The 56,275-nt window shown below is 63.4% G+C and carries 54 protein-coding genes and 1 tRNA gene (1 of these 55 cut by a window edge); 16 read left to right on the top strand and 39 right to left on the bottom strand.

What is annotated here, in order from left to right:
• The 6 genes from LDN95_RS12080 to LDN95_RS12055 all read right to left on the bottom strand — a co-directional run.
• Positions 1-919 carry the 5' portion of an aromatic ring-hydroxylating dioxygenase subunit alpha gene (locus LDN95_RS12080; protein WP_226017932.1) on the bottom strand. The gene continues 113 nt to the left of window position 1, outside the view, so 919 of the gene's 1,032 nt are visible here — the first part of the coding sequence; the start codon lies at positions 917-919; its stop codon lies off the left edge, out of view.
• Positions 920-1,144: 225 nt separating this feature from the next.
• Complete coding sequence (locus LDN95_RS12075) at positions 1,145-2,833, bottom strand: GMC oxidoreductase (protein ID WP_226017931.1); 1,689 nt, start codon at positions 2,831-2,833, stop codon at positions 1,145-1,147.
• Entirely contained in the window at positions 2,833-3,462 is a 630-nt protein-coding gene (locus LDN95_RS12070; protein WP_226017930.1) for a gluconate 2-dehydrogenase subunit 3 family protein, read from the bottom strand. The genes LDN95_RS12075 and LDN95_RS12070 overlap by 1 nt, the downstream gene beginning before the upstream one ends.
• Positions 3,463-3,548: 86 nt before the next feature.
• Positions 3,549-5,765, bottom strand: a complete 2,217-nt coding sequence (locus tag LDN95_RS12065; RefSeq protein WP_226017929.1) for a TonB-dependent receptor — start codon at positions 5,763-5,765, stop codon at positions 3,549-3,551.
• A gap of 83 nt (positions 5,766-5,848) precedes the next feature.
• A complete protein-coding gene (locus LDN95_RS12060; RefSeq protein ID WP_226017928.1) occupies positions 5,849-6,928 on the bottom strand; it encodes a sugar phosphate isomerase/epimerase in 1,080 nt (359 codons plus the stop codon).
• A gap of 31 nt (positions 6,929-6,959) precedes the next feature.
• Positions 6,960-8,060, bottom strand: a complete 1,101-nt coding sequence (locus tag LDN95_RS12055) for a Gfo/Idh/MocA family protein (RefSeq protein ID WP_255630877.1) — start codon at positions 8,058-8,060, stop codon at positions 6,960-6,962.
• 122 nt (positions 8,061-8,182) lie between these two features.
• On the opposite strand from LDN95_RS12055, the gene LDN95_RS12050 reads away from it, so the two are divergent.
• A complete protein-coding gene (locus LDN95_RS12050; RefSeq protein ID WP_226017926.1) occupies positions 8,183-9,385 on the top strand; it encodes an MFS transporter in 1,203 nt (400 codons plus the stop codon).
• Between the two features lie 110 nt (positions 9,386-9,495).
• Here the strand turns inward: LDN95_RS12050 and LDN95_RS12045 are convergent, their stop codons facing one another.
• Both LDN95_RS12045 and LDN95_RS12040 read right to left on the bottom strand, forming a co-directional pair.
• Positions 9,496-11,880 carry a glycoside hydrolase family 3 protein gene (locus LDN95_RS12045; protein WP_226017925.1) on the bottom strand — a complete coding sequence of 795 codons (2,385 nt, stop codon included), beginning with the start codon at positions 11,878-11,880 and terminating at the stop codon, positions 9,496-9,498.
• Entirely contained in the window at positions 11,877-12,974 is a 1,098-nt protein-coding gene (locus tag LDN95_RS12040; protein WP_226017924.1) for an LLM class flavin-dependent oxidoreductase, read from the bottom strand. The genes LDN95_RS12045 and LDN95_RS12040 overlap by 4 nt, the downstream gene beginning before the upstream one ends.
• A 93-nt stretch (positions 12,975-13,067) precedes the next feature.
• On the opposite strand from LDN95_RS12040, the gene LDN95_RS12035 reads away from it, so the two are divergent.
• Positions 13,068-13,748 carry a TetR/AcrR family transcriptional regulator gene (locus LDN95_RS12035; RefSeq protein WP_226017923.1) on the top strand — a complete coding sequence of 227 codons (681 nt, stop codon included), beginning with the start codon at positions 13,068-13,070 and terminating at the stop codon, positions 13,746-13,748.
• Between the two features lie 36 nt (positions 13,749-13,784).
• Here the strand turns inward: LDN95_RS12035 and LDN95_RS12030 are convergent, their stop codons facing one another.
• From LDN95_RS12030 to LDN95_RS12020, 3 genes are all read right to left on the bottom strand, one after another.
• Positions 13,785-15,743, bottom strand: a complete 1,959-nt coding sequence (locus LDN95_RS12030) for a CocE/NonD family hydrolase (RefSeq protein WP_226017922.1) — start codon at positions 15,741-15,743, stop codon at positions 13,785-13,787.
• 41 nt (positions 15,744-15,784) lie between these two features.
• The gene (locus LDN95_RS12025) at positions 15,785-16,393 is read right to left on the bottom strand and encodes a DUF3237 domain-containing protein (RefSeq protein ID WP_226017921.1); all 609 of its coding nucleotides are present in this window, start codon (positions 16,391-16,393) and stop codon (positions 15,785-15,787) included.
• Positions 16,394-16,599: 206 nt separating this feature from the next.
• Positions 16,600-18,078 carry an aldehyde dehydrogenase gene (locus LDN95_RS12020; protein ID WP_226017920.1) on the bottom strand — a complete coding sequence of 493 codons (1,479 nt, stop codon included), beginning with the start codon at positions 18,076-18,078 and terminating at the stop codon, positions 16,600-16,602.
• Between the two features lie 320 nt (positions 18,079-18,398).
• Here LDN95_RS12020 and LDN95_RS12015 point away from each other — a divergent pair, with 320 nt between their 5' ends.
• Positions 18,399-19,100: a GntR family transcriptional regulator gene (locus tag LDN95_RS12015; protein ID WP_226017919.1), complete on the top strand. Its 702-nt coding sequence runs from the start codon at positions 18,399-18,401 to the stop codon at positions 19,098-19,100.
• A 15-nt stretch (positions 19,101-19,115) separates the two neighbouring features.
• Here the strand turns inward: LDN95_RS12015 and LDN95_RS12010 are convergent, their stop codons facing one another.
• Both LDN95_RS12010 and LDN95_RS12005 read right to left on the bottom strand, forming a co-directional pair.
• Positions 19,116-21,044, bottom strand: coding sequence for an FAD-dependent oxidoreductase (locus LDN95_RS12010; protein WP_226017918.1), 1,929 nt, complete (start codon positions 21,042-21,044; stop codon positions 19,116-19,118).
• A gap of 133 nt (positions 21,045-21,177) precedes the next feature.
• Positions 21,178-21,621 (bottom strand): cupin domain-containing protein, encoded by a 444-nt coding sequence (locus LDN95_RS12005; protein WP_226017917.1) that lies wholly within the window; start codon positions 21,619-21,621, stop codon positions 21,178-21,180.
• 141 nt (positions 21,622-21,762) lie between these two features.
• On the opposite strand from LDN95_RS12005, the gene LDN95_RS12000 reads away from it, so the two are divergent.
• Positions 21,763-22,761 carry a LysR substrate-binding domain-containing protein gene (locus tag LDN95_RS12000; RefSeq protein WP_226017916.1) on the top strand — a complete coding sequence of 333 codons (999 nt, stop codon included), beginning with the start codon at positions 21,763-21,765 and terminating at the stop codon, positions 22,759-22,761.
• A gap of 15 nt (positions 22,762-22,776) precedes the next feature.
• Here the strand turns inward: LDN95_RS12000 and LDN95_RS11995 are convergent, their stop codons facing one another.
• From LDN95_RS11995 to LDN95_RS11980, 4 genes are all read right to left on the bottom strand, one after another.
• Complete coding sequence (locus LDN95_RS11995) at positions 22,777-23,892, bottom strand: ABC transporter ATP-binding protein (RefSeq protein ID WP_226017915.1); 1,116 nt, start codon at positions 23,890-23,892, stop codon at positions 22,777-22,779.
• 6 nt (positions 23,893-23,898) lie between these two features.
• Positions 23,899-24,738, bottom strand: a complete 840-nt coding sequence (locus tag LDN95_RS11990) for an ABC transporter permease (protein ID WP_226017914.1) — start codon at positions 24,736-24,738, stop codon at positions 23,899-23,901.
• On the bottom strand, positions 24,735-25,616 hold the full coding sequence (locus LDN95_RS11985) for an ABC transporter permease (RefSeq protein WP_226017913.1): 882 nt from the start codon (positions 25,614-25,616) through the stop codon (positions 24,735-24,737). The genes LDN95_RS11990 and LDN95_RS11985 overlap by 4 nt, the downstream gene beginning before the upstream one ends.
• Positions 25,617-25,766: 150 nt before the next feature.
• On the bottom strand, positions 25,767-25,937 hold the full coding sequence (locus LDN95_RS11980; RefSeq protein ID WP_226017912.1) for a hypothetical protein: 171 nt from the start codon (positions 25,935-25,937) through the stop codon (positions 25,767-25,769).
• A gap of 243 nt (positions 25,938-26,180) precedes the next feature.
• Between LDN95_RS11980 and LDN95_RS11975 the strand changes: the two genes are divergently transcribed.
• Positions 26,181-28,025, top strand: coding sequence for a DUF885 family protein (locus LDN95_RS11975; protein ID WP_226017911.1), 1,845 nt, complete (start codon positions 26,181-26,183; stop codon positions 28,023-28,025).
• Here LDN95_RS11975 and LDN95_RS11970 read toward each other — a convergent pair.
• Positions 28,001-28,375: a hypothetical protein gene (locus tag LDN95_RS11970; protein WP_226018009.1), complete on the bottom strand. Its 375-nt coding sequence runs from the start codon at positions 28,373-28,375 to the stop codon at positions 28,001-28,003. The two genes, LDN95_RS11975 and LDN95_RS11970, sit on opposite strands and share 25 nt — an antisense overlap.
• Between LDN95_RS11970 and LDN95_RS11965 the strand changes: the two genes are divergently transcribed.
• Positions 28,335-29,948 carry an aspartyl protease family protein gene (locus tag LDN95_RS11965; protein WP_255630873.1) on the top strand — a complete coding sequence of 538 codons (1,614 nt, stop codon included), beginning with the start codon at positions 28,335-28,337 and terminating at the stop codon, positions 29,946-29,948. The two genes, LDN95_RS11970 and LDN95_RS11965, sit on opposite strands and share 41 nt — an antisense overlap.
• A gap of 44 nt (positions 29,949-29,992) precedes the next feature.
• Here LDN95_RS11965 and LDN95_RS11960 read toward each other — a convergent pair whose 3' ends face one another.
• Positions 29,993-31,105: an S-(hydroxymethyl)glutathione dehydrogenase/class III alcohol dehydrogenase gene (locus tag LDN95_RS11960; protein ID WP_226017910.1), complete on the bottom strand. Its 1,113-nt coding sequence runs from the start codon at positions 31,103-31,105 to the stop codon at positions 29,993-29,995.
• Positions 31,106-31,347: 242 nt separating this feature from the next.
• Between LDN95_RS11960 and purU the strand changes: the two genes are divergently transcribed.
• Together purU and LDN95_RS11950 are read left to right on the top strand one after the other, a co-directional pair.
• Positions 31,348-32,202: a formyltetrahydrofolate deformylase gene (gene purU / locus LDN95_RS11955; protein WP_226017909.1), complete on the top strand. Its 855-nt coding sequence runs from the start codon at positions 31,348-31,350 to the stop codon at positions 32,200-32,202.
• Between the two features lie 36 nt (positions 32,203-32,238).
• Entirely contained in the window at positions 32,239-32,688 is a 450-nt protein-coding gene (locus tag LDN95_RS11950; RefSeq protein ID WP_226017908.1) for a VOC family protein, read from the top strand.
• Between the two features lie 92 nt (positions 32,689-32,780).
• Here LDN95_RS11950 and LDN95_RS11945 read toward each other — a convergent pair whose 3' ends face one another.
• Positions 32,781-33,188: a helix-turn-helix domain-containing protein gene (locus LDN95_RS11945; RefSeq protein ID WP_226017907.1), complete on the bottom strand. Its 408-nt coding sequence runs from the start codon at positions 33,186-33,188 to the stop codon at positions 32,781-32,783.
• A gap of 117 nt (positions 33,189-33,305) precedes the next feature.
• On the opposite strand from LDN95_RS11945, the gene LDN95_RS11940 reads away from it, so the two are divergent.
• Positions 33,306-34,196 carry an SDR family oxidoreductase gene (locus LDN95_RS11940; protein ID WP_226017906.1) on the top strand — a complete coding sequence of 297 codons (891 nt, stop codon included), beginning with the start codon at positions 33,306-33,308 and terminating at the stop codon, positions 34,194-34,196.
• Between the two features lie 113 nt (positions 34,197-34,309).
• On the opposite strand, the gene LDN95_RS11935 is transcribed toward LDN95_RS11940, so the two are convergent.
• The 3 genes from LDN95_RS11935 to LDN95_RS11925 all read right to left on the bottom strand — a co-directional run bounded on the left by LDN95_RS11935 (position 34,310) and on the right by LDN95_RS11925 (position 36,896).
• Positions 34,310-34,777: a beta-lactamase hydrolase domain-containing protein gene (locus tag LDN95_RS11935; protein WP_226017905.1), complete on the bottom strand. Its 468-nt coding sequence runs from the start codon at positions 34,775-34,777 to the stop codon at positions 34,310-34,312.
• Between the two features lie 17 nt (positions 34,778-34,794).
• Positions 34,795-35,967: an amino acid aminotransferase gene (locus LDN95_RS11930; protein ID WP_226017904.1), complete on the bottom strand. Its 1,173-nt coding sequence runs from the start codon at positions 35,965-35,967 to the stop codon at positions 34,795-34,797.
• A 128-nt stretch (positions 35,968-36,095) separates the two neighbouring features.
• Positions 36,096-36,896, bottom strand: a complete 801-nt coding sequence (locus LDN95_RS11925) for a DUF1134 domain-containing protein (protein ID WP_226017903.1) — start codon at positions 36,894-36,896, stop codon at positions 36,096-36,098.
• 288 nt (positions 36,897-37,184) lie between these two features.
• Here LDN95_RS11925 and LDN95_RS11920 point away from each other — a divergent pair.
• Both LDN95_RS11920 and LDN95_RS11915 read left to right on the top strand, forming a co-directional pair.
• Positions 37,185-37,277 (top strand) — tRNA-Ser (locus LDN95_RS11920).
• Between the two features lie 134 nt (positions 37,278-37,411).
• Positions 37,412-37,864, top strand: coding sequence for a hypothetical protein (locus LDN95_RS11915; protein WP_226017902.1), 453 nt, complete (start codon positions 37,412-37,414; stop codon positions 37,862-37,864).
• A gap of 23 nt (positions 37,865-37,887) precedes the next feature.
• Here LDN95_RS11915 and LDN95_RS11910 read toward each other — a convergent pair whose 3' ends face one another.
• From LDN95_RS11910 to LDN95_RS11860, 12 genes are all read right to left on the bottom strand, one after another.
• Complete coding sequence (locus LDN95_RS11910; RefSeq protein WP_226017901.1) at positions 37,888-38,274, bottom strand: DUF5615 family PIN-like protein; 387 nt, start codon at positions 38,272-38,274, stop codon at positions 37,888-37,890.
• Entirely contained in the window at positions 38,274-38,915 is a 642-nt protein-coding gene (locus LDN95_RS23320) for a DUF433 domain-containing protein (RefSeq protein WP_226017900.1), read from the bottom strand. Before LDN95_RS23320 ends, LDN95_RS11910 begins: the two co-directional genes overlap by 1 nt.
• 90 nt (positions 38,916-39,005) lie before the next feature.
• A complete protein-coding gene (locus tag LDN95_RS23315; RefSeq protein WP_370631685.1) occupies positions 39,006-39,143 on the bottom strand; it encodes a hypothetical protein in 138 nt (45 codons plus the stop codon).
• Positions 39,100-39,792: a hypothetical protein gene (locus LDN95_RS11900; RefSeq protein ID WP_226017899.1), complete on the bottom strand. Its 693-nt coding sequence runs from the start codon at positions 39,790-39,792 to the stop codon at positions 39,100-39,102. The genes LDN95_RS23315 and LDN95_RS11900 overlap by 44 nt, the downstream gene beginning before the upstream one ends.
• 100 nt (positions 39,793-39,892) lie before the next feature.
• Entirely contained in the window at positions 39,893-41,443 is a 1,551-nt protein-coding gene (locus tag LDN95_RS11895; RefSeq protein ID WP_226017898.1) for a YfjI family protein, read from the bottom strand.
• The gene (locus tag LDN95_RS11890; protein WP_226017897.1) at positions 41,433-42,350 is read right to left on the bottom strand and encodes a CHC2 zinc finger domain-containing protein; all 918 of its coding nucleotides are present in this window, start codon (positions 42,348-42,350) and stop codon (positions 41,433-41,435) included. The genes LDN95_RS11895 and LDN95_RS11890 overlap by 11 nt, the downstream gene beginning before the upstream one ends.
• Complete coding sequence (locus LDN95_RS11885) at positions 42,347-42,646, bottom strand: hypothetical protein (protein ID WP_226017896.1); 300 nt, start codon at positions 42,644-42,646, stop codon at positions 42,347-42,349. The genes LDN95_RS11890 and LDN95_RS11885 overlap by 4 nt, the downstream gene beginning before the upstream one ends.
• A 179-nt stretch (positions 42,647-42,825) precedes the next feature.
• Positions 42,826-42,996, bottom strand: coding sequence for a helix-turn-helix domain-containing protein (locus LDN95_RS11880; protein ID WP_226017895.1), 171 nt, complete (start codon positions 42,994-42,996; stop codon positions 42,826-42,828).
• 111 nt (positions 42,997-43,107) lie between these two features.
• The gene (locus tag LDN95_RS11875; RefSeq protein WP_226017894.1) at positions 43,108-44,853 is read right to left on the bottom strand and encodes a hypothetical protein; all 1,746 of its coding nucleotides are present in this window, start codon (positions 44,851-44,853) and stop codon (positions 43,108-43,110) included.
• 119 nt (positions 44,854-44,972) lie between these two features.
• Positions 44,973-45,296 (bottom strand): hypothetical protein, encoded by a 324-nt coding sequence (locus tag LDN95_RS11870; RefSeq protein WP_226017893.1) that lies wholly within the window; start codon positions 45,294-45,296, stop codon positions 44,973-44,975.
• 8 nt (positions 45,297-45,304) lie between these two features.
• On the bottom strand, positions 45,305-45,811 hold the full coding sequence (locus LDN95_RS11865; protein WP_226017892.1) for a hypothetical protein: 507 nt from the start codon (positions 45,809-45,811) through the stop codon (positions 45,305-45,307).
• A 96-nt stretch (positions 45,812-45,907) separates the two neighbouring features.
• Complete coding sequence (locus LDN95_RS11860) at positions 45,908-47,158, bottom strand: site-specific integrase (RefSeq protein WP_226017891.1); 1,251 nt, start codon at positions 47,156-47,158, stop codon at positions 45,908-45,910.
• A 355-nt stretch (positions 47,159-47,513) separates the two neighbouring features.
• Between LDN95_RS11860 and LDN95_RS11855 the strand changes: the two genes are divergently transcribed.
• A complete protein-coding gene (locus LDN95_RS11855; RefSeq protein WP_226017890.1) occupies positions 47,514-47,738 on the top strand; it encodes a hypothetical protein in 225 nt (74 codons plus the stop codon).
• Positions 47,739-47,771: 33 nt separating this feature from the next.
• Here the strand turns inward: LDN95_RS11855 and LDN95_RS11850 are convergent, their stop codons facing one another.
• Positions 47,772-48,431, bottom strand: coding sequence for a Dps family protein (locus tag LDN95_RS11850; RefSeq protein ID WP_370631684.1), 660 nt, complete (start codon positions 48,429-48,431; stop codon positions 47,772-47,774).
• Positions 48,432-48,521: 90 nt separating this feature from the next.
• Here LDN95_RS11850 and LDN95_RS11845 point away from each other — a divergent pair, with 90 nt between their 5' ends.
• Genes LDN95_RS11845 through LDN95_RS11830 form a run of 4 tightly spaced genes read left to right on the top strand, consistent with a single transcriptional unit; the run spans position 48,522 to position 53,683 of the window.
• On the top strand, positions 48,522-49,745 hold the full coding sequence (locus LDN95_RS11845; RefSeq protein WP_226017889.1) for a cytochrome c: 1,224 nt from the start codon (positions 48,522-48,524) through the stop codon (positions 49,743-49,745).
• Entirely contained in the window at positions 49,742-50,200 is a 459-nt protein-coding gene (locus tag LDN95_RS11840) for a (2Fe-2S)-binding protein (protein WP_226017888.1), read from the top strand. The genes LDN95_RS11845 and LDN95_RS11840 overlap by 4 nt, the downstream gene beginning before the upstream one ends.
• On the top strand, positions 50,197-52,446 hold the full coding sequence (locus LDN95_RS11835) for a molybdopterin cofactor-binding domain-containing protein (RefSeq protein ID WP_226017887.1): 2,250 nt from the start codon (positions 50,197-50,199) through the stop codon (positions 52,444-52,446). Before LDN95_RS11840 ends, LDN95_RS11835 begins: the two co-directional genes overlap by 4 nt.
• 49 nt (positions 52,447-52,495) lie before the next feature.
• Positions 52,496-53,683, top strand: a complete 1,188-nt coding sequence (locus LDN95_RS11830) for an MFS transporter (protein WP_226017886.1) — start codon at positions 52,496-52,498, stop codon at positions 53,681-53,683.
• Positions 53,684-53,917: 234 nt separating this feature from the next.
• On the opposite strand, the gene LDN95_RS11825 is transcribed toward LDN95_RS11830, so the two are convergent.
• From LDN95_RS11825 to LDN95_RS11815, 3 genes are all read right to left on the bottom strand, one after another.
• The gene (locus tag LDN95_RS11825) at positions 53,918-54,268 is read right to left on the bottom strand and encodes a response regulator transcription factor (RefSeq protein WP_226017885.1); all 351 of its coding nucleotides are present in this window, start codon (positions 54,266-54,268) and stop codon (positions 53,918-53,920) included.
• A gap of 93 nt (positions 54,269-54,361) precedes the next feature.
• Positions 54,362-55,012, bottom strand: coding sequence for a response regulator transcription factor (locus LDN95_RS11820; RefSeq protein ID WP_226017884.1), 651 nt, complete (start codon positions 55,010-55,012; stop codon positions 54,362-54,364).
• Complete coding sequence (locus tag LDN95_RS11815) at positions 55,009-56,070, bottom strand: ATP-binding protein (RefSeq protein WP_226017883.1); 1,062 nt, start codon at positions 56,068-56,070, stop codon at positions 55,009-55,011. Before LDN95_RS11815 ends, LDN95_RS11820 begins: the two co-directional genes overlap by 4 nt.
• Positions 56,071-56,275 lie beyond the last annotated feature (205 nt).

The following is a 56,275-nucleotide window of genomic DNA, read 5'->3' as shown; positions in this document are numbered from 1 at the left end:
CCCAAAAGTCCGCTCCCGCCATCGCTTGCTGCTGGGCGCAGATCATCGGCTCGTCCTCCTCGAGAAACACCTTGCGCGCCATCGCTGCCGCCTCCTCGCCGTGTCCGCGCGTGAAGAAGTAGTGCGTGGTGGTGTCGGTTTCGGGCGTGAGGATGTGCGGATTGGCCATTGGTGGCATGATCGGATCGGCACCGTTCGAACCGGCACGCGCCATGCCGATGTGCAGCGCAAGCGACGCAGGCGCGTTCCAGCGGATATGCAACCATTGATCGATCGGAACTCCCTCGCCCACGATCGCTGTGGCCCATTCCGGCGCGCGCGAATTGGGCATGTCCCAGCGGTTCCAGACCGAACCGTCATCGTCGGTCGTGACGCTCTGGACCCCGAACTCGAACAGCGCGCCGTTCACGCCGAACGTCTCGGTATGGAGGAATTCGGCGTGGCTGAGATCGAGCAGATTGTCGGATATCAGCTCGTAATTGACATCCATGACCAGCCAGTCGCGTGCATCGTGCGCATCCTCGATGAAGGAAAAGTCTGGGATCGTCTTCGGATCGGCCAAGGCTGCGTCGCCCGGCCAGAACCACAGGGCTCCGTATCGTTCAACCAGTGCGTACGTTGCAACACGCGCTGCGCTCGGCACGTCTTTGCCAAACGGATTGAACACACAGGCACCGTCGAAGCCGAAGGTCAGTCCGTGGTAGCCGCAGGCAATGGTGTCGGCCACGCGCTTGCCCCGGCTGAGCGGCGCGAAACGATGCGGACAGCGGTCCGCCAGCATCGCCCAGTCACCCTGTTCCGAACGAACCAGCAACCACGGCTTGCCAAGCAGCTTGCGCGCCAGGAAGCCACCATCGGGCACTTCCTGAGCCCATGCCGCCATGTACCATGCATTTTGAACGAATTGTGACGCCGCCATTGATCCACTCCTGAAATGGAGGGCGCAAGGATACCGGTCATCATTCGCTGCATCCCCGCACCCACCGCAAGGACCACCCCTTGCGAACGCTGTGGGGCCTGCAGACGAGACCGCTATTGCGGCGACGCCCCAGACCGGACTTTTTCGTTCCGGTCACCAGGCTGTTGTCCCTTGATCAGGGACACGAGTTCTTAAATTAGAACTACGATTCCTGTCAAGGCCGGATCAGATTGTCCCGGCCTTGAGCAGTCCGACCGCGTGGTCACACGCGCGCGCGGTCAGCGCCATATAAGTCAGCGAGGGGTTCTGGCAGGCCGAGGAACTCATTTGCGCGCCGTCGGTCACGAACAGATTGGGCACGTCATGCGCCTGACTGAAGCGGTTGAGCACGCTGGTTTTCGCATCCCAACCCATGCGCGCGCCACCCATCTCGTGGATGGCGGTGCCGCCCGGCCCAGGCTGGTCCAGTCCCATCACCACATTGCCGCCCGCAGCGGTGAGCATGGCGGCAGCTTCGGCCTTGGCATCGGCCAGCGCGGCGCGTTCCTGCGCGCCGTGTTCGAACGCGATCTCAAGCTGCGGCAGGCCGTTGGCATCGGTCGCGCTCTTGTGCAGCGACAGCCGGTTGGTCGCCCGTGGCAGGCTTTCGGCAAAGGCGACCAGCACCATCCGCCAAGGTCCGGGACGGTGCAGTTCCTGCTTCAGCTCCGCGCCAAGACCGGCGGCGCGTTTGCCGCGCGTCCACGCCGATTGCAGTGCGCCCCCCTGAAATGAATAGCCGCGGGTAAAGCCGTTCCCGTCAAGCGTTTCAAGGTTGCGAAAGCGCGGAATGACTACTCCTGTCGGGCGGTTGCCGAAGGTGGTATGCGCCTCGAATCCCGGCATCAGCGCGATCGCCGACAGCGTGTTGGCGTGGTCCATGATATGCGTGCCCAGCACGCCGCTGCTGTTGGCCAGCCCGCCGGGCATCGCCTCGCTTGCCGAATTGAGCAGCAGATGCACCGAGTTGAAGGCACCGGCGTTGAGGAACACGATGCGGCTGGTCGCGCTGCGCCGCTGCTTGGTCTTGGTATCGAGCCACCGCACCCCGGTGACGCGCCCGGTCTTGGGATCGTGATCGACCCGCTCGACAACCGCATCGGTGATCAGCGTCAACCGCCCGGTGCTCTGCGCCGCTGGCAAGGTCGATGACTGGGTGGAGAAATAGGCGCCGAACGAGCAACCGCGATTGCAGATGTTGCGATACTGGCAGGGTGCGCGGCCTTCATCGGGCTTGGCCTCGGTCAGGTTGGCGGTGCGACCGATGGTAAGGCAGCGATCGGGCCAGCGCGCCGCGATCCGCTCGCGCACCGCCTGCTCAACAATGCTGAGCGCCATCGGCGGCTGGAACCGCCCGTCGGGCAGTTGCGCCAGCCCTTCGTGCGCACCGGATACGCCGATGAAGCTTTCCACCTTGTCATACCACGGTGCCAGATCGGCGTAGCGGACGGGCCAATCCGTGCCGATCCCGTCACGCTTGTTCGCGCCGAAATCATAGTCCGACCAGCGATAGCACTGCCGTCCCCAGGTCAGCGAACGTCCGCCAAGCTGGTAGCTGCGGTACCAGTTGAATGCGCTGCCCGCTGCGGTGGCATAGGGGTTTTCGTGATCATTGACGAAGTGGTTCTGCGTCCACTCGGTGAAATGGCGGTTGAGCGCCTGCACCGGGAATTCGCGCTGATACAGGGCACTGTCGCCAAGGCCACGGAACGGCAGTTCCCATGGCGCCTTGGTCTCGGTCTCGTAATCCTGCTGGTGGCGGATTTCACGCCCGCGTTCCAGCATCAGCACCTTGAGCCCGGCCTCGGTCAGTTCCTTGGCCGCCCACCCACCGGTGATGCCCGATCCAACCACAATCGCATCGAAATCTTGCATCAGCCGAACTCCACGGCGGTCCAGTCGTTCGACCAAGCGCTGTCACCAGCCTTCAGCGGCACATCGGGATCCCAGCGTCCGGGCACAAGTTCATAGCGCAGTTCCTGCGCAGCACCGGCTTGCGAGGTGTAATAGCCGGTCAGGATCAGGCCCTTGAGCGAAGCCCACGGCGATGGCACGGCAAGCGGCGGTCCGGGCGGAAAGGCAGCATTGTCGATGCCGGTCAGGATGCGCACCTGTTCGAGCGGCGCAAGGCGCAGGAAATCACTGCCAGCCGCTTGGTCAAGCGTCGCTTCGAGCCAGTCGAGATGGCGCAGCGTACCATCGGCGCGCAGGAAGGGCCGCAATGCGGATTCGGACGCGGCGACTGGCACACCCGTGCCGCCAAGTCCGTGTGCCAGAGCGAGCACGACAAACGCCGGGACACCGGTTGCCAAAGCGCCCGGCGTACCGGTCTGGGGGATAACGATGTCGCTAACCCGATCAAGCACCCGCAATTGGCGGCCGGTCGGGATCGCATCGGCTGCCAGGGCTGGCGTCGTGACGGGCAAGCCGAGCACCAGCCCCAACAAAGCCGCGCCTTGCAGGAAATCACGCCGTTTCAAGCCGTTGCCAACGCCAGTATCCATGCCCGCTCCGACTTGTCCCAAACTGTTCTGCCAAATGGCAGCGGAGCGGCTCGCCCTTTGCGCACCGTTCCGCTGCCCCAACGCTATCAGAACTTCACGCTGCCGCGCACGCCCCAAGTCCGCGGCGGCTGGAACTGATAGGTGTTCAGCCCCGCCACGAAATTGCGCGCGGCATTGGCGAGCACGACCTTGTCGGTGAAGTTGCGCACGAAGGCTTGCAACTGCCACTGGCCGCCCTCGGGCTCGTAGGTCACCGAGGCATTTCCGGTGACAAAGGCGTTCGAGCGCGTATCGGCATCGTTGAACACCGAATAATTGAACTGCGAGCTGTACTTGCCATCGATCCGGGGCGTCAGTTTTCCACTGCCGACGCCGATCGCATATTCAAGTCCGGCCGACGCCGAAAGGCTCGGCGCGTTGGGCAGGCGGTTGCCGCCGATCGAACGGGTCGTCCCACCGCCATCGCGAACCGAGATGCCATCGGCAAACTTGGTGTGCAGATAGGCCGCGTTCAGATCGATCCGCCCGCCTTGCCCGAACAACGCGATGGTCTGCAGCTCGGCGCCATAGATCTTCGCGCTGCCGACGTTGAAGATGCCGTCGCCGCCACCCAGCGCTGCCGAGGTCTGCGAGGCCTGATAGCCCTTGTAGTCGAAATAGAACGCCGCGGCGTTCACCTGGAGACGGTTGCCGAGGAAGCGGTTCTTGGTGCCGATTTCAAAGGCATTCAGCTTCTCCGGGCCATAGGGCAGCGAGGCTGCGCTGCCGTTCGAGTTGAATCCACCGGATTTGTACCCGCGATCAAACTTGGCATAGACCAGCGTGGCGGACGATGGTGAGTAGTCCAGCCCGATGTGGAACGTGGGTTCGCCGTGGCTGAGGTTGCCGTTGCCCACGACCGGGAACGCGATCGGCGGAGCAAACGGGCTGGACAGTGCCGGGATGGTCAGGAACGACTGACCGGTGCGGACTTTCTTGTCCCAGGTGTAACGGCCACCGACGGTCAGCTTGAACTGCTCGTTCAGCGCATAGGCAACCTGCCCGAACACCGCGTCGGACTTGGTCTTGACGTTGTAGTCGAACTTGATGCCGTACTTGCCCGCCTGACCAAGGAACGCGAGAGGCCCGCCCGGCGCGAACGGCCCGGTCATGACCACGTTGAACAGGCCCGAATCGATGGTGTTGGCTTCCTCGAAGTGGAAGTAGCCGACCTGAAAGAACAATGGATTGTTGACCGAGTTCGACAACCGGACTTCATGGTTCCAGGTGGTCGGCGCCTCGCTCTGGATGAACTGGCGGATCGCGGGGTAGACCGGCCCGGTTGCGTCAAGGCGGTGTTTCCACGAGGACTTGTCGTAACCACCGGCATAGACCAGCGTCAGGTCGCCGGGCAGATCGGCAAGGCTGGCTTCCCAACGAAAGCGGTCGGCACGGGTGCGGGTCGACGTAGCGGCCACGTTGGCGAACGAGCGGGCATCGCCAAAGCTGGGGCGCGTGCCGAGATCCGACGTCATCGACACATCGCCGACGTCATCGATCTCGTCATGCTGATACGAGGCCCACAACTTCAGGCTTTCGACCGGCTGGATCGCGACCTGAATGCGTCCCGAGTTCAGGTATTCGTCATCGCCGCGCCCCGAAACGCCGGTTAGGGTGCGATAGCCGTCATGCTGGCGATGGATGCCCGATACCCGGAACTGGATTTTGTCGCTTACCGGCACGTTGGCAGCGACCTCGGCATTCAGCGCGCGATAGCCGCCGCCCTCAAGCGATGCCTGCATGGCAGAGGTCTTGCCCGGACGGTTGGTAATCACGCTGACCAGACCACCGGTCGAATTGCGACCATTGAGCGTGCCTTGCGGCCCCTTGAGCACTTCGACGCGGGCAACGTCGTAAAGCGACGTGCCGATCGCGAAGGCGCGGTTGGTGTAGAAGCCATCGCGTGCGATCGGAACAGACGGATCGCCGATTTCGGTGACATCGGTCGATGCGATGCCGCGCACCGCGACATAGGCAGCGCCGGAACTGGTCGTCACGTTCACGCTCGGGTCGATCGCGGCAAGTGATTGGACGTTCGAGATGCCCTTGGCCGCCAGATCGGCGCCGGTGTAAACGGTAAGCGCGATCGCGGTTTTCTGGGCAGAGGTTTCGGCACGGGTCGCGGTGACGACGATTTCCTGAATGCCCTGCTGGCCATCATTGGCTGGGGTGGACGCGGGCGTAGCCGCGCCCTGCGCCATAGCGGCCGTGCTGGCCAAAAGGCTCGAACCGACGAGCAGCGCGCGGACCAGATCATGTTTCATGCCGAAAACCTCCCCAAAGCAGTCCCGCATTGCCGGGCCCTGAACTAAAATCATAGTTCTAGTATTCTTGATTCTGATTTGCGTCAAGACGCTGCGGCATCCGGCTTCTCAGCAATTCCCATCAGGCTGCGGTTGAGCGCGCGATCAGCCCCTGCAGCGGCGAAATCGTCGAAGGCGTGATCGGTCACCCGGATGATCTGCCGGTCGATGAAGGGCGCCCCCTCGGCCGCGCCCTGCTCGGGATGCTTGAGCGCACACTCCCATTCGAGCACCGCCCAGCCGGGGAAATCGTACTGTGCCATCTTCGAGAAAATCGCCGAGAAATCGACCTGCCCGTCACCCAGCGAACGGAACCGGCCCGGCCGATCCACCCACGACTGATAGCCGCCATAGACCCCCGAGCGGCCATTGGGGCGGAACTCGGCATCCTTCACATGGAAGCAGCGAATACGCTCGTGATAGATGTCGATGAACTGGAGGTAGTCCAGATGTTGCAGCACGAAGTGGCTGGGATCGTACAGGATATTCGCGCGCGGATGGTTGCCGACGCGGTCGAGGAACATCTCGAAGGTCACCCCGTCGTGCAGATCCTCGCCGGGGTGAATCTCGAAGCCGACGTCGACGCCATTGTCGTCGAAAACATCGAGAATCGGCTTCCAGCGCCGTCCCAACTCATCGAAAGCGTCCTCGACCAGACCGGCCGGGCGAGCGGGCCAAGGGTAGAAATAAGGCCAGGCGAGCGCACCCGAGAAACTCGCATGCGCCGTCAGCCCGAGATTGCGGCTGGCCTTGGCCGCGAACCCGAGTTGCCCGACGGCCCATTGCTGGCGTGCCACAGGATTGCCGTGCACGGCGGCAGGCGCGAACCCGTCGAACTGCGCATCGAACGCCGGGTGCACCGCGACCAACTGGCCCTGCAGGTGCGTCGACAACTCGGTGATGGCCAGTCCCTTGTCGGCGAGCATTCCGGTGATCTCGTCGCAATAGGTCGCACTGCTTGCCGCGCGTTCGAGATCGAACAGCCGCGCATCCCATGAAGGGATCTGCAAGCCCTTGTAACCCAACCCAGACGCCCAGTCGGCAATGCCTTCAAGGCTGTTGAACGGCGCTGCATCGCTTACGAACTGGGCAAGAAAAATGCCCGGGCCCTTGATGGTCTTCATCGAACGCGGTCCTTTTCAAAAGGTCGAAATGTCAGATTGTCAGGGAGACCCAGCCCGCTTGGTCGCGGCTGGCAGCAACGGCCGTAGCGATGAAGGCCATTCCGCGCAGTCCATCGGCAATGCCGGGCAGCAACGGCGCCGCCTCGCCACGCAAAAGGGCGGCAAAATCGCGATAGAGGTTGGCAAAGGCCTCAAGATAGCCTTCGGGATGTCCCGCTGGTGTGCGCGTCCGGCCGGCAGCGTCGGGACCGATCTGCGGGCCACCGGCGTGGATGACCTCGGTCCGCCCGTCGGCGTGATTGAGCGTCAGTGCATTGGGCCGCTCTTGCTGCCAGACAAGGCCGCCGCGCTCGCCATAGACGCGGATGCGCAGGCCATTACGTTCGCCAACCTCGATCTGGCTGGCCAGCAGCACGCCACGCGCGCCATTGTCGAAACGCAGGAGTACCGCGCAGTCATCATCGAGCAAGCGGCCGGGAACCACGGCGCCAAGGTCGGCAAGCAGGTGGTCGACCCGCAAACCGGTCACGAATTCGGCGAGTTGGAACGCATGGACACCGATATCGCCGATGCAACCGCCGAGCCCTGCCCGCGCTGGATCGACCCGCCATTCGGCCTGCTTGCCGCTGGCCTCGCCCGCCAGCCAGCCTTGCGGATATTCGACCACGACCTTGCGGATCGCACCCAGTTCGCCCGCCGCCACACGCGCGCGCGCCTCGCGCACCAATGGATAGCCCGAATAGGTGTATGTCACGCCGAACGGCAGCCCGGCCACTTCGACCAGCCCTGCCAACTCGTGCGCCTCGGCCAATGTGGCAGTCAGTGGCTTGTCCGACATGACCGGCAGCCCAGCAGCCAAGGCAGCGCGCGCGGCGGGCAGATGGTGGTGGTTGGGGCTGACGATGGTGACGAAGTCGATACCGTCAGCCCGAGCCGCCTCTCCTGCCAGCATGGCCGGAACATCGGCATAGGCCCGCGTCGGATCGATGCCATAGGCCTCGCCCGCCTGACGGCTCCGCCCCGGATCGCTGGAGAAGGCGCCAGCAACCAGTTCAATCTCGCGGTCCAGCTCGGCCGCTATCTGATGAACCGGACCGATGAATGCACCGGGGCCGCCACCGATCATTCCCATTCGCAGTCGACGCACCAACTTCTCCCTCGACAGGTTCTATTTGTAATGCATATTCTAGTTTGTTAGGAATGGTTCCGTCAAGGCATGAGGCGCCCCGGAGCGCGCCCCGCCAGGGAGATGTGATGTCCAGAATTCGCGAGTTCTACCGAGCGCTGACGCTGAAGCCGCAAGGCTTCACCATGGTGATCGCCGCGTTCCTGCCGGTTTTCGCCATCATCGCGATGTTCCCGGTCGTCGCCTCGATCATCGCGCATTTCAAGGATGACCCGGCGGCACCGATTCTCGTGCCGCAAATGGTCACGGCGCCCGGCTATGCCATCGCGCTGCTGGCCCCGTTCGCAGGACTGTTCGTCGACCGTTTCGGACGGCGCAAGCTGCTGCTGATCTGCACGTTCTTCTATGGCCTGATCGGCGCGGCGCCGTTCCTGCTCGACAGTCTGCGCGTGATCATCGGTACCCGCATCCTGCTGGGCGTGTGCGAGGCTGGCATCCTGACCATCGTCAACACGCTGATCGCGGACTACTGGGACGACAACGGCCGCCGCAATTGGCTGATGCTGCAGGGAATGCTCGGGCCGGCGTTCCAGCCGCTGGTGTTCTTCGCGGTCAGCGCGGTTGCCGCAACCCGCTGGAACGGCGGGTTTCTGGTCTACCTCGTCGCCTTCCCGATCTTCGTGTCGATGTACTTCAACATGTTCGAGCCGACCAAGCCCGCACCGGCGGCAACCGATCGCGGGCCACAGGGCGAGGTCACCGCCTTCCCGTGGGCCGACGCGCTTGCGGTCGGTGCGCTGACGCTGTTCGTGTCGATCCTCTATTACGTGTTCATCGTGAACGGCAGTATCGCCTGGGCGGAAATCGGCGTGAACGATCCGATGAGCGTTACCAAGGTCACCGCGATCCCCGCGCTGTTCATCGTGGCGGGCGCGGTCCTGTTCCGGTTTGTCTCGCGCTATTCCAACACCGTGCAGATCGCCTCGATCCTTGGCGTGCTGGGTCTTGGCCTTGCCGGTATCGGCCTGTCGCGCGGCGTCACGGCAATGCAGATCTCGCTGGCGATCCAGCAGACCGGCGCAGGGATGGCTGTTCCCGGCCTGATCGCCTGGGCGCAGTCCAAGTTCGACTTCACCCATCGCGGTCGCGGCATGGGCATCTGGACGAGCGCGTTCTTCCTCGGCCAGGCGATATCGCCGATCGTCGTGGGCGCCGTCGCCGCTGCGGCAGGTACGATGCAAGGCGCGTTCGTGGCAACCGGTGTGGCCGCGCTGGCGGCAGCGGTCATCGGCGCCGCCGTGGCGCTGCGCCACGCTCCTGCAACGCGATAGGCTGCTGTCCCGACAGCGATCTGCCGTAGGGGCGACCTGATAACAAAAAACCCTGCGGGCCCTTTCGGTCCGCAGGGTTTTTAGGTCGTAAACTCATAAATCGGGTGCGATCAACTGCGCATCAGGACAAGCGGTATGCCACCATCTTCGGCCGATCGGGCCAGCCGGACCGCAATGGGCCCGCGCATCGCCTGCCAGCCCTGCGGCTGCCAATGGCGCAACAGGCGAGGGTCCGGCTGGATGACGACTTGCGCCGCCTCGCCCGCACCAAGCCAGACCTTGGCAAAGCCAAGCAGCGCGCATTCCGGGGCATCGCGATAGAGTTGCACGACCTCGGCGCCTGCCCGGTCCGAGGTGTTCGTGACGGTAACGTGCACGCTCTCCCCCTCGACCCGCGCAGCGCTCCACGCAAACCTGGCGTAGCCTTCTCCACTGCCGACCGGATGGCGCGCAGGGCGGCCATCGGCGATCAGGCCGCGATAGCCGATCCGCGATCCTTCGGCATAGACCAGCGAGCCGTCGGCGGCAGGGGTCAGATCGAATGCCGGATAGTCGCTTTCGCATTGCGCGATGGAGACCGGCATTCGCCCGCCCGGTTCGCGGTCCCCGGCGAGCACGCTGGCCAGCGCGTGGGCAAAGCCCTGCCCCGGATACCATGCCACCAGCAAAGCCGCGCACAAATCGCCCCATTCGGCATCGAACGCATGGCCGACATTGACCACCGCAATGGTGCGCGGATTGACGGCGGTCACCGCCCGGATGAGCTCGAGTTGCGCCTCGGCCAGCTTCGTATCGGCGCGGTCCTTGCTCTCTACGCTCGAGTCCGAGGTTTCGCCCACGATCAGCACGACCGCATCGGCAGAACGCGCCGCATCGATGGCGCGGGCCAGCATGGCTTCGGCGCTATCGGGCGAACGGACGCCGAACCACAAGCCGTGCACCCGTGCGCCGACGAAGCGGAAGGTAACCTCGACCTCCACCTGCGTACCCGCTTCGAGCACCACGTCGGCAAATTCGGCATCGCCGCGCTTGAGCACGCCCATGACATCGCGCGCATCGACGGTTCCGCCTGCGCGGACCGCTTCGGCGCCGTTGACCGACAAGCGCGCCGCCCCTGTCGAACCGACATAAAAGCGGTGCGCACCCGACTGCGTTACGCTGAACCGACCCGTCGCGCGAACCGATCCGGCCCGGTCGAATCGTGCCTGATCGTGGACGCCCACGAACCAGACCAGCGAATTGGTATCGCGCGTTTCGCTGGTCAGCGGCGCGCCCGAACAATCCTCGCTGGCAAAGTAGTCGATGGTCATGCCGGTCGTGCAGCCATCGCCAATGTCGCGCGCGGGGCGCACCGGCATCGCGGGCAAACGGGGTTGGGGATCGACGCCCGGTTCGAACACGATCTCGCAAGCCTCGCCAAAGCGTGCCCTGATCCCCTCGATCGGGCTGGGCGTGCCGGGAGCGACCGCGATCTTGGCGAACGTGCCGCCCTGATAGCACGGCGCGGCGGCATTCGGCCCGATCACCGCCAGCTTGGTCAGCGATGCAGGGGACAGCGGCAGGATGCCGCCTTCATTGCGCAACAGCACCATGCCCGCCGCCGCTGCTTCCTCAAGCACGGCTTCGGCCGCGGACGGGTCCGCAGGGGCCGCCTTCGGGCCGGTCACGCGCTGCGCCACCCGCGCCACACGCTCGGCCGCGTCCTGCAAGCGTCCTTCCGCCACCGCGCCATGCGCGGCCGCGTCGGCCAGCTTTTGTCCCATCACGCGCGCAGGCCCCGGCATTTCGAGGTCGAGCCCGGCATTGATTGCGTCCACACCCGAATGCGTGCCGAACCAGTCGGACATGATCAGCCCATCAAAGCCCCACTCATCCTTGACGATATCGCTGAGGACGCGAGCAGATTCCGAACACCACGCGCCGTTCACCTTGTTGTAGGCGGCAAGGAAGGCGCGGCAGTCGGCCTCGTGCGCCAGTTCGAACGGCAGAAGATAGACCTCGCGCAATGTCGCTTCATCGACCTGCACATCGACGCTGTCGCGCGCGGTCTCGCTGTCGTTGCACACCATGTGCTTGGCAACTGCGCCGGTCCCGGTTTCCTGCAGGCCGGTGATCCACGCCGCACCAAGGCAGCCCGCAAGGAAGGGGTCTTCGGAAAAGTATTCGAACGCGCGTCCGGCCAGCGGACTGCGCGCAAGGTTGAGGTTGGGTCCGAGCACCGCATCGACCCCGCGCGCTACCGCATCGCCGCCGACGACCCGGCCCACCTTGCGCACCAATTCGCGGTCCCAGCTTGCGCCGAGCGCCGTAGGGCACGGCGTAAGCAGCGAGATGTCCCGCTCATCGACATTGCCGCTGGCAACGCCCATCGGCCCATCGGCCATGGTGAACGAGGCGATACCCGCATCGGGTATGCCAACGCTCGCCCACATCGCCGCTCCGGCGGTAAGCGAACTGGCTTCATCCAGGCTGAGCTTGCGCACCGGGCCGCTCATCGCAGCGCCGGGATGACTTGCGTGGCCATCAGGTCGAGTGTCTGGTTGGCGAAGGCCAGCCGCTGTTCGGTCAGCGGTCCGGTCGTCGTGCCGCACAGCACGTTGCCGATGCCGAGGTCGCGATAGGGTCGCAAGTGTTCGATCACCGTCTCGGGCGAACCGTACAGACACCAGGTTCCGATCCAGCCTTCGTCAAGCGCGCTGATATTGACGTCCTTCTTATGATTGGCCTCATCGGTTTCGGCACGACGGTTGAACGCATTCTCGCGATCGACCGCGTCCTGATAACCCTTGAGGATCACTTCCAGCTCGGCGCGGGCCTGCTCGTCGGTTTCTGCGATGTGGACGCATTGATACGTGTGTGTCGTCCAGTCGAGCGCGGCGGCGATGGTCTCTGCCGAATGCCCCTCCTCGTGCAGCATCGCCTTGTAGGTGTCGAAGTACTTCTTCACGTGAACGAACGGTTCGTTGCCGTAGATTTGCGGCGGGGTGAATGCCGGGATGAACGCTGGCCAAGCATGGACTGCTGCGCGGCGCGCGCTCGCTTCCTTGAGCGCGACGGGCATCAGCCGCGCATGCTTTTCGCCATACGTCGACGGGGTGATGCGCTGCAGCACACGGCCGCGATAAGGCCCGTTGTCGATCTCGACCGCCGGGTCGTCCATGCCCTTGGCCCACAGTTCCTCGGCGATGGCGAGGTTGCGGTCGGCCAGCGTGGCGGCATCCTTGTAGTTGACCGCAAAGCCGATCATTTCCTCGGGTGTGGTACCCGATCCGACACCGACCAACAGCTTGCCCTTGGTCAGTTGGTCGAGCACGTTGATCCGCTCGGCAAATCGTACCGGATGGTGCAGCGGCACCGAGACGACTGAAAAGCCAAAGTGCATTTCCGGCATCTTTCCAGCAAGATAGCCGGCAAAGATGAAGCTGTCGCTGGCCACCGGCATATAACCGTTAAAGTGGTGATCGGGCATGAAGATGGCATCGTAGCCAAGCCTGCCCGCCCGCAAGGCATGGCTTTCAAGGTCCGCCATAAGCTGACGGTCCCCCTCCGGACCGAGCGAGCGGGCGTTGAGGAACACTGAGAAACGCATGGACTTCCCCTGGCTATTCTGCAACCGGATCATGAGCGATCCGCTCAAATTTAGAATTGACGTTCTTGTTTTAATAAGGGCAGCATCGGCCGCATGTCAACGCGCGTCAGGATCAAACAGGCAGACCCCGTACTTGCCGTGGAAAGTGTCAGCCGCAAACCGCAGCAGGGGCGCAGCAAGGCATCGCTTGAGCGAATGCTCGCGGCTGCCCAGCGCCTCATGATCGAGCGCGGCAGCGAGGAATTCACGCTGCAGGAAGTCAGCAAGGTCGGCAATGTCTCGATCGGTTCGATCTATCTGCGCTTTGAGAGCAAGGACAACCTCGTCCGCGCGGTGATCGCCGACGAACTTGAGCGCATCATCGGGGATGAGGATGCGATGATCGCCAAAGTGCTCGCGGCATCGACCAATCTGGCCGAGTTCATCCCGCATTACGTCGAGGATTTCGCTGAAATCCTGCGTTTTCATGCCCCGCTGCTGCGGCTGAGCATGTTGCGCGCCGCCTATGATCCGCTGATCGCAGAGCCGGGCAAGCGCAGCGCCTTTCGCTCCGTAGAAATCGCGACGGCGGCCATGTTGCGGTTCAAGGCGGAGTTCGGCGGCACCGATTGCGAACGCAAGGCGGCGGCATCCTACCAGATCATCTTTGCCACACTGGCCCGGCAGCTAAGCCTTGGCTCGACAGGTGAATCGGTTCACGGCCAGCAGGATTGGACCTTGCTCAAGATCGAGTTGGGCCGGATGTGCCTGGCCTATCTCAAGTCGGCCGACTGACGCCGCCGACGCCAGCCGGTCTGAACCGCCCCCTCCTTAACGCGAAGCCAAAGGATCAGGGCGACATGGCTGCTTGAGGATAGTGCCACAGGCGGGGCGCTCTTCGGGCAGCTTTGGCGTGACGCCGCTGGCCTGATCCCATTGCCCCACCAGCAAGCGCGAAGGATGCTGCGCATCGTGCAGCACGGTGATCGTCTGAGGCTGCGAATAGGGGGCAAAGCCGTTGCCGCCATACTGGCTGGGCGTATCGATCCACAAGCGCAGGCGCGAGCCCTTGCGGAACAGGTGTGCAAACTTGGTCAGTTCCACGCGCCCGAGCACCGGCTCGCCGGGCGTCAGGCTTGCCATCGTTTCGGGCCGGTCGAGCGGATAGGGCCGCAGCGGGTTCGATCGGCTGTCATCCTGCACCCGATCTGACAGGCGCAGAAAGCCGCGCTGCACGAACATTTCCTGCCCATCGGGGCGCACCTCGGTCAGCGTCACTTGCAGATCGGCATCCGAGCCGGTGGCCGCCACCCACAAGTCCGCGCTGGCCGAGCCATAAGCGAACAGCGTGTCGTCCATGGCGGCGCTGGTATAGGCAAGACTGCCCTTGCGCCAATCGGTCGGGAGCGGCCCCCAAGTGTCCGAAAGGAAGTCTGCATTCACCGTCGGGCCGGGCAGCGGATAGGCGAAGTCGTCGCCCCTGCCTTCACCCCTGCCTTCACCCCTGCCGTCGTTCTTGCCGTCGCTGCCACCCTGCACCAGCTTGCCGCCGGACGACAGTTCGAAGGACACCGGCTTGACCGCAGCGGGATAGCGCGGAGCGTTGACGACCAAGCGCGGCTGGCTGTTCTCGTTGGCCAGCCGCCCACCGGTTGCGGTGCTCGTCTCAAGCCAGACCTGCACGTGCGGCCCTTTGTCGAAACCATTGTCCTGACCCTTCACGAAGCGATCGAAAAAGCCGAGCAGGGTTTTGCGGAACACCAGCGATTCATACATGTCGTGCGGGCCGTTGGTCTGCACGAACCACAGCTTTTCGAGGTTCAGGTTGTCCTGATAGTAGTCCTCGCGAGGGGTGGTCGCCTCGTCCTGAAAGGCCTCCATCGACAGGATCGGCACTTCGATCCGACCAGTCCGCGCACCCAGATGGCGGATCTCGATATAGTCGTCGCGCAACGGATGCTTGGTGAGAATATCGGCCACGCGAGCCGTTTCGGCCGTTTTCAGATTGGTGGCGATCTGGGCGACGCAGCGGTTGTCACCCTCGGCGCGGGCCGATTGCAACGCGCTGTCCCAGCGGCCGTGCAAAAAGTCCCACCATCCCGCAACGAAGTTGGGTGCGGGCACACCCCCGATCGCCCAGCTATCCAACCGGGCGTCACCCAGCACCATGCCAGGCGCAATGGCCTTGAGATGCGGCGGACGCTCGGCCGCGGTGGCAATCTGGCTCATCCCCGCCCAGCTCCAGTTGGCCATGCCGACGCTGCCGTTTGACCAGCCCTGCGCGGCGAAGAATTCGATGGCATCGCGCCCATCCTGCCCATAGGAGCGCGCCAGAAACTCGAACTGGCCTTCCGAACAGGCGGTGCCGCGCGCATTGACACCTGCGACCGCATAGCCGGCCTCGACCAGCGTCCGGTCGAGGTTGACCGCCATTGCGGTGTTGTCGTCAAGATAGGCCGCACCACCGATCGAGCCGGGATCATATCCCGAATAGTTGACGATCACCGGAAACGGCCCCTTGCCCTTGGGCAACAGCACCGAATAGCGCAACTGCGTGCCATCGCGAGCCGCCAGGTAGCCGGTCAGGCGCTTGGCCCAGAACGGTTGGTGCTGGACTTGGGCCATCGGGTGCGACGCATTGGCATCGCCCGGAGCCGGAGCATTGCCGGGGGCCACACCTTGCGCGAACCCGCCCGGAGCAACCGCCACAAGCGCCAGCGCGGATCCAAACAGGCTTGCGCACCAGCGCTTGCGCTTGGCACGCTGCGCATGACGGTGGCGATCTTGCATGCGTTCGTTCCTCGTTGCGAGTTTCACTTCGCCCGCCCGCCTCATGTGACCTTGTAGACCTGAATCAGACGGTCATTCTCGTGCGGGCCCTTGGCCACCGCATATGCCGCAGGCACGGGGAAGATCAGCGTGGCGACGTAGACCGCCTTGTTCAGCCAGTCATATTTGCCCGCAGGTGCATAGAATTCGGGCTGGAGGCGATAGACTTCCTCCTGCCCCGGTAGCGGGGGATAGCCGATGCCCTTGTTGTGGATCACGATTGTCACCCCGTCATCGGTCAGCAGCCGATAGAGTGCATCGACAAAGACCACCCCGTCGGGTCGCATGACCGGGAAGTCGCCGCCCCCCGGCACAACCGTGCCCTTGATGCCCTTGCCCCAGAACTTGCCGCCAATGATCGGCCAGATCTCGTCGCGAATGCCATCGCGCGATGGCTTCTTGCTGTCCGGACCACCCGTGGCGACGGGGTCCGAACAAGTAGCCACGATGTTGAGCACGAGCTCGAAGCCCGGCTGGCCGAGCGGGGTCAGCGAGCCGACGACCGCCCCATCAGCTGCATGCGCCGCGCGATCGGGCAACAACGCGACCAGTCCGGCGCCCGCTGCAGCACCGAGCAGATGGCGACGGTTGACTTTGCGCAGATCATCCATGGCGTACGGCCTCTCCCTTGCCACCGAGTCCGAGTTGCGATCTCAGTTAGCTATGAGATATAGCAATGCCTAATCAAGGGCAAGTCCACTTGGCAAACCACAGATGATTTTTCGCGCGAATTCTTACGATCACAGATAACGCGTGAGCGGCATTCGATCCGCTTGATGAGCAAGCGAAATGCCCGACGCCGCTCCGGCGTCGCCCGTCAGGAAAAGCTGATCGTCACCGACTTGAGGTCGGCATATTTGTACAGAGCGTGGAGCGAGCGATCACGACCGAAGCCGGATTGCTTGAACCCGCCGAACGGCATCGTAACGTCGCAGGCGTCCCAGCCATTGACCCACACCATGCCCGCGCGCAGATCGCGGGCGAAGCGATGGGCGGTATTGACGTTCCCGGTCCACACTCCGCTCGCCAGGCCGTAATCGGTGTCGTTGGCCAGCCGCAGGGCATCGTCGGGCGTGTCGAACGGGATCACCGCCAGCACCGGCCCGAACACTTCCTCGCGCGCCAGCGCGCTGTCGTTGCTGACCGTATCGAACACCGTGGGGCTGAGGAAATAGCCACCGCTATCCTTGCGCACTTGTGCCCCGCCAAGCCGTAATCCCGCTCCATCCTGTTGCGCCCGCGCGATGCGGGTGAGCACCGATTGCATCTGCTTCTCGCTGACCACCGCGCCCAGCCGCGTCGCCGGGTCAAGCGGATCGCCGGGCACGATCGTCTCTGCGACCTTGATGACGCGGGCCACGAAATCGTCGTGAATTTCGCGCTGGACCAGCAGGCGCGAACCAGCGGTGCAGACCTGCCCCTGGTTATAGAAGATGCCCCATGCCGCCGCTTCGGCTGCGGCATCCAGATCGGGCGCATCGGCCAGCACGATGTGCGGACTCTTGCCGCCAAGTTCCAGACTGACCCGCTTGAGATTGCTGTCCGCCGAGTAACGCATCAATTGCCGCCCGACCGGCCCCGAACCGGTGAACGTGATCATTTCGACATCGTTGTGCAGCGCCAGCGCCGCGCCAGCGGTGTGGCCATAGCCGGTAATGACATTGAGGACGCCCGCCGGAATGCCCACCTCCAACGCCAGTTCAGCCACCCGCAGAATTGACAGCGAGGTCAGTTCCGAAGGCTTGAGCACCATCGAATTACCCATCGCGATGGCCGGAGCGATCTTCCACATCGCCATCAGCAGCGGGAAGTTCCACGGCACGATCGCGCCGATCACGCCCAGCGGATCGTGCACCGCATACGACAGCTTGCCATGCCCGCCGGGGCCGACCTCGCCATAAATCTTGTCCACCGCCTCGCCATAATAGCGCAGCGAGGTGATCGTCAGCGGCAGGTCGATAGCGCGGGTATCGCTGATCGGCTTTCCCGAATCGAGCGTTTCGAGCACCGCCAGTTCCTCGGCATGGGCCTCCATCGCGTCAGCCAACTTGAGCAGCATTCGGCCGCGCGCACGCGGCGCCAGATTGCGCCAATGGCCGGCTTCGAATGTCGCGCGCGCGGCGGCGACCGCCTTGTCCACGTCGGCCACATCGCACGCTGGCAACAGGCCAAGACGTCGTCCGGTGGCCGGGTTCACCGTTTCCAACGTCGCGCCATCGCTGGCGGCAAGCGCGGCGTCGCCGATGATCGCGGCTCCGGGCAGGCTTTTGGGCAGGACGGGTGCTTGATTGGACATGATGGACACCAAAAATTGTGATCACTGATTGGGAACTTATGGCGGGCTGAGTGAGGATGCGCAAGACGCTTGCAGGGCCCCTGCCTGCCTCTAACTCGTGTGCTGGCGATCTAGATCGTGAAACTTGCAGCCGTGCAAAGCCACACCCCAACTGAGATCGCAAAATGGTTCAGACTGGACCAGACTGGCCGACAAACACCGGTTTTCCTGCGTGCAAGAAACGGTGTACCTTCGTGAGATTGCCCGATCGTACCGCAGTTTGTAAGATCGCTGATTGCAACGCGCACCGTATGGCTGAAGCAGCCACGCAAGGATGACAGATGGCAGGCACTTCCACCGCAATTGACGATGAAATTGGGCAGGCTTCGGTGGATAATGACGATGCCTCGTCGTTGCGCGAACAGGTTTATGAAGAACTGCGTTATCGCCTGATCACAGGCAGAATTGCTCCGGGCGTCGGCATCTCGACCCGTGGCCTTGCGCAGCAGATGGGTGTCTCGCAAATGCCCGTGCGCGATGCTCTCAGCCGGATCGCGGCCGAAGGCGCAGTCGAAATCCGTTCCAAGCGCGCGGTGATGGTGCCGCGCATGACACTCGAACGCTTTGCCGAGATCATGGGCCTGCGCCGTCTGCTCGAACCCGAAGCCGCCGCCGCCGCCTTGCCCCATATCCATGCCGACCTGCTGCGCCAGATCCGCGCCGCCGACGAAGCCACCGACGCTGCGTTGCGCGATGGCGATGTCAACGCCTACATGGAATCGAACTTCAGCTTCCATTCGCTGATCTACCGCGCCGCGCCTGCCCCCACGACCAACCGCATGATCGAAAGCCTGTGGATGCAGTTCGGCCCCTTCATGCGCGTGGTCTATGGCCGCTACGGCACCGCCGCGATGGAGGATCACCACCAGCAAGCGGCCAAGGCCATCGCCAAGCGCGATCCGGAAGGCCTGAAAAGCGCCATCCTCGGCGACATCAACGACTGCGCCACGCTGATGAACGAATGGGAGCAGATTTCGGGCTGAGCCGTCCTGATCGTCTTATCCCAGCAGATCCCCAACCGCCCGGTGGGCCATGTCGATCGCCGCGTCGGTATAGGCCGCGCGGGCCGAATCCGCATTGGCGATGGCGATCGCACCGAATTTCCGCCGTCCGATCACGTTGGGCGCATTGGGTCCATCCGGCTGCTTGTCCCACAGCGGATTGTATTCGGGCGAATAGCCATGCGGCCAGCGATTGACGATCACCGCACCGATATCCTTGCGCGCATCAAAGCCATAGGGCCCGACCGTGCGCGTCAGCAGATCGACAAGGTTGTCTTCGAAGGTCGCGAAGTCGGTGCCCAACAGCTCGGCCCGCCCGGCGCGGCTTTGGTCATGTTCCGACAGTCCGGGCGCATGCGGAATGCGCGAGAACTGCATAAGGACAGGATCGTCGACCGATTTTGGCCCGGCATAGCCGCCGATCTCGACCGCACGATCGATAAAGGCGTTCTGATAGTAGCCCGTGGGGAACTGGATCGTCCCGACCCCGGCCTTGGCCAGCGCCCGCCAGTTGTTGAGCAGGACGCTGACATAGACCAGCGGTTCCTTGACCAGTTCGTGCAGCGCTTCCTTTTGCGGCGCTGGCAGCGAGGGCACCAGATAAGGGATGATCATGTTCCAGCACGCCATGACGACATGCCGCGCAGCCACTTTGCGCACTTGTCCGCCGCGCGCATAGACGATGTCCGCGCCTGCGGAAACGCGGTTCTCCACGCGCAGCACGGTTGAAGAAAGCCGCAACCGCACCTTGTTCTGGTCACGATCAAGCACGGTATAGTCGGTGGGCGCCAGAACCGACGCAACCGCGCCCGTACCCGCAGGCATGAACCCCGGAATCAGGCTGGCGACCAGTAACCGCGCGATGGTGGCATTGCCGTCGGGGAAGTGAAAATCGTAACTGCCGCCCGTCTCGGCAAAGCCGCGCGGAGTATAACCCATCCGTGCGATGCCGCCCTTGGGCAGCGTCACGCTTTTGAAACCGGCAAGCCCGGCCCCCCACGCGTCCAGCGCACTGATGCCATCGGCCCCAACGCACCACCAGCCCAGCGGCCGGTTCTGGTAGAGCTTGATCGCATCAGGGCCCAGCCGCCCGTGCTTTTCAAGGTAGGTGCGATAGCTGATGGTCGAAAGATAGAGCTTGCGCTTTTCCGGCGCGAGGTGCGCGATGGGATCGGTCCGTCCTTCTTCAAGCGCGGCGATCTGCGCCTTTGCCGCAGCGGAAATCGGCGCATCGGCAAAGCTCCGGTAGTCCGGTTGCCCGGCGCCGAACTTGGCCAGATGATCGCGGCCAAAGCCCTCCTTGTCAAAGAACACCGCGCCGCCCAGCTTGGCATCCGTGAGCGCCCCGCCGCGCACTTCACCATACTTTTCAATCAGATCGGGCACGTTTATATCAAGCCGTCGCAACAACCCATCGGCAACGGGGCTGTACGGCGTCGGACTTTCGATGCCAGCGGTGCCGCCGTTCATCAGCGCGATCCTGCCATCGGGCAGACGGAATTCGTTGCGCTTGGCATGACCGCCAAAGTCATCATGGTTTTCAAGGATCAGAATGCGTGCGCCCGGTTGCCGGTCGGCATAGAACCGCGCCGCAGAAAGTCCTGAAATGCCGCCACCCACGATCACCAGATCATAAGCCTCCTCGGCCGGACCGGCCAACGCCTGCCCCACCGCTTCGCCATCGCGCAGGGCATGGGCGATCTCGAACGATCCGGGGTGCGAACCGCGCATTCCCTGCCGCAGCGGGGGATAATAGCCGTTGGGCTCGCCCGCAGCGCCTGCAAGCGCAGGCCGCGCGGACGGGCCTTGCGCATGCAGCGCGCCCGGCATGACGCCAAGCCCGGCAGCGGCGGCCGATCCGACCGCAGCACCCTGGATGAAATCGCGCCGGGTGATGGCTTCAAGTGGTTGCTTGGAGATGCTCATGCGCCCGCTTCCGGAAATTGGCTTTGTCTTGATATCACATGCTGACCAACCGATGCGCGCACCCGGCCGGTGCGACCACACCGTCACGGAACGCGGGCGGCTTCATTCGCGGCTGAGCAATGGTCCGACGAGTTTATTCAACACCATCCTGGCTGTAGATCACGTAATACTTGGTGTAGCCGTCCGACTCCCACACGCCCTTCCAGCCCTTGTCGAGCGAGATCGCATCGCCTTGCCCGACCTTGGTCACATGGCCATCGGCCGAGGTCAGCGTGATGCCGCCCTTGACGAAGAGCATGAATTCATCCTCGGGATATCCCTTTTCGCGGAAGTCCTCGCGATGCTTCTTCTTGACCGTGTAGACGCCGCTCATGAACTTGCCGTCGGCCGATTTGCGCAAGGGAGCGTCGATCACCGTGCCATCCTTGCCGATGTTGACCGCAGCCTTCGACTTGAAGATCGCCAGCGGCATCGCGGCGGCCGGGAGCTTGGCGGGGTGGCCGGCTTCTGCCTCGGCGGCATGGCCGATACCGGGCAGCATCAGGGCGGCGGCCAGCGTCAGTGTCAGCAATCGCATGGGTTTCATCTCCGTTAGCGCTTCACAATGCGCTGCAAGGCGCCTTGGCCGTGGCGACCACCGATCTTTCCACGTTCATGCACGATGACGGCTTCCACGCGTTCCGGGCAAGGGCAAAATTGACGCCAAGCGGTGCATGGCATGCAACAGTCTGTGCTTGAAGACCGGCCGATAGATCGCCAAAGCGGTGCCAACAAGCGCGCAGGGCACGAGTTCATGGATACCAATCATCTGGCCGGCAAAGCCATCCCGCCGTTCGCCGCATTGCGCGCATTCGAGGTGGTCGGTCGGCTCGGTGGGGTGCGGCGGGCAGCCAGTGCCCTGCTGATCGATCACACCGTCGTTTCGCGCCATCTCAAAGCTTTGGAAGAATGGCTCGGCATCGCACTGTTCGAACGCCAAGGCGGCAAACTGATCCTGACCGAGGCGGGAAGCCGCTATCACGCGCGCATTTCGGGTGCGATCCTCGACGTTATATCCGCTACGCGCGACATCATGGCCGATGGCCGGATCGAGGACGTGCGGCTGTGGTGCATCCCCGGCTTTGCCACGCAATGGCTGTCCGATCAGCTTGCCGCGTTCGAGCGCACCAGGCCGGGCTTTCAGGTCGAGTTGCGGCCCACCGATCATGCGGCCAACCTGGCCCAGTTCGAGGCGGACATCGATATCCGCTATTATGGCGATGACTGGGGGCCAAAGGCGGACGGTCCCGGCCTGAAGGTGCTCGAACTCGCACGGCCGCCGCTGATGATCGTCACCAGCCCCGCGCTGGCAGATGGACTTTCCGCGATCTCCAGCGCGCAGGATCTGCTGTCTGCGCCCCTGCTGCACGAAGAGAACGGCGAGCAATGGCGTGCCTGGCTTATCCGCAATGGCGCCACCCCGCGCGGACCGCTGGCCGGGCCGCTGCTGTGGCACGCGCATCTGGCGATCGCCGCGGCTCGACAGGGGCGCGGACTGGCGCTGGCCAACCGCTATCTCGTCGCCGCCGACCTTGAACGCGGCGATCTGGTTGAGTTCGCGGTGCCCGGCACACAGCCCGAGGCGATCGGTGCCTATTACCTCGTGGCCCGCGCTGACCGCTGGAATCAACCGGCTGTGGCGAAGTTGCGGCAGTTTCTGGTTGAGCAGGCGGCCTGAAGCGCGCGGGCGCGCTCAGGTCAGCAGAACGACCGGCGCGGTGGGCTCCCAGCTCAGGTAAACGCTCTCGCCCGCAGGAAGAGCCGGATCGGCCATCCGCTCGCCATTGGGGCGGGCCACCTTGAACGTGGCCCCGCCTTGCGTCTCGACATCGTACAGCGTGACCGAGCCGAGATAGGCCGAGCGGATGATCGTGCCTTGCGTGACATTGGCAGGCGGCAGCGCGGCTGGCCCCTCGGGGCGCGGCTGCGTGGCCGGAACCATCGCCAGCTTTTCGGGACGGATACCCACCCAGACCCGTGAATCGGGCGCGCCGGTCACGCCATGATTGACGAAGATCGGGGCGTCGAGCCCTTCGGCCTGCACCGCTGCATGGTCCGGCTCGTCGGTCGACAGCGTGCCTTCGAGCAGGTTGATGGTGCCGATGAAGTCGGCGACAAAGCGATTGGCGGGGTATTCGTACAGATCGCTGGGAGTTGCCACTTGCTGCAATGTGCCCCGGTTCATCAGCGCGCAGCGGCTGGCCATGGCCAGCGCCTCGTCCTGATCGTGCGTCACCATCACGAACGTGACGCCGACCTCCTGCTGGATCGCCGCCAGTTCGGCGCGCATCGCATCGCGCAGCTTGGCATCGAGCGCCGACAGCGGCTCGTCGAGCAGCAAGACCTTGGGCCGCTTGACCAGAGCGCGCGCCAAAGCCACGCGCTGGCGCTGGCCGCCCGACAACTGGTCGGGCATGCGATGGGCAAAATCCTCAAGCTTCACCAACCGCAGCGCATCCTGGACGCGGGTGGCGCGCTCTTGCGCGGGAACGCGGTCGATCTTCAGGCCATAGGCCACGTTGTCGGCCACGTTGAGATGCGGGAACACCGCATAGGACTGGAACACCATGTTGATCGGGCGCTTGTTGGGCGCAACGCCGGTTACATCGACGCCATCGATCAGGATGCGGCCTTCGCTGGGTGTCTCCAGCCCGGCCAGCATCCGCAGCAGGGTCGTCTTGCCGCAGCCCGAAGGCCCCAGCAGGGTGAAGAACTCGCCTGCCTCAACCTCAAGACTGACGTTGTCGACCGCGATGAAGCTGCCGAAACGCTTGGTGACATTCTCGAAACGGATCATCGGTTCGGACATGGAAACTCAACCCTCGAGGGACGCGACATCCTTGCCCTGCAGGCGGATGCCGATAACGGTGAGAAGAACGGTGATCAGCATCAACACGCTGGAGGCGGCGTTGACCTCTGGCGTGACCGAGAAACGCACCATCGAATAGATCTTGACCGGGAAAGTGACCGTGTTGGGCCCGGCGGTGAAGAAGGTGATCACGAAGTCGTCGAGGCTCATGGTGAAGGCCAGCAATGCGCCCGAGATCAGCGCAGGGCGCACATGGGGCAGCAGCACGTCCCACAGCGCGCGCACTTCGCTGGCACCAAGATCGCGCGCCGCTTCTTCCATCTCGCGGTTGAAGCTGGCCAGACGCGCCCGCACCACGACACACACGAAGGGAAAACAGAACGTGATGTGGCTGATGATGATCGCGCCCAGATCGAACGGCCAGGGCAGATCGCGCGGCCAGGGAAACACCGAGCCAAAGAACACCAGCATCGCCACGCCCATGCAGATTTCGGGTACGACGATCGGCAATGTGATCACCCCGTCGAACAGGCCGCGTCCGGGAAAGCGGAAACGCCACAGCACGATCGCGGTCAAAGTGCCCAGCACCACGCTGAAGATCGTGGCGATCAAGGCGATGGTCAGCGAATTGACGAAAGCTTCGATCAGCGAGTCATCGCCCGCCAGTTTCACGAACCAGTCGGTGGTGAACCCTTCCCAATGGATGGTCCGGCGCGAGTCATTGAACGAGAACGCCACAAGGCTGATGAGCGGCAGGTACATGAAGGCCAGCACCACCCCGACCCATAGCTGCAGGGGCAGGCGCCGGGCGTAATCGAGCGGACCGATTTCCGATTTCTTGCTCATGCCGCCTGCTCCTGCGCGCGGGCCTGGCGGCGGTCGCGAATGGCCATGGCCACCATCAGGATCAGCGTGAGATACATCAGGATGAACGACAGCGCGGCGCCGAACGGCCAGTCGTTGGCGCGCTTGAACTGGCGCTCGATGACCGAAGCGATCATCTGGCTGTCGGGTCCGCCAAGCAGGTCGGGCGTCAGATAGGAGCCCAGCGCCGGGATGAAGCCCAGCAGGATCGCCGAATAGATGCCCGGCTTCACGATCGGGATGACCACGCGGAACAGTGTGCTGATGTGCCCGGCACCCAGATCAAGGCTGGCCTCGATCAAAGAGCGGTCCATGCGGTCGAGCGCGGAATAAAGCGGCAGCACGATGAACGGCAGGTGGACATAGACCAGCCCCACGATCACCGCGAAGTTGGTGTGCAGCATCTCGACCCGGCCGATGCCGACCGCCTCGAGCGCGTCGTTGATGTAGCCTTCGTTGCGCATCACGGCCATCAGCGCATAAGTGCGCACCAAAAGGTTGGTCCAGAACGGCAGCATGATGCCAAGCAGCAGCCAGATCTTGCCTCTGGCGCTCGCGAAAGTCATCGCCAGCGCATAGGGGAAGCCGACAAGCAGGCAGATCGCCGTGGTCAGCGCGGCGAACCACACCGACTTCACGAATATGAGCAGATAAACAGGCTCGGCCACGCGCGCATAGTTGTCGAGCGTGCCGGTGATCGCGATCTCGGTCAGCCCCAGCGTGCGACCGAAGCTGTAGGCCCAGATCACACTGAGCGGGATCACGAAAAACGCCACGATCCAGACCAGCGGTGCCGAGAACGTCAGCCAGAACGTTCGTGACCCGCCACGCCCGCCCAGCGCTGTTGGGGCATCACTCATTGGTTTCCACCTCGTCGCAGGCACCCTTGCGAGCGCCGCCCTTCTCCCCAGGCAATAGATATCGAGCCACCGCCCCAGGGGTGGGAGCGATGACCGCGCAATCGTGTTGCGTTCCTGCCTGCTGCAAATGCCCGACCTTGAACAATCAGATCACTTTTCTGCGATCACACCTACGTCAGCGGCGAAACCACGGTCAAGCGATTCATCGCCGAATGCCAACAAGGATGCCACCAATTTTTGCAGCGACATCACCTGCGCGATCTGATTCCCCGCATGCGCGCCGGGATTCCGCCATGCCTGAGGACGTTCGGCGGCCTGCACCGGCGACGCGATGGCATGTGGCGCCGTTCATCACAGCCTTGTTCAACCAAGCGAACGGCGCGCGGGGTCACCTCGGAAGCAACCCCCGGCACCATCGCCGTGAACGTAGCGTCCTGCCGGACTTTCCGCCTGCTGGGCGCGACATACTGTAATGTGCGATCGCAGCGCAGGATGTCATTTTGTGGAGGCAGCAACCCGCAACGCGGTTTGACGAGCGCGGCGCGGCTGGCCATCATGGCAGGCATGACCATTCCCAACATCACGCGCCGTCAGGCGCTCACCGGGGCGGCTGCCGCAATGGCCAGCATCTCCCTTCCCGCCCGCGCTCTTGCCGCCGTGTCTGCCGCCACTACTCCTGCAGCAGCGCTGCTCGACACGCTGGCGTGGGGGCTGCTGGAACGGGGGCCGACCGGGGCGACTGCGCTGGGGGTGGACACCGGCGCGCATGCCGCCTTGCGTGGCAAGCTCGATGACCGCTCGCCTGCGGGTGTGGCGGCGACCAAAGCCTTCCTGACCGACGCGCTGGGCAAACTCGACAACGTGGAACGCACCGGCCTCGATGCCGGGACATTGACCAGCCTTGCGGTGACGCAAAGCGCGTTCCGCACCGCGCTCGATGGCATGGCCCTGCCCTATGGCGACGTGGCGATCGGCGGGTGGCGCAACACCCCCTATGTGGTGGTACAGAACGTCGGTGGATGGCTTGATGTTCCGCAGGCACTCGATGGCGACCAGCCGGTGCGCGACGCCGCCGATGCCGAATACTACCTTGAACGGCTCGCCGCCACGCCAGCGCTGCTCGATGGCGAGACGGTGCGCATCCGGCTGGCGCGCGAAGGCGGATTGGTCCCACCTGACTTCCTGCTCGACAAGACCATTTCCGGCCTCACCCGCGCCATTGCCGAGGCGGCGCGCGCCGATGGGCCGCTGGTGGGCCCGCTGGTGCGCAAGGCGGCTGCCCTGCCCGGCCTCGATGCTGCGACGCTGAGCGGGCGGGCCAGCCGGATCGTGGCCGACGGGGTTATACCGGCCCTGCAACGCCAGCTTGACGAGATCCGCCTGCAACGCGCCGTCGCCACCAGCGCGGCGGGCATGGCCAGCCGTCCGCACGGGGCCGAATGGTACGCCTGGGGCTTGCGCGCCAGCACCACCACCCGCCGCACTCCGGACGAGATCCATGCCATCGGTCGTGCGCAAGTTGCCGAATTGCAGGCGCGGATGGACACCATCCTGCGGAGCCTTGGCCTGACGCAAGGTTCGGTGGCCGAGCGGATGAAGGCGCTGCAGGCGCGCCCCGACATGACGTTCGGAACCGACGATGCCGCGCGGGCAAAGATCGTCGCCTACATGGAAGGCAAACTGACGGCCATGCGCGCCAAGCTGCCACAAGCCTTCCGCAAGCTGGTACGGGGCAATCTGGAAATACGCCGGATGCCGCTGGCTGAGGAACCGGGCGCACCGGCGGCCTATGGCGGGCCGGGCTCGATCGACGGGCGCATTCCCGGAAAGATCTGGGTCAATCTTGGCGACCCGTCGATCCACAACCGCGTCAGCATCCCCGATCTGGTGTTCCACGAAGGCATCCCCGGCCACGTCTGGCAGGGCGAATATGCGCAAGCGCTGCCACTGATCCGTTCCATGCTGGCGTTCAACGCCTATTCCGAAGGCTGGGCGCTCTATGCTGAGCAACTGGCCGACGAATTGGGCATGTACGACGACGACCCCGCCGGGCGGCTGGGCTATCTGATGGGCCTGTCGTGGCGTGCGGCGCGGCTGGTGGTAGACACCGGCATCCACGCGCTGGGTTGGACCCGCGATCAAGCGCTGGGCGAGTTCGTCGCGGCGACCGGGCTTGCCCGCAGCAACGCCGTCAGCGAAGTCGAGCGGTATTGTTCGTGGCCAGGGCAGGCCTGTGGCTACAAGCTGGGGCAGATCGAGATCAACGTGCAGCGCGACCGGGCCAAGGCCGCGCTGGGATCGCGCTTCGATTTGCGCGATTACAATCAGGCGGTGGTCGACGGTGGCAATGTGCCGCTCGATGTGCTGGCGCAGAACGTGGAGCGCTATATCGGAGCAAACAGGCGTTGACGATCGACGGCGCGGTTCTCCACAATCTCACTCAACCCATGGAATGAGAGCTTGATGATCATCGAAATGCGCCGCCGTTTTCCTGTGATTTCAAGCCTGACCTCCTTGATGGGTTTGCTGGTCGGCGTGGTTGCCCAGCCAATTCCGGCATGGGCGGCAGATGCCACGCCTGCGCCCGGCGAAACGTCAGGGCAAGCGGCAGCGTCACCGGCCAAATCCTCATCGTGCAAGGCCGCGTTGATGCTCAAGCTGCCGGTAGTGATGGAAGGCTTGCGCGCCAGCGTACCGGTGGCCGTGAATGGCAAGGACATGCGCTTCTGGCTGGATAGCGGCGCATTCTTCAGCTTCATGCCCGAAGCCAAGGCGCAGGAACTGGGGCTGAAGCTGCAGAACCTGCCGTTCGGCTTCCAGATGTCGGGCATTGGCGGCAGCACCACCCCCAGCCTTGCCACGGTCAAGTCGTTCGGGCTGGTCGGCCAGACGCTGAAGGACGTGCAGTTCGTGGTGGGTGGCAGCGATATCGGCAACGCCATGCTCGGGCTGAACCTGCTTGCGCTGGGCGATACCGAATACGATCTGGCCAATGGCGTGGTGAACCTGTTTCAGGTCAAGGGCTGCAGCCAGTTCAGCCTTGCATATTGGGCCGGCACCAAGCCGGTCAACGTGGTTAAACATCTGCCCGGCACCGACGCGCACGACAAGCACATCTATGCCGAGGTCACCGTCAACGGCAAGAAGCTGCGCGCCTCGTTCGATACCGGTGCACCGACAACGAGCCTTAGCCGCCGGGGCGCGGAACTGGCCGGGATCACGGTCAGTGACAGCAAGGCGGTACCATCTTACAGCATGACTGGCATCGGCAGAGGCAGTCGGGCAAGCTGGATCGTCAAGATCGCCGACTTCGGCATCGGCGACGAACACATCCAGAATACCCCGATGCGGATCATCGACGAGCGGATCGATTCGTTCGATGTGCTGCTGGGCGCGGACTTCTTCCTGGCGCACCATATCTTTGTCTCGCGCAGCCAGAACCGCATCTACATGACCTATAACGGCGGTCCGATCTTCTCGATCAGCACCGACGGCGAAGTCGCCAAGCAGAACACCGTCGAGCGCAATCTGGGCGGCGATGAAAAGACCGCCGCGCCAACGACGGCGGATGGCTTTGCCGGGCGGGGCAGCGGGCGACTGGCGCGCGGCGATACGCCCGGGGCGCTTGCCGATTTCGATGAGGCGATCCGCATGGCGCCCGATCGGGCCGATCTGCTGGCCACCCGCTCGCGGATGCTGCTGCAAAGCGGCAAGAGCGATGAAGGGCTGAAAGATCTCGATCGCGCGATCCGCTTGAGCCCGCAGGACCACGACCTGCTCGCCACCCGCGCGTGGGTACGGCTGAACCGCGACGACCGCGTCGGCGCGCTCGCCGATATCGATGCCGCCAGCGCGCTGGTCCCCAAAGGCTCGTTCGACGCGGTAAGCCTCGCCATTCTCTATGAACGGCTCGGCCGCGCGGACAAGGCGCTGGTGTTGATCAATCCCGTGCTCGACATGCACAAGGAGGACAGCAAGTATCCGCAATTGCTCAATAATCGCTGCTGGCTACGCGGGCTTGCCAATGTCGAACTGGCCGCTGGACTGGAAGACTGCAATAAGGCGATCCGCAAGCTTGGCGCCCACCCTGGTTTGCTCGACAGTCGCGCTTTGATCCAGTTGCGGCTGGGCGATACCGCAGCCGCCATCGCTGATGCCGATGCCGCGCTGGCCGTTAAGCAGATGCCCAGCACACTCTATTTCCGCGCGCTTGCCCACAAGGCTCGTGGCGAAACCGAAGCCGCCGCAGCCGATATGGCCGCGGCGGTGAAGCTGGAAGCAAATGTCGTGAAGCGCTTCACCCCGTTTGGCATCGGGACGGAGAGCAAATGATCGACCGGGCGGGTCCAGTCCGCCGGTCGATCATGTAACCTCGATCAGAATACGATGACCGAGCGGATCGACTTGCCCGCATGCATCAGGTCGAACGCGGTATTGATCTCTTCCAGACCCATCACATGGGTGATCATGGGGTCGATCTCGATCTTGCCGGTCATGTACATGTCGACGATCTTGGGCACATCGGTACGGCCCTTGGCGCCGCCGAACGCGGTGCCGCGCCAGTTGCGGCCCGTCACCAGCTGGAACGGACGGGTGCTGATTTCGCGGCCCGCTTCGGCCACGCCGATGATGATGCTGGTCCCCCAGCCGCGGTGGCAGGCTTCCAGTGCAGTGCGCATCACTTCGGTGTTGCCGGTGGCGTCGAAGGTATAGTCCGCGCCGCCGTCGGTCAGTTCCACGACCTTGGCGACGGTTTCCTCGCGGCTCAACCCCTTGGAGTTGAGGAAGTCGGTCATGCCGAACTTGCGGCCCCATTCCTCGCGGTCGGGGTTGATGTCGACGCCGATGATCTTGCCGGCCCCTGCCAGCCGCGCGCCCTGGATCACGTTCAGACCGATGCCGCCGAGGCCGAACACCACGACGTTGTCACCCACTTGCACCTTGGCGGTGTTGACCACTGCGCCCACGCCCGTGGTCACGCCGCAACCGATGTAGCACGAGGTCTTGAACGGCGCGTCCTCGCGGATCTTCGCCACGGCAATCTCGGGCAGCACGGTGAAATTGCTGAACGTCGAGCAGCCCATGTAGTGAAAGATCGGCTGGCCCTTGTACGAAAAGCGGGTCGTGCCATCGGGCATCAAGCCCTTGCCCTGCGTGGCGCGGATCGCGGTGCACAAGTTGGTCTTGCCCGACAGGCAGCTTTTGCACTGGCGGCATTCGGGGGTGTACAGCGGGATCACGTGGTCGCCCGGCTTGACCGAGGTCACGCCCGGCCCGACTTCGCGCACGATGCCAGCGCCTTCGTGGCCGAGGATCGACGGAAAGATGCCTTCGCTGTCCAACCCGTCGAGCGTGTAGGCGTCGGTGTGGCAAACGCCGGTGGCCATGATCTCGACCAGCACTTCGCCGAACTTGGGGCCTTCCAGATCGACTTCGACGATTTCCAGCGGGGTCTTGGGCGCAAAGGCCACGGCGGCACGCGTCTTCATCAGGGCATCTCCCGGTATCTGCCACAACTGGGCAGCAAGTCTTGCGCTGCATAGAAGCGACAGGTGTGGTTTTCAATCGTGGAGCGCGCGCCATTAGCACGGCTGATGTGGTGCATGGCATCCAAGAAGTGCATGCCCCGATGCCACAAACCGATGCGGCGGGGAATCGCCAGTCGGCAAAGCAGCGGCTATGGCCAACCGCGAAACGGCTTTGGCCGCATGGTTATGGGGATTATACGACGATGGGTGCACCGCTGATCCTGACGCTTTCCTGTGATGACCGCCCGGGCATCGTCGCTCAGGTATCTGGCAAGTTGTTCGAGGCAGGCGCCAACATCCTTGAGGCGCAGCAGTTCGACGATGGCCTCAGCGGCCGTTTCTTCATGCGCGTGGTGCTCGATCCCGGCAAATGCGGCGTACTGCCCTTGCGTGAGGCGTTCGCTCCGGTGGCCGAGCAGTTCGGCATGGAGTGGCGGCTGCGTGACAGCGTGCTGCGCCGCCGGGTGGTCCTGATGGTCAGCAAGTTCGACCACTGTCTGGGCGACCTGCTCTATCGCACCCGCATCGGTGAGTTGAACATGGACGTGGTCGCGGTCATCGGCAACCACCCCAAGGAAGCGCTGAGCATCCCGGTGGCGGGCGACATCCCCTATTACTACCTGCCGATCACCAAGGACACCAAGCCGCAACAGGAAGCCGAAGTGAAGCGCATCGTCACCGAGACGGGCGCCGAGCTGGTCGTGCTTGCACGCTACATGCAGATCCTGTCGGACGACATGACCGAGTTCCTCTCGGGCCGCTGCATCAACATCCACCACAGCTTCCTGCCCAGCTTCAAGGGCGCCAAGCCCTATCATCAGGCGCACGCGCGCGGGGTAAAGATGATCGGCGCCACCGCCCACTTCGTCACCGCCGATCTCGATGAAGGACCGATCATCCATCAGGACGTGGAATCGGTCAGCCACGCTGACGGCCCCGACGATCTGGTGCGCAAGGGCCGCGACATCGAACGCCGCGTGCTGGCCGAAGCGGTGCGCCTCCACCTTGAAGACCGCGCTCTGCTCAACGGCAACAAGACGGTGGTATTCCGCAGCTGATCCTTTTGCGCCTTGCCCGCACCCTGTCCGCGCAGCATGATGTCACCAAACGCCGTGGCATCATGCGGCGGAGGGGATCTTACCATGCGGGTCAACGCGCTCGATCACGTCAACATCATCACGGACAAGCTGGACGAAACCGCCGCGTTCTATGCCGCGCTGCTGAACCTTGAGCGGCGCGACGCCCCGCCCCCGTTGACCGCACAGAACGCGCAATGGATGTACGACGCGGGCGGCAAGGCAATCATCCACATCAATTCGGTCGACTGCCCGCGCACCTTCGACCGCGCCGTCCATCCCGGCGCGGAAACCGGCGCAATCCACCACGTCGCTCTCAACTGCACCGGCTACGATGAAATCACCGCCCGCATCGCCGCCCAAGGCCTCTCCGCACAGATCAACACCGTCGCAGCCATAGGCCTGCGCCAGATTTTCACCACCGACCCCAACAACGTCCTGCTGGAACTGAACTTCTTTGGGGATTGAGGGGGGGGGATTGAGATGAGCGCCCGGCAAGGCAACGCCTGACGGACGCTTGCAGGCACTATGTTGAACGTGCCGCGATGGAAGGCCGACGCTCAACCTTTTTCCTCGGTATCGGCGCCGCCACTGTTACCCACATACCGGCGCGAGCCTTGACGGGGATTCAGCGCATCCAGCGCATCGGCGTTCTTGTGGCCCCAATCGTAAAGCTGCTGCACGGGCTCAACAAAGCGAATGCCCAATGGGGTAAGTTTGTATTCAACCGCAGGCGGCATGGTGCTTACGACTACCCGGTCGATGAGGCCGCTTGTCTCCATTTGGCGCAAGGTCTGGGTCAGCATCTTCTTCGAGATGCCCGGCAGGCTGCGTTGCAACACACCTGTCCGTGCCGAGCCAGCGTGTAGGGCGTGCAACGTATGCAGGATCATGCTGGTCCATTTGGTCGCAAACAAGTCCAGCACGCGACGTGGGGCACAGTCTTCAGTCCATTCCTCGCCCGACATGGCGCACTCCAGCTGGGCACCCTAAGGTACCTGGGGCAGCAAATGGTGCCGTCTAGACCATTGGCTTAGGCGTGCCTAGCTTCGCACGACGATGCCTCTCAGCACTTGGACTAAGCCATGACACAAGCACAGCGCCCTAAAATCCTGATCACCGGCGCCACTGGACAAGTCGGCAGCAAAACGATCGACTTCCTCATTGCGAACACCGAAATCGAGATCATCGCTGCGGTACGATCGCCTGAAAAGGCGGCTCCTCTTGCCGCGAGGGGCATCGCAACGGTTCTGCTGGATCTGGATGACGAAAGCACCCATCTGCCCGCGCTCGCAGGGATTGACCGACTGTTCCTGGTCACCGGCTATACCGTCGATATGCTGCGCCAAAGCAAGGCCTTGCTCGACAATGCCAGGAAGGCCGGGGTGAAGCATGTTGTTCATCTGGGCGCTTGTGGCCGGGATGACACGACGGTTGCGCACTGGGCATGGCATCAGCTTGTCGAACGTTACGTCGAATGGCTGGGCTTTACCTTCACCCACTTGCGCCCCGAATCCTTCATGCAGAACGTGCTGAGCTATGGCGGCAAGCGGGTCATCAACAACGGCATCATCAACGCCTACATCGCCGACGCGCGCATGAGCTGGGTTGATGTCGACGATGTCGCACAGGTTGCCGCAGTGACCTTGGCCCACCCCGAATTGCACGCAGGCAAGACCTATCGGCTAGGCTATGACGCCGTGACGTACGAGGAACTGGCCGAATTGATGACCTCCATCGTTGGCCAACCCTTCCGTTATGAGCCTCTTGCGCCTGAGGTCTTTCTCAAAGCCATGCAGGATGCTGGCGCCGAAATGGCCTATATGAACTGCGTCTATGATCACTGGAAGCGTTACGCTGCCCGGATGATTCCCGGTGCGGACGATACCTTCGATAACTTCCCCGAGATCACTGGTTGCGCACCAACCACATGGGCGGGCTTTATCGAAAGGCACAAAGCCGAACTTGTCTATTGAGCCACAAGCACGCCTTGCAGTTGCTTCATGACAAGGCGGGCACTTGTACTTCGCCATCGATGGCACTGCGAACCGGCAAAGCTGACCGCCCCGCCTGTTACTTTCGAGCGAGTCTAACCAGCCCTCCCGACAAACCCCGCCCAGGCGGCCGCGTGGGGATTGGCGCTCGTTTCCGGCTCCCAAATCTGCGCCATCAGGGCGCGCGCCTCAGGCTCCGCCATGCCGCGTTCCCGGTGCAGGCGGTAGAAGAACGCCGAGACGCGCCAGTTGAGGATACAGTGGACGTGGACGGGTTGCGGGCCCTCGCGCAGTGCGGTGCGCAAGGCGGCAAGATGCGTCTCGTCCGGGGCGTCGAAGGGAACGGGGATGTGGCTGTAGGCGATCCCTGCAGCGGCGAACATCGCGGCTTCGTCAGGCAGGGCTTCGGGGTGGTCGGCCAGCGCAAGGTTGATCACATGGGCCACACCCAGTGCGGCCAAACGCGGCACGTCCCCGGCCACTATCCGGCCCGATGTGGTGGTCCGCTCGTCCAGCCGCTGCCAGGCGCGGATGTCGGCGGGATCAGATGGGCCTGCCGACATCCGCTTATCCTTCCTACTCAGCCAGCAACGTCGGCCAAAGCGGCGATGAACGCCTCGATGTTGCCGTCGGTCAGCCCGGCAATGTTGATGCGGCCCGAGCCTGCCATATAGACGCCGTGGCGCTCGCGGATCGCAAGGATCTGCTCACCCGACAGCGGCAGCATCGAGAACAGCCCGTTCTGGATGCCCAGCGGCGCCATCGCGATAGGCCCGACCTGCTGCGCGGCGGCCAGCCGGTCGCGCACCCAGCGCATGCGGTCGCGCATTTCGTCAAGCTCGGCCAGCCAGTCGGCGGTCAACGCCTCGTCCGACAGGATCAGGCGGACGGCAGCCGCGCCATGGTCGGGCGGCATCGACCAGCTTGCGCGCGCGATCGTGGCACCGTTGGCCAGTGCCCGCTCCAGCGCCCCGGCATCGCCGGTAACCGCATAGAACGCGCCGACGCGGTCGCGGTAGAGGCCGAAGTTCTTGTCGCAGCTATAGGCGACGAGCGCTTCGGGCACATGGGCCAGCACCTTGCGCAGGCCATAGGCATCGGCCTCCATCCCCTCGCCCAGACCTTGGTAAGCCAGATCGATCAGCGGGAAGACGCCGGTCGACGCCAGCAGCGGCGCGATCTCGTCCCACTGCGCGGGCGTGTAATCGACACCGGTGGGGTTGTGGCAGCAGCCATGCAGCAGCACGATGTCGCCTTCCACTGCCTCACCCAGCGCGGCCTTGAGCGCGTCAAGATCGGCGGTACCTTCGGCGGTGGTGTGGCGGAACGTCTTGAGTTCCAACCCGGCGGCGGTGACGATCTGCGCGTGGTTGGGCCACGACGGCACGCCCATCAGCACGCGCTTGGCGCCTGCACGCTTGGCCACCTCGATCGCCAGCCGCACCGCACCGGTGCCACCCGGCGCCTGCATGCCATCGACGCGCGCGGTGTCGAAATCCTTACCGAACACGAACGGGATCAGCGCACGCACGAAACCCATGTCGCCTTCCGGGCCGAGGTAGGCCTTCGATTCCTGCTCGGCCAGCAGCTTGGCCTCGGCTGCCTTGATCGAACGGAATACCGGCGTATCGCCTTCCGAGGTGCGATAGACGCCCACGCCAAGGTCGATCTTTTCGGGCCGCGGGTCGGCATTGTGCAGCTTGATCAGCGCCAGCAGCGCATCGGCGGGTTGGGGGCTGAGGGTTTCGAGCATCGCGGCATGCCTTTCTAGATGGTCCGGGCGGCAGGGTCCGGGGTCAAACAGCGGCGCCCCAATGCCCCCCCCACGCAGCCTAGGCAAGGCCTATTGTCGCACCCTCCGCAGGTCGCAAGGGAACGCGCTCAGAACGGCACCCAGTTCTGCTTGTGACTGAACTTCATGTACCCGGCGTTGACGCCCAGCCGCAATCCCGCGCCCATCCGCACCGGCACGATCACCACGTTGCCGCGCCGCAAGTACGAAACGTTGAACCCGCCAACCAGATAGGCCTGCCCCTCACCCGCGCCATAGCGGTGGAACAGTTCCTCGGTATCGTTGAGGTTGTAGACCAGCACGAAGGTGTTGGAGGCGCTCGCGCCAAGATCAAGACCAAGCGATGGTCCGGTCCAATAGACGGGCAGATCGCCCTCGATCCGGTGATGCAACGTGCCCGAACCATAGCGCAAGCCGACGAAAAACGCGCCGCCACCCTCGCGTCCGGTGATGTAGCCGTTGGGCTCACCCTGCTTCTTCAGGATGTCGCGGATCATCAACGCCAAACCGCGCGCGCCCTTGCCGAACACGCCCTCGGCCGCGCCGATCAGGTCATCCTCGCGATAGGTGCCGCCCGCACGCGAGCCTGCTGCTGCCGGGGGGTAGGCGTTGCCGGCGGGTGATGGCAGGGCCGCAGCGGGTGCAGCTTGAGCCGACGTTTGCGCCTGCCCGCTGGTGGCCCCGCTGGTGGCCCAAGACGGTCCGGGCACCGGAGCAGGCGGCGGCGGGGCAGGAGGTGGCGCCAGCGGTGCCGCACGTGACTGAGACAGGTCGGAGTCGATCGCGCTGTTCGGATCGATCGACTGGACTTGTGCCCTGGCACTGGTGGCTTGGGCCGCCAGGGCAGCGGCGGCGACAAGGGCATAGGCAAGGCGGCGTTGCGGCTTCATGCGTTGGCGTTCCCGTAACTTGCTGACGCTGCCTAACCGGACCGGCAGGTTCGGAGGCGGTGCGCTCGCAGTGGCTTTGTCTGCATCGGCAGGATCATCGCGGCAATAGAATGAACCGGCGATGACGCGTAACTGGCGATGACCCGAGTCTTAAATGCGCCCAATCGCGCGCTGAGTGCGCGTACGCCGACGCAAACCCTCGACTTTTCCACATGCATGAACATTTTGTCGCACACCCTTGCCGCCCGCAAATTCGCTCGCTATAGGCCGCCTTCGCCGCTGCGATCCGGAGACGTGGGTGAGTGGCTGAAACCAACGGTTTGCTAAACCGTCGTACTGGTAAATCCGGTACCGAGGGTTCGAATCCCTCCGTCTCCGCCACGGCATGTTGATTTGATTGAATATTTCTCTCATTCAGCAGGCTGTTACCAAAATCGAACCCTAAATAACGTTGCCGCTAGAGGCGGTTGTGCGCGAACGATGACGGTCTAAACAGTTGCGGGGGTATTGAAGCCATGCCGCAAGATTTGGAAGCTGCCGTCGAGCTTGGACGCAGGGAAGCGGAGACGTTTCGCCGCATCCATCGCCTTTACAAGCACGGGTTCCGCCCGGACTGGTCAGTGACCGATGTAGAGGATGCAATTTGGTGGAAGCATCCGGGCGGCTTCCCGGATTTGATCCTGTATCCCGATGGGATGCTGGTGGCGGTAAACGGGCGCGCGACCCTGTCGCCCGGAGCACGCCATGACAAAGATCGCATTTATAACGAGGCCGCGACGGACGGATCGAAATTCGATCACTGGCTTTCATCGGCCCCAAGGCCGACATGGTGGCAGGCGGGACGCTATGGGCGTGAACGCTACATCTGGATGCCCATTGGAATTGCCTTTTTCTATGGGCTGCTATGGCTCTTCGCCACAGGCGTTGAGACGGTGGGGCGAGCTATTTGGCGCGGCGTTATGGGTTGAGGCTCGGCAGATTCGCCAACTCGTCATTTGGTGCGGAAGCGCACTTGGCCAATTTTCACGTGCACGACCATTCGTCCGTTCCGAGGTATCCGCTGAAGCTGAAACTCAATCACCTCCGCATGCTCTTTGACAGCTGGGAGCAGTTCAGGGCCGTGCCCGCTTAGAGCGACTCTCGACAGTTGAGCAAAGCGGTCCTGCTGGAAGCGCTGGCCATTGAAGTCTTTGTCCCACGAGATGAGAATGCGCCCGGCTTTCAGGGCGGTCATGCCGACCAATGGATCAGGCGAGTCTGGCGGGATATGATGGCGTAGCCTGAGAACGCTATGCCCCCGGCGTTGCAGATATTTACCGATGGAATCCGGGACGTTCTGATCCAAGAAGAATTGAAGCTTGGCCGATGCGCGGGGCATCAGGCAGCAGCACCCGCCTTCCACTCGTCAATTGCCGCTTCAATGTCTGAAGCGACCAGCGTCGGAAATTCGGCAAGGATTTTCTTGTGATCAAAACCAGCCGCTAGAAATTCGATCACAGTTGTCACCGGTATGCGAGTGCCCGCGAAAACTCGCTCGTTTTGAGCAACAAAGCGGTGGCGTTCAAATCGACCGGCTTTTTCGGCTCGATCGTTCAATGCTTCGATCTTCCGGCGAGTGCTGCGAATGACCACCCGCAACGGGATATTGAAAACCCGCTGGCCTGAGACGACTTCTTCTCGCAGATTGGTCGCCGGATTATCGAAAACCACTCGCTTGCCCAGGACATAAAGCGTCGAGGATGTCCATCGGCTTGTGCCGAGATGGGCGAGCTTTTCGGAGACCTGCTTGAGATGCCCAAGCGGAATGCGCTTGGCGTTTCGAAGATCATTTAGCACTTGGAGCGAGACTAGGTCGCGAAACGAGTATGCACGCCCATAGGGCACGTGCGGCTGGTCCACGCGGTAGCTGGGGTGAAAGAACCCGCTTTTATCCCATTCCCTTAATTGGTTAAGCGAAACGCCGGTGATCCGGGCCGCTTGTTCATCGCTGAACGCGCCAAGGGTGTATTCTGCTTCCACAACGAATCTCTATCGCAATGGCGCGACGCGTCCAGCAAGATTTTCTGCGATGGCCGAATCGAGACAAGCCGCTTCCCGTCAGCTTCTGAGTCAGCGGAGATTGCGAAGCATGGCCACTAAGGCACCCGCCTCGGCAGATCGTGCCCCGTGCTTCCAGGCGTTGCGGTTGCCTTTCGGTGCCCCGCTACCCTTTCCGCCGTGCATCCTGCACCGCTTCGCACCCTTCACCGCTGGGGAACGGCATGGCTTGCCCGATCGGGTTCGGGCTTGGCAGCGCGGGGCCTGTGCCAGCCGTGCCGGTTCCGGCGGTATTGTCGGTTGCATGGGGTTGTTCGGCTGGTCCCGCATTTTCGTGGCCCCCCTGTCCGGTGTGCTGGTGGTGGTGGAATTGATCGGCAATGACGGCCTGCGCCCCTTCGTTGACGTGAACGTGCCGCACAGTCTGTTCCCGTGGCTGGTGCAGCTTCACCAGCGCTTCGATCGTCGCGCGCGAATTGGCCTGCGCCTTCAGGGCGATGCGGCCATACAGTTCGACGGCATTGGGATACTCGCCAAAGTTCGCCGCCATGCGCCGCGCTGTTTCGGCAAAGATGTTGTCCAGCGTCATGGCCTGCGCTGCCAGCATCATGCTTGCCAGCGCCAGGTCGCCACCTTCAAGGCGCTTCACCCGCTCCCGCACATCGTCGGCATAGTGCGACATATCGGGGCGATCCTCGGCAGGCAGCCCTTTGGTTAGCGCGTCCTGAATCTGCGCAATCGCCAGTCCGTGCCGGAACGAAGGGGCGTTCAAGTTCCCTGCTGCTCGCTGCCGGGCTGCTTTTGCTTCCTCGGCGGTTTTGGGCGCTTGCGCTTTCGCCTTGCTCTTGCGGGTGGTCATCGTATCGCCTCCTTTTTCGGGAAAACACGTCGGGCAGTCACTGACAAAACTGCCAAAAGGGTGGTTGTGTCGGTTTTGTCAGTTCGTGCCGGGGCCATTGTCAGCGCCGCAGCGCCTTGGGGTTCGCCGTGTATTGCATTGTCGGCCTGCCCCCTGCCTCGGCCTTGATCGTCGTTGCGGCGATCCAATCCGCATCGATCAGCGCGGCAAGCCCGGCTGCAATCCTGTCCTTGTCGCCCAAGCCGGACCAGTTCTTGCGGTGAATGTCGCGCGCGGTGAAGGTGCCTTGCAGATCGCCCCTTTGCACCCGTCGCCAGATCGCACGCGCGGCCTCGGCATTGTCGATCGACAGCGAGGCATAAGCCCGCACCGCATGGCTTTCCAGATAGCCCGCCCAGCCAAGCGCCTGTTCCGCCGCCTCGGCAGATACCGGACCATGGGCGTTGTTCGCCAGGTGACAGACCAGCGCCAGCCGGGGGATCAGCCCGCGAAACTTGGCAAGGTGCGCCTGCAAGGCCGGTGGCAGATCATCGCCGCACAAGCGTTGCTCCAGCGCGCCGCGCCATGCGGAAAACATGTCCTGCGCCCCATCATCGAACCGCAGATAGGGCACGCCATAGGGGCCGGAATCCTCGTCCCATATCGCGCCCAGTTCCCGCACGTCCAGCGCAGCCAGGTCCTGATAGCAGGCAAAGGCACGCGCCCGCGCTTCGCTGTTCGGGTGCCGATCGACTTCGCGGAACGGCCCGGTAAAGTCTGGCCAGACCAGCAATTGCAGGCGCTGCACCATGCCATCATCGCGTTGTTGCAGGCTTTCGCGGATATAGCCCGCAAGGCGGCTCGGCTGGGTTGTGCCACAAACCGACAGGTTCACCGCCGCAATCCGCACCGTGCCGCGCATGATGCGATCGAACGTGTAACCGTCCTGCCCGCCCCAGCCAGTCAGGTAGAAGCCGCGCGCGGATGCCTTGTCCGGGTTGTCCAGATCGGCAAACAGCGACAGCAGTTCATCCCGATGCACCATGATGCCGTTGGGGTTGTCGCGGCATATCTCGCCCAGCTTTTCCGCCGTGCCGTCGCTGGTAAGGTGGCGTTTCATCGCCGGGGGCACAGGCTCGGCCACAGCGCGGATCATCGAAAGCGCCGCGTCGCGCCGATTGCCGCCGCCCTTGTCTTTCAGGGCATCGCGTGCGCCCCGCTCGGCAACTTCCTTTTCCAGCTTGTGCAGTGCCTCGGATGCCTTGAAGTCGGCCAGAGCGCTTTCATTGTCCTGTGCCGCCTGTGCTTCCAGCCGCCGGATCGGCCCCAACGCTTCCGCCGCCGCCGGGCTTTTCAGGCTTCCCGGTGGGGCCACAACGCAGCCCCACAGGTTGCCCACTTCCAGCCAGTCGGTGCGCCGTTGGGGCCGGATGCCGACCTTGCGCCCGATCAGCGCGCCCGCCGCCACCATGGCCGGAATCGCCACCAGATCGACAGGACAGTTCATCCGCTCGGCAATGTCGATCGCCCATGGCCGCAATTCGCTTGGCAGCAAGGCCGGAGCGAAGGGCTGCACCGGGGGCAGTTCATCGCGCAGCGGCACAGGGTCCGGCCAGGCGTCGATCGGTTGCGACTGTTCCAGCCGCTCTTGCAGGTTCGGGTTAGCGGCCATGGTCGGCCCCCTTCAGTTCGTCGTTGAAGTCCTTGAAGCCGTCCAGCGGTCGGATGATGCGCACGGCCAAGCCTCGCAGGGCATAAGCCCGCGCCGCGTCCTGCGCCGCCACCTGTCCGGCTTCGTCGTTGTCGGCCCCGATCACGATCGATCGGACGGCTGGCGGGAAGTCCATTGCAGGCAGGAAGGTTGCGCCCGCCGCCACCCATACCGGCCCGCCCAGCAGTTCCAGCAATGACAGGCCGGTTTCCGGCCCCTCGCAGACCGTCACCACGTTGCCCGCGTCCGGTTCGCCCAGGCGGATTGCACCGCCCTTCACCTTGCCCAACGATCGCTTGGGCTTGGCAACGTCGGCTTTGCCCATGCCGTCGTGCGCCAGCCAGATACGTTGCACGCCGATCACGTCGCCCGCCACGTCCTGCACCGATGCCACAAGGCAGGGCAACTGCCCCAGGTTGTCACAGGGAAGCCGCAGGAAGCGCAGCGAAGGCGGATAGGGCGGCACGATGCCCCGGAACCGGAGATAGGCCTCTGCCAGTGTTCCCGCCGCCGGTTGCGCCCGGTTCCAGATCGACAGCGCCGCGCGTATTTTTCCCGTATTTACGGGGAGGGGGAACAGCGGTGGAGGTCGATCTAGGTGGGGAACGTCGCCCGCGCCCAGCATGTGCGCCGCACCGATCAGGTCAAGGTCATAGGCCAGCCGCACGAAGTCCAGCACGTCGCCCGATGCGCCACAGCCAAAGCAATGGAAGCGGGTTCCGTCATGGTAGATCGTGAAGCTGGGCGACCGATCGGCATGGAAGGGGCAGCATGCCACCCATTCGCGCCCGGCTGGCCGCAGCGCCACCAGCTTGCCGACAATATCGGGCAAGGGATGGTCCCGGCGGATTGCTTGCAGGTCGATCATTCCACGCCCTCCCCGCCATCGGGGCCAAACTCGGGCAAGACCCAAACAATTGCGGGTTTTCCGCTCGGGTTGGTCCGGGTGCGGCCCGAATCCACCACGGCCTTGTCGGTGACCAGTTCGGAGATACGGGGTTGGATGCCCCACCGATCCCGCCCCGATGAGTCCACAACCTCCAGGGCGGTCATGCCGTGGGCCTGCGCCTCATGGATCAGCCTATAGGCGATGGCGCGCAGTGTGTCGGCAAAGGGTGAGATGGCCGCATAGGCGGCATTGCTGGTGCGGGTGCGCCTACCCATGACAGGCACTCCCGAACACTGCCGCCGCCATCATCGCAGCCATTTCCGGGCGGACGTTATACGCAGCGATCAGGAATTGAGATTGAAGTGTGAGTGGGTTAAGGCAATCACGGAAGCTGTCCAGGCTATTCCGTGAGGCCTCGCCAGCGTGCGGGGCTTCACTGTTCTGGGGCATGGCCTTATGCCTCCCCAGCGATCAGGCGGTGCAGGCTTTCGCCCTTCACCAGCGTCTTGCGGCCGATCTTGAAGGTTTCGAGCGTCCCGGCATTGATAAGCTCATGGAGCTTGGTCGTGCCGATACTCAGTGCTTCGCAGGCATCCTTGCGGGAATAAGTAGGCTTGTAAGTCATGGACGTGGTCTCCGTCCAGCGTTCGCAATGAGCTTTACGAACGGTGGCGGATGACTAGTTAGCCCACAAAAAAACCGACACGAAAATCGACGTTTCTATTTGTCTGTCGATTTATTTGTCGATTTTCCGATTTGGCGGCCTGCCTTGCCTCGTTCCTTTGACCTGCTTCCATTCAGCGCGAAATTCAGGAAGTTTGGTCCCGCACCATCGTGGATGCTGCTTATAAATCTTATGTGCCGGGTCTGCCGATCCCATTGGTTGAGCCTCCATCCAATCCCGCCGCTGTTGATCGTTGAAGGGCTTTTCGTCGGCTGGCCCGTCGTCCTCTGTTGGGTCGGCTTCGCATATCGCCGCTATGCGCTCGCCATCGACTGGCGAAGGAAACGCCGCCACTAAATCGGCGCGATGCACTGCAATGTCAAAGGCCCAAGCGGTCAATTTGTTCTTTGCGCTGACCAGTTGCGCCGCGCCGTCCGAATAGATGACCGCGCCGCCACGCCAGACTTCTTTCCTCAACACCGAGGCGAGGCCATCGCGCGTGGTGCGTCCAATCGTGTGAACAGCCCCCCGTTCAATCGCATGATGTAAGTCATCCTCTGCCGCTCGCGCCGACGTGCACCATTGCGCCGCCATGTAGTGCTGCGCGCCCAGTGTAACATCCGCATCGCCGTTGGATGACCATTCCGTGGCCCAATATCGCAAGGACGCGATGTTGCGGTGATCGCGGCCGCCAACCCAAGCAATCGCCTCGGGCCAAGTCCACCATTCATCATGAGCGGCGGCATCGCTTAGACGCCTCAGCGCCGGCAGGGCTTCCGGATCAAAGTCGGTCCAGAATATCGGACTGTCAGGGCTTCCGCTGTCAGCAGACGGGATAACCTTCGACTGACGGGGGAAGTGCAGCATGAGATTGTCACGACTGACTTTGACTTCGGTGAAAAGGTCTCGCCGCTCGCTGGAGTGCGACTGGCTATCGTTCTTTGCCCGATACGTGCGGTGCAACCCCTCGCCGTAATTCAGATCATCCCGGCCAATGGTGAAAGCCTTATAGTCTTCCAATTTCAGGGGGTGGATTATGTCGTTTGTCGCACCTTTTTCCCAAAGGCTTGCGACGTGGCGTCCAGAAAAAGCGATTCGGCTGTCAGCACCAGCCGCCACTATCTCGGCCACGGCCTGTGCCACCTTGCGCTGCACTGCCTGCAAATCACCATTTTCTAGGCGTTCCCAGTGCAACGCCATTTCAAACTGCACGGGTTCCAGTGCAATTCCGAACGCGACCCAAGACACGGCTTCGGACAGGGACACGCGAGCGCGGGGGCTTGGCTCTCGAAAGGTCAGCGGGGTGACCGTTCCGTCATACGCTAGGGCAATGTCCGCCGGCAGATCATCAAGGCGGGTCGGCTCCTGCGATGCCATCCACGTCTCGAACTCGACCTTCGGCACCGCCCAATGCTTGCTGCTCCACGGCCACCATTCATCAGGCCAAAGGGGATCAAGGTCCAGGACACCCATCTGTAGCGCGTTTCGAGCCACGGACAGGTGCACGAACGCGGCCTTGGGCAGCGCCTTGAAGGCGTGTCCGTCAAATGACGATGCGGAAAGCGCGCCGGTTAGAATCGCGCGCTGGAAAACAGCCGTCAGATGATCGTCCAGCTTTATCGAGTCGCGCGCTTCTGTCTCGGTGCCGCCGAAGCATTCCAAATACGCCTCAACGCCAAAATCCCCGAGCCACGGCGCAAGATCACCCGTAACGACACGACGTTCGATCAGCGCGCGAAGCCGTTGCCGCACAACCATCCCCGCAATCCAGCCGGCAGGTAAGCTGTCGATCCATCCACAGTCAGGCAATTCGTCCATGCCGCCTCCCGAGCGGTTCCCGGATTGGTGGCGGGGAAGCACGTGGGAAGCGTGCTTGTCGGCTGGCCGGCCTATCCCCGCCCGATCAATATGGGGCTTCTGTCAGTTTTGTCAGCGCCTCAGGGGGTATTTTCACCGGGGCTGCAATATCCCGCGAGTGCCTTCAGCTTTTCTATCGCTTTGGCGCGCTGGATTGGAGGCAGGCGGGCAAGCATTGATTCAACCTGTTCCGCAAAGGCCCATCGCTCGAACGCGTCCCGCTGCCACTGAGCTATGACAAGGGCGTCCGCCCGGCTGGCGCACCAGTGGCGTCGATCCTCATGGCCTATGCGCCGCGCAACGGCATACCAACGGGTGCGATGGCGCACCTTCACGAAATGCCGCTCACTTTCGACAGTGACAATCCAGCGGTCCTTGAGCACGAAAGGCAGGATTGATGCCATGGAGTTGCTCATAGCTGCACACGATCAATCAGGACGTATTCCAGCCTATCCAGTCGCTCAGGCTCCAGCGAAACCAGTCGCGCAGTTCCGTCGCCCATTGTCTTCGCCGTGCCGATCACCTTGTGCATGGAAAGGATGCGGTCAGCGGGGACACGTAGAACGCGCGGCGGATTGTGTTGCTCCAACTCGACCAACGGCATCAATTCGCTGCTTGGCGCGGCCTGAAACGGGAACGTAATTCCGGGCATGATCGACCGCAGGCGCTTTACCCTGCTCGGCGGTTCGTCCAGTTGGACAGCATCTGGCACAAGGCAGATGCCAACATAGTCGCCGGGCTGAAATTCAGCGTCTTTCGAAAAGGCGATGCACTCGCCATCCTTGAAAACCGGCTCCAGGCACTTTCCCTTTGCTGTTAATGCGTAGATCGTCGGTCGGTCCGATGGATCAATCTCGTCCGGAAACTTTGCGTTCGGATAGACCGGCTTGTTTAGGCCGGTTACGGGGTCCGTAGCCATTGTCAGCACTCCTATGCTGGTGGTGGTAGGGCCAGCGGGGAAGGTAGTAGCTCCCACGCTGGCCCGCTTTCATCGGGCACCGCGCCCGGCGAAACTCTATGCGGCGGTATCGCCCCGGATCGGCGTCACGTTGTCACCAGCCGCGTCGATCGTGCTGCAACGGGTTGCCCACGCCTCCATGAGCTTGCGCCGCTTGTCGAACAGATCACCGCGCCGATATGCGGCCTCGGCCTTGTTCCCGATCACGTGGGCCAGCGCCATTTCGCAGACCTCATGGGAGAAGCCGGTGCACTCGGCGGCCCAATCGCGGAAGGCGCTGCGGAAGCCGTGCACGGTGCAGTCCTGCTTCATGCGGCGCAACAGCATGGTCATTGCCATGATCGACAACTTGTCCTCGCCGTTGCCGGAAAACAGGTAGTCGCCGCCGACCTTGGCCACGCCCTCCAGAATCTCGACAGCGCGGGGCGACAGGGGAACGCGATGTTCCTTGCCCGCCTTCATGCGGCTGGCCGGAATCGTCCAGATTGCCTTTCCTAGATCGACCTCGGCCCACTTCGCGCCAAGCACCTCACCGGAGCGGGTGGCAGTCAGCACGGTAAACTCCAGCGCCAGCGCGGCGGTTGCATTGCGGGTCCGCAGCTTCGCCATGAACGCTGGCACCTCGGCATAGGGCATTGCCTTGTGGTGGCCACGGGATAGCCGGGTGCGCGCGGGAAGCATCTCGGCAATGTGACCACGCCACCGGGCGGGATTCTCGCCCTGCCGGTGCCCACGGGCGCGGGCGGCATCAAGGATGGATTCCAGGCGGCCCCGCACGCGGCTGGCGGTTTCCGGTTTCGTGCGCCAGATCGGCTCCAGCGCCGCCATGACGTGGGCAGTGTCAATGTCGGCAACGGGAATGTCGCCCATCTTCGGATAGACGTAGGTTGCCAGCGTGTTGCGCCATTGCTGCCGGTGCTTGTCGTTGCGCCAGCTTTTTTCATGCGCGGCGATGTAGGTTTCCGCCGACGCTTTGAAGGTAATTCCGGCGATGGCCGCAGCTTGTGCCGCCGCAGCTTCCTCGGCTGCCGACTGTTCACGTTGCTGGAGTGGATCGACTCCCGCCTTCACCAGCCGGCGCAGATCATCGGCAAGATCGCGTGCCTTGGCCAGCGCCACCGCACCCGGCCCTGCGGCTGGCCCCAAGCCTACGTCGCGCGAACGGCCCTTGAGCATGTAGCGATAGACCCACGAGCGCGCCCCGCTTTCCTTCACCAGTAATTGCAGGCCGCCGCCATCGGCATAGCGACCGGGCTTGGCGTTCTTCACCGTCAACGGGGTGAGGGCATTGCTGAGCTTCTTGGGCATGGATGGCTCCCTGTTCGGGAACCAAACCCTCAATTCGCGATGCGAGGTCCACGGTTCCCTAAACCGTTCCCCGATAATAGCGCGGTTTTATGGGAACGCAAGCGAACCAGTGCGGACCACCGTTTGGCAGCGTAGTCAATAATCCTAGGGTTTTCCCGATATAATCGGCCATAAGCGGTTCATTGCGAATGGTAGTATAGCGGACTCCGTCTCCGCCATACCTTTAAAATTGATCGCTTAGATGCTCTCGGGGCCCATTCCGGGCCATAGGGCGATCCAGTCGAGCATTTCACACTGAGACCGGATCAGCCTTCCCGCTAACATTCAAGCACATTTCGGCGTCCGATGCGCGAGCATGCTCATTGTGGAAGCAGTAGAAAACGGCGTCGTTCTGCATTCCATCATGCAGGGTATCGAGCATGCGGACTGCCTGCTTGAAGGCCACATGGGCCCTGGGCGGCGTGGACAAATTCCGCGTCGGTTCGGCTCGGAATATCGGCATATTCCTTCACCTCACCTCCTCGAATTGACGGCTTTTGACTCCAGCCGTGACCTCGTGGAATTTGTCCAGGCCGCCTAGCTCAGGTGTGCAGACGCTCTGCTGCGCAAGCCATCAGGCCAAAGCGAGGGGGCGGCAGCTTTCGTACAGGAACCAGCCTCGACGTTCGGTTTCGTCGATCCACACTTCGATCAGGCTGGCGGTAGCCACGTCGGAGTATTCATCGCACAATACATGGACGCTGCGCAGCTCTGCGACGAGTTGCTTGTTATCGCCATGAAGTTCGGCGAGCATGTCCACCGGATCGACATAGTCGGCGTTGTTGTCCAGCAGGCGCTGTTTTGAAGCGATGTCGGAGATCGAACGGATGGTCGTGCCACCGATCTTGCGGGCGCGTTCGGCGATCGCATCCGTCATCGCGAAGATCTGGTCAGCCTGCTCGTCGAGCAGCAGATGATAATCACGAAAATTCGGGCCGCTCATATGCCAATGGAAGTTCTTGGTCTTGATATAGAGCGCAAAGACATCCGCGAGCAGTGCCTTCAACCCGCCGGCAATGTCACGGGTGGCGTTCTCGCCGAGATCGGTCGGTGTGCCAAGCCGCTGCCGGGCGGGCGAAACAATAGCGTGGTTGATCACTGTTCGTCTCCTGTCTGTTCCGAGCGGCAACGTGCCGTTCGATGTCCCCGAAGATACGTCAGGAAGTGCCGACGCCAATCCAAACCAAGGTTTGTAACCCCTTCGTATGGATAGGCGGTCGGAAACGCCGCGCATAAATCTTGCTCGATGTTCCAGAGCCCACCTCCCGTTTTGCGCCGACGCACCATCAAGCGGTTGATACCTCTGCTTGGCGGAGCGACCGGCTTGGCGCTTGCGCTGACCTGGCGCCCAGCGATCGCCCCGATCCAGCCGCCGCCGGCGAACAGCTTTTCGCCGACGATTGTCGCGCGTGGCGCAGCGTTGGCGCAGATCGCCGATTGCATGGTGTGCCACACCGCGCCGAACGGGCGCCCGTTCGCCGGGGGACGCCCGCTGAAGACGCCGTTCGGCACACTGTATTCAACCAATATTACCCCGGACCCGGCGACAGGCATTGGCCACTGGTCCTTTGCGGCGTTTGAGCGGGCGATGCGCCAGGGCGTCTCGCGGACCGGCGCTCATTTATACCCCGCTTTGCCCTATGAGCATTTCACCCATGTCTCGGATCAGGATCTCGGCGCGCTCTATGCTTTCCTTATGAGCAGGCGACCAGTCGCCGCGATTGCACCCGCCAACCGCCTGATCTTCCCGCTAGGGTTTCGTCCCATGCTCGCTGGCTGGAACCTCCTGTTCCTGCACCAAGGGCCGCTAACCATTGATCCCAGCGAATCTGCGGAATGGAACCGGGGCGCCTATCTGGCAGAGGGGTTGGGCCATTGTGCTGCATGCCATTCGCCACGCAACCTGCTCGGCGGCGAGGAGAGAAGCCACTTGTACGCTGGGGGCGTAGCCGAGGGCTGGCGTGCGCCTGCGTTGGACCAGAGCAATCCGGCCAAGCAGCGCTGGACGCCAGAGGCCCTCTACACCTTCCTGCGAACCGGCATATCACCCGATCACAGCGCCGCAGCCGGTCCGATGGGGCCAGTTGTGGAGAGCTTGTCCCACGCGCCGGACGCCGACGTCCGGGCGATTGCCACCTATATCGCCTCGAAGATGGCAGAACGAGCCTCCTCCAGCCCGAGCGTCCCGCCGACAAACAAACCCTACGGCGCAAGGCAGGCTTACCCGATCGGGGCAACGCTATTCGCAGGGGCCTGCGCCGGATGCCATGACACCGGCGCCCCCATGGCTGGGCAGGGTCGCCCCTTGCTGTCGCTGGCGAGCGATCTCTCCGACACTGATCCGACAAGCGCCATTCAGGCAGTGCTGCGCGGAATCGAGCCCCCTGTCGCCGACCGCGGGCCCAATATGCCGCCTTTCTCAGACAACCTTACTGACGAACAAGTTGCCGCGACCCTCGCCTATGCCCGCGCGCGCTTCACAAACCAGCCGCCCTGGCCACACCTCGATAGAATGGTCGCAAAAGCTCGCAAGGAGAGCCAGCCATGACGATACTCAGCGTCAACGGGAAATCGCGTCAGGTCACCGCGTCGCCCGATACCCCCCTCCTCTACGTGCTCCGCGACGATTTGGGCCTTAACGGCGCCAAATACGGCTGCGGTCTGGGCCAGTGCGGTGCTTGCACAGTGCAACTCGATAGAATGGCCGTGTTCTCGTGCGTTACCCCGCTCGCGGCTGTCGGGACGCGCGCTGTTCGCACCGTGGAAGGATTGGGCAGTGCCGAAGCGATGAGCCCGCTCCAGCGCGCCTTTGCCGAGGAACAGGCCGCTCAATGTGGCTATTGCATCGCCGGAATGCTGATGCGCGCGCAAGCGTTGCTGGACGCAAACCCAAGTCCGAGCGACGCGCAGATCCGCCAGCATATGCAGCCCAACTTATGCCGCTGCGGAACGCATATACGCATCCTGCGCGCGATCCGGCGTGCTGCGGGACCACTGGCATGAGCGCCCCGATAGACCGACGGCAGGTGCTGGCGGGCGGTGGCCTGCTGGTGGCCTTCAGCTTTGCCGGACGCGGTTTTGCACAGCTTGCAGGCGGCGGTGAAGGCGGGGCTGCGCCCAAAGTGCTGCGGCCCGATCTGCCGGGCAGCCTCAAGTCCCATCCCGAACTGGATTCCTGGATCCGCATCGCGCCCGATGGCGCCATAACCGTCTTTTCGGGGAAGGCCGAACTCGGCCAAGGCATCCGCACCGCATTGCTGCAAGTGGTCGCCGAGGAACTGGATGTCCCGCCGTTCACGATCAGCTTCATAACCGCAGACACCGCACGCACGCCCGATGAGGGGCTGACGGCGGGCAGCCATTCGATGCAGGATGGAGGTACAGCTCTCGCCAATGCCGGTGCCAGTGTCCGCCTGCTGCTGACGCGTGAAGCAGCGCGCCGGTGGAAGCTGCCCGCCGAGACGCTGACGACGGACGGTGATGGGAATGTCGCTGCACCAGACGGGCGGCGCTTGGGCTTTGGCGTCCTTGCCGCCTCGCTGTCGCTGCATGGCGAGGCGATTGCCGACGCGCCGCTCCGTGATCCGGCCGTCTATCGCACGTTGGGGCGCAACCTGCCGCGCGTCGATATTCCCGCCAAGCTGACCGGCGGTGCGGCTTATGTGCAGGATCTGCGGCTTCCGGGCATGTTGCATGCCCGCGTGGTGCGCGGCCCGAGTTATGGCACCCGGCTTGCAAATCCCGATCTGGCGGCGGCCGGACGCATGCCGGGTGTGGTCAGGCTGATCCATGACGGGAGTTTCGTGGCCATCGTCGCGCGGTCCGAATGGCAGGCGATACAGGCCATGCGCGTGGCGCAGGCCGGCGACTATGCCCGCACAAGGCCAGTGCTGCCGGTCAGCGAGGGTCCGCTGCGGCTGCAAGCGCTGCCCAGCCGCGAGATCGTCGTGCTAAATACGCGAGGGCCGAAGCGTCGCTCCGCGAAAACGGTCAAGGCGCGCTACACCCGTCCCTGGTACAGCCATGCTTCGATCGGGCCATCCTGCGCCGTCGCGCGGTTCGAGAAGGGCGAGATGACGATATGGTCGCACAGCCAGGGCGTGTTCGACATGCAGAGGGCGACCGCTGAACTCGTTGGCCTGCCGGTTGAGAACGTCCGGGTCATCCACACGCCTTCGGCCGGGTGCTACGGCCAGAACGGCGCCGACGACGTCACCGCCGAGGCCGCGCTGATCGCCAAGGCCATGCCCGGCCACCCGATCCGCCTGCAATGGATGCGGGAACAGGAGTTTGGGTGGGAACCGTGCGGTTGCGCGATGGTGACCGAGGTCGAAGCTGCCATCGGTCCCGACAACCGCATCACGCGCTGGACGTATGACGTGTGGAGCAATTCCCACAATAACCGCCCGGTGCGGGCCGGCGGCTACGCTGTCGCGCAGGAGATCGCGTCCGGCTTTCCGCCACAAGAAGCCAAACCGATCCCGATGCCCGAAGGCGATGGCGATCGGAACGCCAATCCGCTCTACGATTTTCCCGACATGGACGTGCGCTATCATTTCGTGCCTGAGATGCCGCTGCGCGTCTCGGCCCTGCGATCGCTAGGCGCCCACCTCAACATCTTCAGCCTCGAATCGATGTTGGACGAACTGGCGCTGGCAGGCGGCATCGACCCGCTGGCATTTCGGCTGGCCCATATGCGCGACGAGCGGGCGCGGCAGGTGATGGAGACGGCGGCACAGGACTTCGGCTGGGCCAAACGGCCAAAAGGCGACGGCCGCCGTGGCTGCGGGATGGCCTTTGCCCGCTACAAGAATATCGGCGCCTATTGCGCGATCGCGATGGAGGTCGAGGTCGAGCGCGAAACCGGCGCGATCATCATCCACCGCGTCCACGCCGCAGTCGACGCCGGCCAACCGGCCAGTCCAGACGGGATTCGCAATCAGATCGAAGGCGGCATCATCCAGTCGTTGAGCTGGGCGATCCACGAAGAAGTGACGTTCGACGAAACCAAGCGCACCAGTTTCGACTGGGGCAGCTATCCGATCCTGCGCTTCGATCAGGTGCCTGGCGCGATCGACGTCACGATCCTGCACCGCCCGGGCTTGCCATTTCTGGGCGCCGGCGAAACCGCGCAGGGCCCGACATCGGCCGCGCTGGGCAACGCCATCGCCGACGCAACGGGCGCCAGGCTGCGCGACATGCCGATGACACCAGCCAAGATAAAGGCTGCCATCGGCCTCGTCGGCTGAAATCGCCCACACTACATGATCGGGCGGTCCTTTCCGCCAGGAGGCTTGCATGACCACGATTGCCGACACACAAGCACCATCGACCACCCCGGTGAGACGTGGTCTGACCTTCGCCATGGCGGCAGCCGCAGGGGTTGCGGTTGCGAACATCTATTACAACCAGCCGATGCTGGGAGTGATGGAACATGACCTTCCCGGCGATGCGACCCGGTTCGTGCCCACTGCGACGCAGCTTGGCTATGCTGCCGGATTGTTCCTGTTGGTGCCGCTGGGCGACCTGGTGGAGCGCAAACGGCTGATCGTGCTGCAGTTCATCGCGCTTGCGGGCGCGCTGGCAATCATTGCGATGTCGCCGGGGGCATTCTTGGTCATCATCGCCTCCCTGCTGGTCGGCGTCGCCGCGACGGTGGCGCAGCAGATCGTGCCGTTTGCGGCGCATCTTGCCTCGCCCGAGCGCCGTGGGGCGACGGTCGGCGTGGTGATGGCCGGGCTGCTTTGCGGCATATTGCTGAGCCGGACACTTGCCGGTTTCGTCGCGACGCATGCCGGATGGCGGGAGATGTTCTGGCTGGCGGTTCCCATGGCACTTGGCGCGGCCTTAGCCATGGCATTGCTGCTGCCACGCAGCAAGCCGACCACCGGCCTGCGCTATGGCGAATTGATCCATTCCCTAGGTGGCCTGTGGCGCACGTTGCCGGCGCTGCGCCGTGCCGCGACGACCCAGGCATTGCTGTTCGCGGCCTTCAGCGCCTTCTGGACGATCCTTGCGCTTCGCCTTGCGCAGCCACGTTTTGGCCTCGGCGCGGACATCGCCGGTCTGTTCGGCATCGTCGGAGCGGTCGGCGTATTGGCCGCCCCCATTGCGGGACGCATCGCCGATCGGCGCGGCCCGCATGAGGTGATCGCTTTGGGGGCAGCCATGACATTGGCTTCGTGGCTCGTCTTCGGTTTGTGGGGCTCGATCGCAGGGCTTATCCTTGGCGTGATCCTGCTCGACTTCGGCGTACAGAGCGCGCTCGTTTCGAACCAGCATATCGTTTACGCGCTTCGTCCCGAAGCCCGCGCGCGGCTCAACACTATTTTCATGGGCGCCATGTTCCTGGGCGGTGCGGCCGGCTCTGCTGGCGCGACCATGGCATGGACGACTGGTGGCTGGGGCTTTGTCTGCGGCTTTGGCGCCCTTCTGGCCGCCAGCGCCACCGCGTTGCAGGCCATCAGCCTTATGCGGGGGCGCTGACCGGTGCGCATTCGCATCGCAGGCGGCCCCATGGTTCACCAGCGACAAGCAGGGTTCGATCCACGACAGCGATTCCCGGCCGCAGATGCAGGTTTCGTGGGATCACCCTTTTGCCGCAGTGGCAGGGTTGCAAGGCGACGACATTTGCAGAACCCGCCGCACCACAATCGGGGTCAATGACGAAGCGCCAAACTCTGCGATCGCGCTGGATGATGGCACACACGTCGCTGCCGTTCAGGCGATCGCCCGCTCGACCGCCTCCAGCAGCACGTCCGGATCGATCGGCTTGGTCAGAAAAGCCTGCGCGCCGCCGCCCAGCGCCTGCGCTCGCGCGGCATCGGTCGGAAAGGCGGTCATCACGATCACTGGCTGGCGCCACCCACGACGCATCAATTCCGCCAGAAGCTCGATCCCCGTCATTCCCGGCATATGCAAGTCGGTGATGATGCAGGCGATGCGACTTTCCTCGCCACAGCAGAGCAGCGCCTCACCGTTCGAGAAGCTGCGACCAGCCAAGCCCACGGAACGCACCAGACTATCGAGGCTCCCCCGTACGCCGGGATCGTCGTCTACGATTGCTATCAAGCGGGTGCGCACGAATTCTGCTCCAACTGGCCCCGCGAAAATCCGCCCGGGAACAATCCAAATGGGCCCGACGGCGTCGCGCTGCCATCATACTCAGGTGTTAAAGCGATGGATCGTTTCGTCGCGGATGCCGAGTTGCTCGGCCATTCTCACCAGATCGGCCAGGGATTGCGCCGCCATCTTGCGCATCACGTTGCCGCGGTGGATCTTGACGGTGATTTCCGACAGATCCAGCCGAGCAGCAACTTGCTTGTTCATCAGGCCGGTGACGACGAGGCCGAGCACGTCGCGCTCGCGCGGTGTAAGGCGCGCGAAATTGTTTCGCAGGTCCGCCACATTGGCCAGTGCCGCGCGGTTTTGACGGTCCCTTGCGATCGCAACCGCGACGGCGGCGAGCAGTTGATCATCGCCGAACGGCTTGGGCAGGAAGTCGACAGCACCGGCGCGCATCCCGCGCACAGTCATGGGAATATCGCCATGGCCGGTAATCAGGATCACCGGCAACGAAATCCCATAGGCAGACAGCCGCTCCTGAAACTCAAGCCCGTTCTCGCCCGACAGCCTGATGTCGAGCACGAGGCAGGCAGCTTCATCAGGGATGCCGGCCGACAGAAATGCGCCTGGGCCCTCGTAGAGCCTGACCTCGAAACCGCTTGATCGCAGCAGACTGCCGATCGCACCAAGCACCTCGGCATCGTCGTCGATGACGCATACGCAGCCGATAGAATCTTCCGCTCTTGTCATGCAGCAGCTCTCGCCTCGTTGGCATCGACCGGCAGGCGAAAGCTGAATATTGCTCCGCCGTTCCGGTTCGCGGCGGCCGTCAACGTTCCACCATGCTGCTCGATGATCGACCGGCAGATCGGCAACCCCATGCCCATCCCATCAGCCTTGGTGGTGAAAAACGGGCGGAACAGGATTTCGGGATCGGCTCCCGCGAACCCGACCCCGCGATCGCTGACATCGATCCGCACGAAGTTGCCCTCTTGGCTTGCCTCGATGCATAGATCGCGAGCGGCGGGATCGGCTTGCGCCATCGCTTGGGCGCCATTCAACAGAAGGTTCATCATGACCTGCTGGATCTGAACCGGGTCGCCCACGATCGCGGGCAGGTCGGCCGGGAGCGAGATTCGGACATCCGCGCCGTTTTCGTTCAGTTCGCGGTGCAACAGCTTTACGATCTCGTCGATCAGAGGGCCGATGGCCACCCGCTCCCGCTTGGCATCGATGTTTCGGGCAAGTTCGCGAACGCGGGCGATAACATCGGCGGCGCGGGTGCCATTTGAGGCGATATGGCCAAGGCAGTCTTTAACCTCGGCCGCGTCCGGAGCCTCTCTTGCAAGCCACCGTTGACCCGATTTTGCATATGTGATGATAGCGGACAGCGGCTGATTGACTTCATGCGCGATTGAGGCGGCAAGTTGCCCCAGCGTCGTCACGCGCGCCATGTGGGTCAGCTCCGCCTGCGATTGCGTAAGGCGGGCCTGCGCATGGTTCCGTTCGGTCACGTCCAGAGCCATGACAAGCACATGGCTCCAGCCTTGGTGATCGGGCGGCAAGGTCACGCGTAGTACGACATCGATGGGATCTCCGGCGAGGCTCAGGAACCGGACCTCCTTTTCGATTGCCGTCTCACCGCGCAGTAGGGCGGCAAAGATGTTGCCAAGTATCTCATGAGCCTCCGGCGTGTAGTGCCCTATGATGTTGCCGCCGATCAGTTCGGAGCGGTCGCGCAGTCCAAAAAGCGCAACGGCAGCCTGGTTCGCGTCGCGGACAAGACCTGCCAGCGCCGCCTCGCGCACGAGTTCGGAGCTTAGCGGATTGCCGCCTTGCAAAAGCCGATAGGCGGGAGACCAGTCGGATTCCCAGATCGGAAAACCGTAAGCGGTGTTTCGCGCCCACCTTGCGCTGGCGGGTGTCAGCGTTGAATTTCCGCGCCCTGACGTAAGTTGAGGCGCTACTCCTATGATTATCTCGGGTGACGATCCTGTGAGCAAGGGTGCTCGG

Origin of the sequence: Novosphingobium sp. FKTRR1 (assembly GCF_020404405.1) — a bacterium.
In the GTDB taxonomy this organism is placed as follows: domain Bacteria; phylum Pseudomonadota; class Alphaproteobacteria; order Sphingomonadales; family Sphingomonadaceae; genus Novosphingobium.
This window is presented reverse-complemented; position numbering and strand designations above follow the sequence as displayed.

Coding starts and splice junctions, on each gene's coding strand:
- LDN95_RS11950 (WP_226017908.1), top strand. CDS start 32,239: ATGATGTCACCAAACGCCGTGGCATCATGCGGCGGAGGGGATCTTACC.
- LDN95_RS12005 (WP_226017917.1), bottom strand. CDS start 21,621: ATGCGATTGCTGACACTGACGCTGGCCGCCGCCCTGATGCTGCCCGGT.
- LDN95_RS11975 (WP_226017911.1), top strand. CDS start 26,181: ATGACCATTCCCAACATCACGCGCCGTCAGGCGCTCACCGGGGCGGCT.
- LDN95_RS12010 (WP_226017918.1), bottom strand. CDS start 21,044: ATGAGCATCTCCAAGCAACCACTTGAAGCCATCACCCGGCGCGATTTC.
- LDN95_RS11820 (WP_226017884.1), bottom strand. CDS start 55,012: ATGACAAGAGCGGAAGATTCTATCGGCTGCGTATGCGTCATCGACGAC.
- LDN95_RS11890 (WP_226017897.1), bottom strand. CDS start 42,350: ATGATCGACCTGCAAGCAATCCGCCGGGACCATCCCTTGCCCGATATT.
- LDN95_RS12000 (WP_226017916.1), top strand. CDS start 21,763: ATGCAACAGTCTGTGCTTGAAGACCGGCCGATAGATCGCCAAAGCGGT.
- LDN95_RS11915 (WP_226017902.1), top strand. CDS start 37,412: ATGCCGCAAGATTTGGAAGCTGCCGTCGAGCTTGGACGCAGGGAAGCG.
- LDN95_RS12020 (WP_226017920.1), bottom strand. CDS start 18,078: ATGTCCAATCAAGCACCCGTCCTGCCCAAAAGCCTGCCCGGAGCCGCG.
- LDN95_RS12015 (WP_226017919.1), top strand. CDS start 18,399: ATGGCAGGCACTTCCACCGCAATTGACGATGAAATTGGGCAGGCTTCG.
- LDN95_RS11860 (WP_226017891.1), bottom strand. CDS start 47,158: ATGCCCAAGAAGCTCAGCAATGCCCTCACCCCGTTGACGGTGAAGAAC.
- LDN95_RS11960 (WP_226017910.1), bottom strand. CDS start 31,105: ATGAAGACGCGTGCCGCCGTGGCCTTTGCGCCCAAGACCCCGCTGGAA.
- LDN95_RS12050 (WP_226017926.1), top strand. CDS start 8,183: ATGTCCAGAATTCGCGAGTTCTACCGAGCGCTGACGCTGAAGCCGCAA.
- LDN95_RS12045 (WP_226017925.1), bottom strand. CDS start 11,880: ATGAGCGGCCCGGTGCGCAAGCTCAGCCTGGATGAAGCCAGTTCGCTT.
- LDN95_RS11835 (WP_226017887.1), top strand. CDS start 50,197: ATGAGCGCCCCGATAGACCGACGGCAGGTGCTGGCGGGCGGTGGCCTG.
- LDN95_RS12075 (WP_226017931.1), bottom strand. CDS start 2,833: ATGCAAGATTTCGATGCGATTGTGGTTGGATCGGGCATCACCGGTGGG.
- LDN95_RS11990 (WP_226017914.1), bottom strand. CDS start 24,738: ATGAGCAAGAAATCGGAAATCGGTCCGCTCGATTACGCCCGGCGCCTG.
- LDN95_RS11970 (WP_226018009.1), bottom strand. CDS start 28,375: ATGAAGCTGAAGAATGCGCCGCTATCCAGCCAGAAGCGCATGTCCTTG.
- LDN95_RS11880 (WP_226017895.1), bottom strand. CDS start 42,996: ATGACTTACAAGCCTACTTATTCCCGCAAGGATGCCTGCGAAGCACTG.
- LDN95_RS11840 (WP_226017888.1), top strand. CDS start 49,742: ATGACGATACTCAGCGTCAACGGGAAATCGCGTCAGGTCACCGCGTCG.
- LDN95_RS11870 (WP_226017893.1), bottom strand. CDS start 45,296: ATGGCATCAATCCTGCCTTTCGTGCTCAAGGACCGCTGGATTGTCACT.
- LDN95_RS11885 (WP_226017896.1), bottom strand. CDS start 42,646: ATGGGTAGGCGCACCCGCACCAGCAATGCCGCCTATGCGGCCATCTCA.
- LDN95_RS11855 (WP_226017890.1), top strand. CDS start 47,514: ATGCTCATTGTGGAAGCAGTAGAAAACGGCGTCGTTCTGCATTCCATC.
- LDN95_RS11930 (WP_226017904.1), bottom strand. CDS start 35,967: ATGCTCGAAACCCTCAGCCCCCAACCCGCCGATGCGCTGCTGGCGCTG.
- LDN95_RS11995 (WP_226017915.1), bottom strand. CDS start 23,892: ATGTCCGAACCGATGATCCGTTTCGAGAATGTCACCAAGCGTTTCGGC.
- LDN95_RS12060 (WP_226017928.1), bottom strand. CDS start 6,928: ATGAAGACCATCAAGGGCCCGGGCATTTTTCTTGCCCAGTTCGTAAGC.
- LDN95_RS12025 (WP_226017921.1), bottom strand. CDS start 16,393: ATGGATGATCTGCGCAAAGTCAACCGTCGCCATCTGCTCGGTGCTGCA.
- LDN95_RS12065 (WP_226017929.1), bottom strand. CDS start 5,765: ATGAAACATGATCTGGTCCGCGCGCTGCTCGTCGGTTCGAGCCTTTTG.
- LDN95_RS11985 (WP_226017913.1), bottom strand. CDS start 25,616: ATGAGTGATGCCCCAACAGCGCTGGGCGGGCGTGGCGGGTCACGAACG.
- LDN95_RS11900 (WP_226017899.1), bottom strand. CDS start 39,792: ATGACCACCCGCAAGAGCAAGGCGAAAGCGCAAGCGCCCAAAACCGCC.
- LDN95_RS11910 (WP_226017901.1), bottom strand. CDS start 38,274: ATGCCCCGCGCATCGGCCAAGCTTCAATTCTTCTTGGATCAGAACGTC.
- LDN95_RS12040 (WP_226017924.1), bottom strand. CDS start 12,974: ATGCGTTTCTCAGTGTTCCTCAACGCCCGCTCGCTCGGTCCGGAGGGG.
- LDN95_RS12030 (WP_226017922.1), bottom strand. CDS start 15,743: ATGCAAGATCGCCACCGTCATGCGCAGCGTGCCAAGCGCAAGCGCTGG.
- LDN95_RS11865 (WP_226017892.1), bottom strand. CDS start 45,811: ATGGCTACGGACCCCGTAACCGGCCTAAACAAGCCGGTCTATCCGAAC.
- LDN95_RS11945 (WP_226017907.1), bottom strand. CDS start 33,188: ATGTCGGGCGAGGAATGGACTGAAGACTGTGCCCCACGTCGCGTGCTG.
- LDN95_RS11850 (WP_370631684.1), bottom strand. CDS start 48,431: ATGCGCGGCGTTTCCGACCGCCTATCCATACGAAGGGGTTACAAACCT.
- LDN95_RS12070 (WP_226017930.1), bottom strand. CDS start 3,462: ATGGATACTGGCGTTGGCAACGGCTTGAAACGGCGTGATTTCCTGCAA.
- LDN95_RS11940 (WP_226017906.1), top strand. CDS start 33,306: ATGACACAAGCACAGCGCCCTAAAATCCTGATCACCGGCGCCACTGGA.
- LDN95_RS11895 (WP_226017898.1), bottom strand. CDS start 41,443: ATGGCCGCTAACCCGAACCTGCAAGAGCGGCTGGAACAGTCGCAACCG.
- LDN95_RS11925 (WP_226017903.1), bottom strand. CDS start 36,896: ATGAAGCCGCAACGCCGCCTTGCCTATGCCCTTGTCGCCGCCGCTGCC.
- LDN95_RS12035 (WP_226017923.1), top strand. CDS start 13,068: ATGTCAACGCGCGTCAGGATCAAACAGGCAGACCCCGTACTTGCCGTG.
- LDN95_RS11875 (WP_226017894.1), bottom strand. CDS start 44,853: ATGGACGAATTGCCTGACTGTGGATGGATCGACAGCTTACCTGCCGGC.
- LDN95_RS11935 (WP_226017905.1), bottom strand. CDS start 34,777: ATGTCGGCAGGCCCATCTGATCCCGCCGACATCCGCGCCTGGCAGCGG.
- LDN95_RS11965 (WP_255630873.1), top strand. CDS start 28,335: ATGCGCTTCTGGCTGGATAGCGGCGCATTCTTCAGCTTCATGCCCGAA.
- LDN95_RS12055 (WP_255630877.1), bottom strand. CDS start 8,060: ATGGGAATGATCGGTGGCGGCCCCGGTGCATTCATCGGTCCGGTTCAT.
- LDN95_RS11830 (WP_226017886.1), top strand. CDS start 52,496: ATGACCACGATTGCCGACACACAAGCACCATCGACCACCCCGGTGAGA.
- purU (WP_226017909.1), top strand. CDS start 31,348: ATGGGTGCACCGCTGATCCTGACGCTTTCCTGTGATGACCGCCCGGGC.